Origin of the sequence: Collinsella sp. LCP19S3_H3, assembly GCF_052119145.1 — a bacterium.
In the GTDB taxonomy this organism is placed as follows: Bacteria; Actinomycetota; Coriobacteriia; order Coriobacteriales; family Coriobacteriaceae; genus Collinsella.
On the sequence record NZ_JBQKFW010000015.1, the window covers coordinates 1 to 46,832 of the forward strand.

Sequence of the window (46,832 nt, forward strand, 5' to 3'; positions counted from 1 at the left end):
CGCCCGGTCCCGTTCCGAACCCGGAAGCTAAGCCCCATCGCGCCGAGAGTACTGCGGGGCCAGCCCGTGGGAGGCCAGGGCGCCGCTGACCGGTGGACGGCACCGAGCCGTACGCTTGGACTGAGAAGGGGGAGGCCTAGCGGCCTCCCCCTTTTTCGTTTGGGCGTTGTAAACTTAAAGCCCCTACGGCTTAATTGTCTTTTCTATTTGAAGAAAATAAAACGAATGACCAGTGCGATTGCCGCGATGGCAATGATCAAGAGTGCGATTTGGAGCCGGTGCTGTTTGCGTCGTCTGCAAGACGATATAAATATCGATTTTCCTTGCTTCGGCGTCTCTAAATAGCGGGCAGAATGCGTTAGGGTCTGCTTAGGGCGAGGCTCTCTTCGTTGTTGCTTAGCGGGTGTTCGGGCCTGCTCCTGGTTGCATGCGCTGTTTTTGGATAAGGGGGCATCTTTGAGATACGCCGATTCGCTCGGGGCGACGCCCATGTGTTTGCGACGTGATTGAGATTCTTCAAGGGTTTGATAACGATTGCGAGTTACATATTCAGGCTCTGTATCGTCAATAGGCTCTTGGGAAATATGGGGACGATGGTAGCGTATGGTCTGCGGATAGGTTGATTTATCGTTCTGCATCTGATCATACGAATTGTCGGAGGCTTGATCGTCCATGATGCCCTTAGGTTGTCATTAATATTGTGTATACGCTCATTGTAAGCCCCAGCTTTGTTTAGCTAGGGCACATTGGTATTTAAGGCACGGTTCAAAGAACCTTGACCTCATTAAACCTTAGTCACACAGACTTAGATATGCTTATAGATAGAGACTCAAAAAACTTTATATCAAAATGTATATATAAGAAATGGATGGGCATATATTAAAGCGTCAAAAGAAGTCCCTGCCACCTAGAAGATGGCTCGGCAGTCCCTTAAAGGAGTGGTAGTCATGGCAAGCATGGTTCCTTATCGTTCGGTTTTTGGTGTTCGTCCCTCTGCTAGCTCGTTGTTCGATCTGTTTGATGATATGACCGATCTGGCAAACAACTCGATCGCCTCCAAGGCGTTTCCCGTTGATGTTGAGGACAAGGGCGACGGTTACGAGGTCAAGGCTTATTTGACCGGCGTCGCGAAGGACGACATCGACGTTGAGCTCAATGAGGGTCGTCTTTCCATTAGCGTGAATGTTGAGGAGAGCGAAGAGAACAAGGACAAGAACTACCTGCAGAAGGAGTTTTGCTCTTACAGCGCGACGCGCGGTGTGTACCTGAAGGATGCTTCGAGCGAGGGCCTTTCTGCAAAGTATGCTGACGGCATCCTTACCGTTACGGTTCCTAAGATTGTCGAGAAGAAGAACGTTACGAAGATTTTCATCGACTAACGTTATCGGCTATTAACATCGGTGCCTGAGTTAAGGGGGCTGGGAAGCGATTCCCGGCCCCCTTTTCTATTTGAGACAGCCTACTGAATGGTCATGGGCCGATATTGCCCGGCGGGACGTATTGTGAGTTTATGTGGCCCCTCAACGCGGGTGGCGGTGCTACCAAGCTCGTTGTCGAGTGTTGCCCCAAGTGAGCTTGCGTAGCTTTTGACGGTAAGGCTTGGGCGATTGTTGTCTTGGCTAATGTGCATCGCGATAAGCTGCTCGGTGCAATCGGTTACCAGCGCGCGTGCGGCATTGGCGGCCTGATCGTTGGAGAGATGCCCTTTTGCAGACAGGATGCGCTCCTGAAGAAAGCGAGGATAGTCTCCTTGACGCAGCATGGCTACATCGTGGTTGCTTTCGAGCGCGAGAATGCGACAGTCCCTGAGTGTATCGATGGCACGCTTCGACAACTCGCCGGTGTCGGTGGCAAAGCCAACCGAATCACCCTGGGCATCAAAACGGTAGCCGACAGGATTGACGACGTCGTGCGATGTCGAATACGTTTGAATGTGGACCCCGGCAATAGAGAGGGCGTCACCTGGGTCGAATTCCTCAACAGACAGATGTGCGAGGCTTTCCTTTGATGCGAGCGTGCCCCTGCTGGAAAAGACCGGTCCGTTCCAATGTTTACACCACACCTCAAGCCCCTTAATGTGGTCGCTGTGCTCATGGGTGACAACAAGGGCGGACACGTCGTCTGCCGAAAGGCCGAGCTCAGCCATGCGTTTGAGCGTTTCGCGGCGGGACAGTCCGTCATCGACCATAATGAGCCCCTGCGGGCCCTCGATGAGTGCGCAGTTGCCTTTAGAGCCGCTGCCGAGGATATGAAGGTGCAGGCGAGACATAAGATTCCAAAGGATACAATGAGTGCTGACGAATAGAGGAGGAAGCGAATGCCAACGGTATCACAGCATTACGGACACCATGCCGTACCCGGGGCAGTCGATGAGACCCGGACGAGGCAGCAGGCTGCTCCTGTGGTGCTCATGGTATCAGGCGGTGCGGACTCGACGGCACTGCTTCTTATGGCGTGCACATCAAAGCTGGATATCCAAGATGGACGCGGCGTTGCCCCCATTGCTCGCGAGCGCCTACATGTGCTTCATGTAAACCATCACCTGCGAGGCAAGGCGTCCGACGGCGACGAGGCCTTTGTGCGCGAGCTCTGCGCACAATATGGCTTGCCGCTGTGCGTGGAGCACGCCTATTTTGATGGGGAGTCGGGCAATATCGAGGCGGCTGCGCGCGAGGTGCGTTATGCCGCGGCGCGAAGGTATGTTCGCGAGCTTTGTGCCAAGATGGGGGCGCCGAGAACGGCGGCGCGCATCTGTACTGCCCATACCTCTTCAGACCGCGCGGAAACATTTTTGATGAACGCCATTAAGGGGTCGGGCCCTGCTGGGCTCTCGAGCATTCCCCGCCGAAGGAATATTGTGGTACGCCCCTTGCTCGACCTAACTCATGGCGAGCTTGTGGGCTATCTGCAGGTGCATGGTCAGCCGTGGCGCGAGGACGAGACCAACGAAGATATCTCGTATCTGCGAAACTACGTTCGCCACCGGGTAATGCCAGTGCTGGCGCAGCGTAATGCGAGCGTGTGCAAGACGATTGGTGCCGCCTGTGAGATCTTGGGTGATGAGGATGCGTTTCTATCCCAGTTGTCGGCACAGGCGTTTCGAAGCTGCCTGCGCAAAGAGGCAGCGGGCGCGCTGGTGCTCGATGCCAGACGCCTTGCTGCGGCCGAGGTGGTAATCGCGCGGCGCATCGTGCGACTGGCGATTAAACGCATCGATCCGGACGCTCGCCCAGAGATGCGCCATGTGGAGCGAGTCCTCTCCTGTGTTACCGAGGGTGCGGGTTCGGTTACGCTTCCGGCGGGGATTGACGCACGTGTTGAGTTTGGCATGCTGGCGTTTAAGGCGCCGGCGGCTCGTGAGGGCTTGGTTGCGGACTGGATTACCATACCCGGCCGTATGTCGTTGGGCGGGGGACGTATGCTGGTCACAGAAGCGATAGCCGTTGAGCCGGGATGCGATATCGTGCGCCGCGCCCGTGAGTTTGCGGCTGCTGGGGAAGTGGCAGCTTTGGTGGACGCGGCTGCCCTGGGTTTTGCCAACAGCGATAGCGAGCGGATCTTGGCGGGCACGCGCGGCGAGGTTCCTGCCGAGGGGCGATTGGCGCGCCTGTGGGTGGACGGTCCCGCACCGGGAGACGTGATGTGCCCGTTAGGCATGAGTGGCCGAAGCAAGAAGGTATCCGACTTGTTGTGCGAGGCTCGTATTCCCGTTTCCGAGCGCACCGGCGTGCCCATGGTAAGGACGGCACCGGGGGGTGTCGTGGTGTGGGTCGCCGGAGTTCGCGCGGACGAACGCTTTAAGTGCACGGCGGCGACGCGTGTGGCCTATCTGCTTCGCGTGGTTGACGCGGATTAGCCCCTCGCACCAGTTTTTCTGTGCGGCGTTGACGGTATTCCCGCGCTGATGGTGCACGGGCTGGAAAATATACCCCGTGCGCTGCTAGAATGTGTAGTTCGCGTCCATACGGCGGTGTGTGGGCGATTAAGCACAAGAAAGGGTTGTCATGGCTTCTCAACATCCGGATATCGAGAAGGTTCTGTTTACGCAGGAGGATATCGACGGTATCGTCTCTCGCCTGGGCGAGGAGATTACGCGCGACTACGCGGGTAAGGATCTGGTGCTGATTGCGGTCTTGCGCGGCGCTGTGGTCTTTATGGGCGACCTGATGCGCAAGATCGAGCTGCCGACCAATATCGATTTCATGGCCGTTTCGAGCTATGGCGACGGTGTGAAGTCCTCGGGCATCGTGCGTATCATTAAAGACCTTGATATCGATATCCGCGGTCGTGACGTGCTGATCGTTGAGGACATTCTGGACTCGGGCCTGACGCTCAAGTATCTGATGAAGAACCTTGAGAGCCGCAAGCCCGCTTCTCTGGAGGTCGCCGCCTTCCTGTGGAAGGACGTTGAGGACCGCATCTCGGCCATTACACCCAAGTATGTTGGAACCCATTGCCCCGATGCCTTTGTGGTGGGCTACGGCCTCGACTATGCCGAGCGCTATCGTAACCTTCCGTATCTGGGCATTTTGAAACCGGAGGTTTATTCGTAAGATGCCCGACGACCGTAACGACTACAATTCCCAGACACCCCGGGACCCTAAGATTCCGGGGATGCCCGGAGGCAAGAAACCCACACGTACGGGCTGGCTGTATTTTCTTTTGGCTTGCGCACTTCTGGGCTACGCCTTCTTTAATATGGGCTCCGGCTTTGCCAGCTCCAGCAATACCGTTAAGCTCGCGACGAGCGAGATGGTGAGCGCCATCAAGCAGGATCGCGTCGAAGATCTGACCTATACGGTTCAGGACGGAAGCGTGACGGGTCATTACTGGAAGGCGAAAAAGGACAAGGGCGACACGAGTGAGCTCAAGAGCTTTTCCTCGACCTATGTCGGCTCCGATTCGCTTGCCGAGCTCATGGCGGAGCATCCCGACACTAAGTACATCGTCAACACCAACGACCCCGATTTTTGGGGCGACTTGGCGATGAGCGTACTGCCGACGATTGCCCTGATCGCCATCATGTTCTACTTTATGCGCCAGATGATGGGCGCTAATAATAGGAACATGCAGTTTGGCAAGACCAACGCCAAGACCAACGAGGCTACGCGTCCCAAGGTCAAGTTCGAAGACGTTGCCGGCGTGGACGAGGCTGTTGAGGAGCTCGAAGAGATTCGCGATTTCTTGAGCGATCCGGACCGTTATCGCAAGCTGGGTGCCAAGATCCCGCGCGGCGTTTTGCTGGTGGGCCCTCCGGGTACCGGTAAGACGCTACTGGCCAAGGCCGTTGCCGGAGAGGCCGGTGTCCCGTTCTTTAGCATCTCGGGCTCTGACTTTGTCGAGATGTTCGTGGGCGTCGGCGCCAGCCGCGTGCGCGACCTCTTTAAGGAGGCCAAGTCTCAGGCTCCGTCGATCATCTTCATTGACGAGATCGATGCCGTGGGACGTCAGCGCGGAGCCGGTCTGGGCGGCGGTCACGACGAGCGCGAGCAGACGCTCAACCAGCTGCTGGTCGAAATGGACGGTTTTGAGGAAAGCGAATCGGTCATCCTGATCGCCGCGACCAACCGCCCCGATATTCTGGATCCGGCATTGCTGCGCCCCGGTCGTTTTGACCGCCAGGTTACGGTCGACCGCCCGGATGTGAAGGGGCGCGAGCAGATCTTGCGCGTGCATGCCGAGAACAAGCCAATGGATGAGGACGTTAAGTTTGAGAAGCTCGCCCAGATGACCGTTGGCTTTACCGGTGCCGATCTGGCAAACCTGCTCAACGAGTCCGCGCTGCTTGCCGCTCGCCGTCATCGCTCCGTGATCTCGATGGACGAGGTCGAAGAATCGATGGAGCGCGTGATTGCAGGACCGCAGCGCAAGGGGCGCGTGATGACCGAAGCCGAGCGCACCACGATTGCCTACCACGAGAGCGGTCATGCTCTGGTGGGTCATATCCTGGAGCACTCCGATCCGGTTCACAAGATTTCGATTGTCAGCCGCGGTCAGGCTCTGGGCTATACGCTGCAGCTTCCGCAGGAGGATCACTTCCTCAAGACCAAGAACGAGATGCTCGACGAGCTTGCCGTGTTCTTGGGCGGTCGCGTTGCCGAGGAGCTCATGTGCGATGACATTACATCGGGCGCGAGCAACGATCTGGAGCGCGCGACCAAGATGGCGCGCGAGATGGTTACGCGTTTGGGCATGAGCGAGGAGCTGGGCACGCAAGTGTTTGGCGAGGCGCAGCATCAGGTGTTCCTTGGTCGCGATTATGCCGATCACCAGGATTACTCCGAGGAGACGGCGCGCCGCATCGATATCGAGGTTCAGCGCATCATGCGTGAGGCCCATCGCCGTGCTGTTGAGATTTTGGATGCCCGTCGCGATCAGCTCGATCTGATGGCGAAGGTGCTGCTTGAGCGCGAGACCGTCGAAGGCGACGCCGTGAACGCCCTACTCGACAACGACTGGGATGCCTACCTTGAGCGCGAGGGCGACATTCTGGCAGCCAAGGAGGAGCGCAACGCCAAGGCGGGCGGCGTGCCGACCAAAAAGCGCGCGCCTCGTATGAGCGAGGAGGAGCTGGCAGCTGATGCCGCAGCTTTTGCGCAGGCGGCCATGCAGGAAGATGCCGAAGTCGCATCCGATAGCGCTGACGATGTCGAGGCTGCTGACACAAAAAAGGCCGATGGCGACACCGAGGCCGACGAGTAGTCTTTGTCGCGAGAGCCTCCGCGGGGAAACCTGCGGAGGCTTTTTCTTTTGAGCGATATGTTGATTGGGGACAGACTTAAATGAGCGTTTTCACGCATTTAAGTCTGTCCCCAATTAACATTGCTGCGGTACTTTGCTTGACTAAAGCGTACAATACCGCCTATGCGAAAGGGGAACAGATGATCAACGAAACCATGTTTGCTCGCGGCGCGGAAAGCTCTATCATCCGCGAGATCTTTAGCTATGGACTTGAACGCAAGGCACAGATCGGTGCGGAGAACGTATTCGATTTTTCGCTGGGCAACCCGAGTGTTCCGGCGCCCGCTGCCGTGGCGGAGTCCATCAAAAAGGCCTTGGAGCTGCCGAGCGACCAACTGCACGGATACACGCCCGCACCAGGCCTGCCGCAATGTCGTGTCGCTGTGGCCGAGTCGCTCAACCGTCGTTTTGGCACGAGCTATGAGGGTAAAGATGTCTTTATGACCGTGGGTGCGGCGGCTTCGCTCACCTGCACGCTCAACGCTGTTACCAACCCCGGTGAAGAGGTCATTGTTATCGCCCCGTACTTTCCGGAGTATCGCGTGTGGATTGAGAAGGCCGGCTGTACGTGTGTTGAGGCACCCGCCGATGAAGACACGTTTCAGTTGAGTGTGGGCAACGTGCTCAAGGCGATTACTGATAAGACGGCGGCCGTCATTATCGACTCGCCCAACAACCCGACCGGTGCCGTATATACGCGCGACACGCTGACACGACTGGCCAATGTTCTGCGCGAGGTCAATGCCAAGCGTGATCCCGAGAATCCGATTATGCTCATCTCGGATGAGCCGTACCGCGAGATCGTGTACGGTGCTGAGGTGCCCTGGGTACCCTCGATCTACGAGAACACCGTCGTGTGCTATTCGTATTCCAAGTCGCTCTCGCTGCCGGGTGAGCGTGTGGGCTGGATCTTGGTTCCCAACACCAATCCGCAGGCTGCTCGCCTTATGCCGGCCGTCGCCGGTGCCGCCCGTACACTGGGTTTTGTGTGCGCACCGGCGCTCTTCCAGCGCGTGATTATCGATTGCATCGATGAGCCGAGTGATGTCGAAGCCTATGCTCGCAACCGAACGGCGCTCACCGACGCATTGGCGGAGTGCGGCTACACCTACGTTGAGCCGGACGGCGCTTTCTATCTGTGGGTGAAGGCGCTCGAGCCCGACGCAAACGCTTTTTGCGAGCGTGCAAAGAAGTATGAGTTGCTCGCGGTGCCTTCGGATAGCTTTGGCATGCCGGGTTGGTTCCGCTTGGGTTATTGCGTGAGTTACGAAACGATTATCAATTCGCTACCCGCTTGGAAACAGCTGGCGGACGAGTATCGTTAAAAGCAGAGCGCTCTGCCTACAATGTTTTACGTGAAACGGGGTTTGGTGTTAAACCGGACCCCGTTGTCATGGACGTTGTGTCTTTGGGATGGAGCGGTTTTACGACTATCGAAGGCTATGCGTACAATGAATATACGCGACGGCCATACCGGATAAGGAGACCTGATGCCCTACCTGCTTTCCTGTGACATTCATACCCATACGATGTTCTCTGCGCATGCATATTCGACCATTGAGGAGAATGTGTACTGGGCGGCAGAGCGTGGCCTGCAGGTGCTTGGATCTGCCGACCATCTGAGCTCTATGGTTACGGCTTGTCCCAATGACCTGCGCAGTTACCAGTTCTTTATCAACCAGGATATATGGCCGCGCATTTGGAGCGGCGTGTTGGTGCTGCGTGGCGCCGAGGCCGATATCGTTTCGCTGGACGGAAGTCTGTTTGGCGAGGACACTCCTGTCACGCTCGATATTGCCGGCGATTCGTACAGCCGTCAGTATTCGCTGTTCGATCGGGTTACGCGTAATTTGGATTATTTGGTTGCAAGCGTGCATAATCCGCAGTTCGCTGAAGGCGCGACGCTGGCCCAGACGACCGAGATGTATATCAATGCTCTGGAGCACCCCAAGGTGTTTATGCTGGGGCATACGGGTCGATCGGGCGTGCCGTTCGATATCGACGAGGTGTTGCTTGCTGCTAAGGCCAAGCACAAGATCATCGAGATCAACAATCACAGTCTTGAGCATGGCGCGGATGCCGAGCATTGGGACGTGTGCCGCAAGATTGCCGAGCGGTGCGCCGAGCTGGGCGTGGGGATTGGCGTCTCGACCGATGCGCACATTGGTATGGCAATTGGTAAGCTCGACCAAGCGCGCAAGATGCTCGACGAGATTCACTTTCCGCTGGATTTGATCGTGACGCGCGACCGCGAGACGCTACTGCGCGAGATGGCGGCAGCCGGCGTGTGTGACCTGCGCAAGAGGATGTAGCGGAGTTCATAAACCAAGTAAGGGGGCGGCCCAGACGGGTCGCCCCCTTCTTGTGCCGGTGGATTAGCGGCGCTCGAGGACCGCTACAGTTTCGGTGTGGTCGGTATGGGGGAACATGTCGACGGGCGTGATCTTGAGCAGGCGATAGCCACCGCCGAGGAGCTGGTGCAGGTCACGCTCTTGGGTAACGGGATTGCAGCTGATATAGGTGATGCGGCGAGGTCTAAGCGCGCAGGCGGCTTCGAGGAACTCGGGGGTAGAGCCGGCACGCGGCGGATCGATGGAAAGGACGGTGACGCGCTCGTTGTTGTCGGCGGCATCTAGGATGTAGTCGGTGGCATCGTCGGCCATAAACCAGGCGCTGCGGGTAAGACCGTTGAGCTCGGCGTTGCGGCGTGCGTCGGCAATGCCCGCCGGGTTGCGCTCCACGCCAAGTAACATGATGCCGACGCCCTTGTTCTGAGCTTCTTTAGCTGCGCAAAGACCGATGGTGCCGCTGCCGCAGTAGGCATCCATGAGAACATCGCCCTGGTGCAGATCCATGCCGTCGATAGCGAGCTGGTAGAGCAGCTCGGTCTGCTGCGGGTTGGTCTGGTAGAACGCGGTGGGGGAGATATCGAACTCGCAGCCGAGTAGCTGGTCGCGCATGCATTCAGCGCCATACACGATGTGGGTTTCCTCACCCAGGATGGCGTTGCCAGGGCGTCCGTTGATGTTTTGGGCGACGGTAACGATGCGCGGATCGAGTGCGGCGATGGCCTCAAAGAATTCCTGCGCATGCGGCAGGTCGCGCTGGGCGGTAACGAGGGTGATCATGATCTGGTCGGTGCGCCAGCCGCAGCGAACGACGGCATAGCGAAGCAGGCCCAGATGCTTGTCCTCGTTAAAGGCGGGAATGTGCAGGCGCTCGGCCTCACGCGCAATGCCGTTAAGAATCTGACGGGCTCCCGGTGCCTCGACGGGGCATTCGGGAACAGCGACGATTCTGTGCGTGCCACGCTCAAAAAAGCCGCAGCGGACAGCGCCCCCTTTGCCGGGGGCAAAGGGAGTGGCGGCCTTATGGCGAAAACCACGCGGCGCAGGATATTTGCCCGGGTCGCCCAGAGTAACGTCCATACCGCGAATGGGATCGACGGTTATGCCCTCACGCTCGCAAAGAGCAGCAAAAAGTTCATCCATAGCAGCTTGCTTGGTCGCCAGCTGCTTCTTATAAGGCCTGTTGAGCGCCGTGCATCCACCGCAAGCTTTCATGATGGAACAAGGCGACTTGGGATCAACGGCCTTATGAGCGGACCGGGACGACTCATTATGCGAGCGCTTGGAACGAGCTTGAGGCGCCTTATCCTCGCCCCGACGAAAGCTGGGGCGCTTGGACTTAGCCTTGCCTTTGGCCGGCCTGCCCTTCGCATCCTGAGACGACTTGGATTTCTTGGAAGATTTTTTCTCCTCCGACCCCTCAGCCGCCTCGATCAAAGCACGACGAGCCTTACGCTCCGCACGAGATTCTGCCATCAATAACTCCACTAATTCATGAATTAAAGCTGCAAGTATTGTACCGTGCCAAGCCAGCAGACGATATGCAAGCGGTTTAATCGTGTCAGTGATAAGCCCAACGACGGTTGCCCGCCGCGTGAGGGGTGTGGGGGTTAAGTTTATCGCGAGTTCCGCACGAACAGGAGGCCACTTAATGTGGCCTCCGTCGTGAGCAGGACTGTAGAGCAGGAAACTTAACCCCCACACCCCTCACGCGGCGGGCAAACTCGCCTTGTGCTCTATCACGCTAAAGTGTATGATTCTGAACGTTACATGACTCACTTTACTTAGCTAAAGTGCCATCAAGGGGGAATACCATGAATACCGATATGTCTCGTCGTCAGTTTGTTGGTCTAGCCGGCTCGCTCGCCACGGTGCTTGGCCTTGGTCTTGTCGGCTGCGGCGGTGGTGCCGACAAGGGTTCCACTGCCGGCTCTGCCGCGGCAAAGGACGCCAAGGGCGCTGTGGAGTCTAAGAAGCTCGTGGTGGGCTTTGACAAGTCCTATCCTCCGTATGGCTTTGTGGGCGACGATGGCGAGTACACCGGCTTTGATCTCGATTTGGCCAAGGCAGTTGCCGATAAGCAGGGCTGGGAGGTCAAGTACGAGGCCATCGACTGGGACGCCAAGGATACGCTCCTCAACTCGGGCGCCATCAACTGCATCTGGAACGGCTTTACCATGGAGGGCCGCGAGGACGACTACACGTTCTCCGAGCCGTACATGCTCAATGAGCAGGTGCTGGTGGTCAAGAAGGATGCGGGCATCAAGAGTTGGGACGACCTTGCCGGCAAGACCGTGATTACCCAGATCGATTCTGCTGCCCAGGATGTGCTAGAGGGTGACCAGAAGGATCTGGCGGCGACGTTTGCCACGCTCGATACCATCGGCGAGTACAACACGGCTTTCATGCAGCTCGAGAGCGGCGCGGTCGATGCGGTGGCCTGCGACCTTTCGATCGCCCAGTATCAGCTTGCCGCCAAGCCCGATGCCTATACGCAACTTGACAAGCCGCTGTCCAGCGAGCACTACGCCGTTGGCTTTAAGAAGGGTGATACCAAGTCGGCCGACGCCGTGACCGAGTCGCTCAAGGCGCTCTATGAGGACGGTACAGTCAAGGACCTGTGCGACAAGTACGCGAGCTACGGTCTATCCTTCGACAACTGGGTTTTGAAATAGCCACAGCACCCAACCTTGCGGCTCCAACCCTCCTCGCGTACCAAAGTACGCTTCGTCGGGCTTGTCGCTCGCAATCTTGGGCACTGTGCCTATTTCAATTAACACCTGCTGTTCTGTTGCTGTGAAAGAGAGCTTGGGTTGTCTATTCAGGTCATGATGCAGATGCTTGGCCAGGGTTTCTTGGTCAGTTTGCAGTTGTTTGTGCTCACGCTGTTGGGCTCGATTCCCTTGGGAATTCCCGTGGCGTTCATGCGCATGAGCAAAATCGCGCCGCTGCGCTGGATTGCGCGCATCTACATTTCGGTCATGCGCGGTACGCCGCTCATGCTGCAGATGTTTGCCATCTACTTTGCTCCGTATTACGTCTTTGGTATTTCGCTCACGCCCGATTCCAAGTGGACAGCGTGCGTCGTGGCATTCATCATCAACTATGCCGGCTACTTTGCCGAGATCTATCGCTCGGGTTTGCAGTCTATCCCGCGTGGTCAATATGAGGCCGCCGAGGTGCTGGGTTACTCACACCTGCAGACGTTTTTGTACATTGTGATGCCGCAGGTCGCCAAGCGCATTTTGCCGGCGATGGGCAACGAAATCATCACGCTGGTCAAGGACACGTCGCTGGCGTTTGCCATCGGCGTGGGGGAGATGTTCTCGACGGCCAAGGCACTGGTTGCCTCGCAAGTGAGCATGGTGCCGTTTGCGATTGCGGCACTGATCTACTGGGTCTTTAACTTTGTGGTCGAGATGCTGCTGGGCGCCGCCGAAAAGCGACTTGACTACTACCACGACTAGCCTGTTCCGTCGTGCTTTTCAAACACATGGAGGTTCCCGTGTCCGGAACGGTAATGAATATAACGAGCGCGCGCAAGGCGTTTGGTGGCAATGAGGTGCTCAAGGATATCTCGCTCGAGGTAAAGCGCGGCGAGGTCGTGGCGATTATCGGACCTTCGGGCGGCGGTAAGTCAACGCTGTTGCGCTGCGCAACGCTGCTCGAGACGCTTGACGGCGGCTCGCTTTCGTTTGGTGATCTAGCCGTTGCGACGGATGCGGGATCGGGCACGGTGTATGCGAAAGGCGATGTGCCCAAGCAGGCGCGCTCGCGTTTTGGCCTGGTGTTTCAGAACTACAATTTGTTCCCGCACTTTACCGTGATGAAAAACATTACCGACGCTCCGATCCGCGTGCTCAAGCGCCCGCACGAGCAGGTCGAAGCACGTGCGCGTGAGTTGATCGCGCAGATGGGGCTTACGGGCAACGAGAACAAGGTGCCATGCGAGCTTTCGGGCGGTCAGCAGCAACGTGTGAGTATTGCGCGCGCCTTGGCGCTCGATCCAGAGATCTTGTTCTTCGATGAGCCGACCTCGGCGCTCGATCCCGAGCTAACGGCCGAGGTGCTGCGCGTCATTAAAGACCTCGCCGCGCAGAATATGACGATGGTGATCGTGACCCATGCGATGCAGTTTGCGCGCGATGTTGCCGATCGCGTGGTCTTTATGGACGGCGGTCGCATTGTCGAGGAGGGTCCTGCCGAGCAGGTTATCGGCCATCCGCGCGAACGGCGCACACGCGAGTTCCTGAGCCGTATCGAGGGATAGGCTCAAGTAGACATTGAGGCGAAACCGCTGCAGGTCTTATGGCCTGCGGCGGTTTTAATTTGCGCCGATGGGGCTTAATAACCGCCTCAGGCGTTTGCCCCCTCCTCTCGCCGCCCGTATTCATACGTGCGCCGAAAGGTGTGCATGGACAGTCGCCCACGAGGGTAGGGTGGTGGCATAGGACATTTGGAGGGTGAGCCGGATCGGCTGCCGACCATGCTGCTCCCGGGACGGCATCGACCGCGAACTCTCCCCGTTGGCGTCGCGCATTGCGCGCGGCCCTGCAAGGAGGTCATCATGGGTGCTCCCAAGACCGGTAATGTAAGGAACGTGGTGCTCGTAGGCCAAGGTGGGGTGGGCAAGACTTCACTCGCCGAGGCCATGCTCCACCTTTCCGGCAAGACCGCCCGCCTGGGCGGCCACGACGGCACCAAGCCCACGCTCGACTATGACCCCGAAGAGGTCAAGCGTGCGTTTTCCATCTCGACGACCATTGCGCCGATCGACTGGAAGGGTGCGCGCATCAATGTGCTCGATGCCCCGTGCTACCCCGATTTTATCGGCGACGCCTTTGCCGCGATGAGCGTCTGCGAGACGGCTCTGTTTGTGGTCGACGCCGAGGCCGGCCCGCAGCCTACGACGGTTAAGCTCTGGTATGCCGCCGAGGACCTGCGTCTGGCGCGTGCGGTGTTCGTAAACCGCCTGTCGCGCTCCGAGGCCAGCTTTGCGACCACGATGGACCTGCTGCAGGAGCGCTTTGGCACGCGCCTGGGCGCCGTGACCCTTCCCTGGGGCGAGGGAGAGGACTTTGACGGTATCATTGACCTGGTGCGCATGAAGGCGCGCCATTGCAACGGCGCCGAAGCCGTTGAGTCGGAGATTCCCGAGGAGTATCGTGCCCAGGCCGAGGAGGCCCATGACCATCTGTGCGAGCTGGTGTCCGAGGCTGACGACGAACTGATGATGAAGTACTTGGAAGGCGAGGAGACGCTGACGCAGGAGGAGCTTGAAGGCCTGCTGTCGAAGGCGATCGCCGAGCGCATCTTTGTGCCGGTCTTTGCGGGCGATTGCATTAAGGAGCAGGGCGTCAACTCGCTGATGGACGACATCGCCACGTACTTCCCGGCGCCGACGGACTACGGCGAGATGCCGCTCATCGACGGTGATTCGCTCAAGATCTCGAGCGACGATGACCGCCCGGTGGCGTTTGTGTTTAAGACCCTGGCCGATCCTCAGCAGGGTCGCATCAGCTTCATCAAGGTGCTGACGGGCACGCTTGAGCCGGGCCTTGAGCTGATCAACGCGCGCACCCGCAAGAGCGATCGTCTGGCTCACCTGTATGTGATGTGCGGCCGCGACATGACCGAGGTCGGTCACGCCTATGCCGGCGATATCATCGTGGCGCCCAAGCTGGCGGCCGAGACGGGCGATACGCTCTCGATTACCGGCAAGGTCGAGGCTGCGGCGTTTAAGTTCCCCAACTCGCAGTACCGCATCGCCATCGAGGCCGAGAATCGCGGCGACGAAGAGAAGCTCTACACGTTTATCGAGAAGGCATGCAAGGCCGATCCGACCATGAGCATCGACCGCGACGAGGAGACCGGCCAGACCATCATTTCGGCGGTGGGCGAGGCGCAGGTTTCGGTCCTGCTCAATCGTCTTGAGGACCGTACCAAGGTCGCGGCCAAGAGCGTGCCGATTCGCATCCCGTATCGCGAGACCATTCGCCGCACGGCAACTGCCCAGGGCCGCCACAAGAAGCAGACCGGCGGCGCCGGCCAGTATGGTGACTGCTGGCTGCGCGTAGAGCCGCTCATTGGGCCCGACGGTACGAGCGACGGCTATGAGTTTGTGGACGAGGTCGTAGGCGGCCGCATTCCGCGCTCGCTGATCCCTGCCGTGGACAAGGGCGTTCAGGAGACCATGAAGGACGGCATCATTGCCGGCTACCCGCTTACGGGCATTCGCGTGGCTGTGTACGACGGCTCGTATCACAGCGTCGATTCCAACGAGATGGCGTTCCGCGCGGCGGCTCGCATCGGCCTGCGCAAGGCATGCGCCGATGCCGACCCGGTGGTGCTGGAGCCCATCGAGGAAATCACGGTGACTATCCCCGAGAGCTACGCCGGCGCCGTGATGGGCGACATCTCGGCCTCGCGCGGTCGCGTGACGGGTATGGAGACCGATGAGCGCGGAGACACCGTGGTCATCGCTCAGGCGCCTCTCGCCGAGCTGACGGATTACTCGACGCGTCTGCGCTCCATCACGCGCGGCACGGGCGACTTTACCATGAAGCCTGCGGGCTATGAGCAGGTGCCTTATGACGTTCAGGCCAAGCTGGTCGAGCGCTATGAGGAGGGCCGTGCCAAGTAGCGTTGGGCGTTGCCTGTAACATACATGCCGATGCAAGGGCCGCTCTGGGCAATCCAGGGCGGCCCTTTTTGATCCCTGGGGGATGGAGGAAAACGGTTCATTTTAAGTTTTGGGGCAGCTTGGCCGGCCCTAGTCTCCCGAGGCCTGATTGCGGCCGGTAGCGTAGTCGATCTGCACATGCGGCTGCAGGTTGTAGCAGTACACGTGGAAGCACAGGGTCTTGCCGTGGTCCTCGACCGATTGCGCCTCAAGACGCACGCCACGGCAGACGAGTTCCTCTTCGTTGTACATGGGCGTGACACGGTAGAGCACATGGTTGCCCGTCTCGCGGATGTAGCCGAGAATCTGCTCCTCAAATGGCAGCATGCCCGTTTCGTTGAGATAACGCGTGCCGGTGAGGAGATTCTTGCGGTTGGCGTTTTCGCCGCAGAGCGACCAGGCGATGAGGTGACAGCGATTGTAGAGGCTCTGGCCCGGAATAAAGTCGTAGCGCTGCTGGCGCCATCCGGCGGGATGGATACGCGAGATATCGCCGCGCTCGCCTTGACCGAGCGATTCGGGGCCCACGCAAGCGAGCGCTTTGCGGGTGCGGCCCAGGCTGTCGAGCTTGGAGAACTTCTTAAAGCAGCCCTCTTCGGCGGCGCGCTCGTATTCATCGAGCGTGAATGATGGTGTGCCCAACGGGTGCGTGCTGTCGGCTCGCAGGGCAACATAGGGGTTACCCGCGTAGTCAGGAATGCTGCTGAGGTATACGCCGCGGGCGCGGTCGAGATTGGGGTTTTCGACCTCGTCGATGGGGGTGGCGGCGCTGTCCGCGGAAGCGTCATCACCGGTGTCGGGTGCGGAGGAATGTGGCTTGTCGCCAGAGTTCGGGCTGTTTTGGGAGTCTGTGGAGTTTGCCGTTCCCGATTCGAGTCGGGCAACCAGGTCTGCCTCGTCGTCGGTGCGGCTGGGACTCTCGTCTTGCTTCTCGGCCAGAGCCGCCGCCTGTTCATCACTTTGCGGCGAGAGCAGTCTGGGCGCCCCGTCGAGCGATCCCGTAAACAGCGCAAACCCCAGCACCACAGCGGTGCCGATAGAAAGTGCTTGCTTGTAGGCGGACTTGCGCGACATGGTGACTCCTGGACGGACGGTTGGGAGTCTACCAGTCTAGCAGGAGCCGCCGAGGGCCGTTCTATCGAACAAATACTTAAGATTTGGGACAAACGCTACGGATTCATTTGCCTCATATTTGACGTATGGCTAGATCGAGGTAGAACCGAGCCAATTGAGTTTGCATTCCGTTTTGGTTGAGAGCGGCTGGCAGCCAAGGGCATCCGCATGGGTTGCGGTGCCTTTTTTAGCGGGTAAACGGTCGAAAAATTCAGGTGAACGGTCAATACGGGGCATATCAAACGAAATATCATGCGGACAACCGAATATACGGACGTTTATGATAATCTAATTGTCGGTCAAGAACGGCGGCCGGTACCCCCTGTGCGGTCGCCACTTGATACATCCAGTGGAGACAACAGGAGGCAAACACTATGTACGTAACCCTGCGCGAAGTCCTGGCAGAGGCCAACCAGCTCAACATGGCCGTCGGTGCTTTTAACACCCATAACCTCGAGATGTGCCCGTCGATTATCCGCGTCGCGGCTCGCCTGCACACCCCCGTGATCATCCAGACCTCCGAGGGCACCGCCAGCTATGTCGGTCACCGCAACCTGGTTGCTGTGTGCAAGTCCATGGCCGAGGAGTATGGCGTGAACGTCGTTCTTCACCTCGACCACGCCAAGAACTTCGACGAGATCCGCAAGGCTCTCGAGGCCGGCTATAGCTCGGTAATGTTTGACGGCTCCGCGCTTCCCTTCAAGGAGAACATCCTTGGTACCAAACGCATCGTCGAGATGGCTCAGGCCCACGGCGCTTCTGTCGAGGCCGAGCTCGGCACCGTTGGCGGTACCGAGGACGGCGTCGCCGTTGCCGATGCCGATGTGCGCTACACCGATCCCGAGCAGGCTGTCGAGTTCATCGAGAAGACCGGCATCGACGCCCTTGCCGTCGCTATCGGTACCAACCATGGCCAGTACAAGTCCAAGACCAACATCTCCTTCGATCAGCTCGAGAAGATCCGTGATGCCGTGAACGGCTTCCCCCTGGTCATCCATGGCGGTACCGGTGTTAAGGACGAGGATGTCCGTCACGTCATCGACCTGGGTATCCGCAAGTTCAATGTTGGCACCGATTTGCTCGTCAACTGGAACAAGACCTCCAAGCAGTGCTATGACGAGCTCAAGGAGAACGCCTCCAACCGCAACATGGTTATGCCTGCTCAGAAGGCCGTCGAAGAGGTTGTCGAGCACCGCATCAGCCTGTTCAAGAATATCGTCGCTTAGGGGCGAGGCGCACCGATGCAGATTACGGAGATGCTCAAGCGCGAAAACGTTCGCCTTGTCGATTCTGTCGATTCCTGGCAGGACGCGATCAAGCTTGCAATCGCCCCGCTCAACGAGGGCGGCTACGTCGAGGATCGCTATGCGGATGAGATCATCCGCGCTACCAACGAGATGGGTCCCTACTACGTGCTCACCGAAGACGTCGCGCTGATTCACGGCCGTCCCGAGGACGGCTGCATTAAAGGTCAGCTTGCCGTGACGGTCCTGAAGAAGCCCGTTAGGTTCTCGGAAGACAGCTTCGATGTTCGTCTTTTGGTCGCGCTTGCGGCAGAGGATTCCAATTCACATATTGAGGCTATGCAGGTACTTGCTGGCATCTTTATGGATGAGGACAAGATTGCGCAGATCGTCGCTTCTGATGATGCCGACGAGATTTATCAGGCATTTACGGGTGCGGCGGCGTAAAACAGCGTCGCTTGGTGCGGGCGAGTCTATGTATTCGCCCGCATCTAACCCGAGGCGGGGCGCGTGCCCCAAAAGGAAAGGAAATGAACATGGTCAAGATTTTGTGCTGCTGCGGCAATGGTCTTGGAAGCAGCTTTGCCTGCCAGATGGCTATTGAGCAGGTTATGAAGAAGCTCGGGGTCCAGTGCAAGATGGACCACGACAGCGTTTCCAGCGCCGCGGGTGCCTCCAAGGGCTTTGACATGATTGTCGCTGCCGAGAACTTCAAGACGCAGATTGAGAGCTACAACACCGGTCTTCCCTGCGTGTTCCTTAAGCGTCTTGTCGATAAGAAGGAAATCGAGGAGAAATTGACTCCGGTGCTCAAGGAGATGGGCGTCCTAGAGTAAGAGTCTTTTCGCCTAGATTGATAGAAATGTACATGAGAAAAAAGGGGTGTACAACATGGCTGTTCTTGAGTTTATTATCAATAACATCCTGACGCAGGCCGCCGTTGTTATCGGCCTCGTCGCCTGCCTGGGCCTTGTGCTTCAGAAGAAGCCGGTCAACGACGTGCTGCTCGGCACGTTTAAGACGATGCTCGGCTTCCTTGTTCTGGCTGCCGGCTCGAGCGTCATGCAGGGCTCTCTTGCCTACTTTGGCGATATGTTCAACTCCGCCTTCGGCTTCAACGGCATGACCGCCGTCGTCGCTTCCATCGAGGGCATCAACGGTCAGGCAATGACCGACCTCGGCCTTGGTTCCGAGATCGCCATCTGCCTCGCTGGCATCTTCGTGGTGAACATCATTCTCGCTCGTTTCACCAAGTTTAAGTATGTGTTCCTGACTGGCCAGGCCCTTCTGTGGGAGTCCACGCTCTGCGTCGTGTTCGCCTTCTTCTGCGGTCTTCGCGGTGTCCCCCTGATCGTCGTCAGCTCTATCGTCGGTGGCGCCTTCGCTACCCTCATGCCTGCCTTCGCTCAGCCCGTTGTCCGCAAGATTACCGAGTCCGATGACATCGCCCTGGGTCACTTCTGCACCTTTGGCTATATGTTCACAGCCCTTATCGCAAGCATCACCAAGAAGCTCGCTGGCGGCAAGGAGTCCAAGTCCACCGAGGACCTCGAGATTCCGCAGTCCCTGTCCTTCCTCCAGGATACCTACGCTGCTGTCGGCCTGGTCATGATCATTTTCTACCTGGTCGTCGCTGCTTTCGCTGGTCCTGCTGCCGCTGCTGACTACTGCGGCGCCACCAACTTCATGGTCTACGCTTTCCTCCAGGCCATGCAGTTCGTCGTTGGTCTGTACGTCCTGCTCGCCGGCGTCCGCCTGCTGCTCGCCGAGCTCGTCCCCGCCTTCCAGGGCATCTCGATGAAGCTCGTCCCCGATGCGCGCCCCGCTCTGGACTGCCCTGTCCTGTTCACCTATGCCCCTAACGCCGTTATCTTCGGCTTTGTGTTCACCACGCTTGGCTCGCTGATCGGCATGGCCATCACCGGCTTCATGGGCACCCTCGTCATCCCTGGCGTTATGTCCAACTTCTTCGCTGGCGGCACTGCTGGTATCTTCGGTAACGCCATCGACGGTCGTCGCGGCGCCATCATCGGCTGCATCTTCCACGGCATCTTCATCATGATCCTGCCTGCGCTCCTGTCCCCGATGCTCGCTCAGATTGGCTTCGTGAACATGACCTGCACCGACGTCGACACCGTCGTCACCGGCTTCTTCTTCATGGCCATCAAGTCCATCCTCAGCGTCTTTGGTATCGCATAAGGATTCTTGTAGCGCCTGACGAAGGTCTAAGTCTTTCTTTAAGGGGGTTGTTCCTGTGCCTGGTCCCCGGCAGGGGAACAACCCCCTTCATTTATTACTGCTAGTGGAGGTTTCCAATGGGTTTGTTTGGATTTGGCAAGAAAAAGGGGAAGGTGGCCTCCGCTGCAGCCGAGACCGCACCCGTTCTCGATCGAGATGCCGTTCTCGACGCCGTTAAGGCAAAGCGTTCCGAGCTCGAGGGCAAGGAGGGCGTCGCTGCCGCAAACGTTCTAAACGAAATTGGCAAGCTTTATGCCGATGCCAACATGGTCGACGAGGCCGTTGAGGCATACGAGCAAAGCCTGGAAGTCAATCGCACGATGGGTAAGGCGTCTGCGGCACTGGTCAAGCTGTACAACAAGAAGCGTGCGGCTGCCGCCGAAGCGAAAGACGATGAGGCTATCAAGTATTACATGGACAAGGTTACCGAGATGCTTGCCATCTCCAAAGACCAGCTTCGTGGCAAATAATCGGGTAGTAAGAAGGGTTTCCTAGCATGGAAAAGACGCTGATTTTGCTTGCCGGACCTCCGGCTACGGGAAAAACCGATTTGGCAGATCGCATCAAGGCTCGCCATACATCCGAGAACTTTTTGAGTGTCTCGCTTGATGACGTTAAGGAAGAGTATTGGGATACGTACGGCTTTAACAATGCCGAGGAAAAGGCACAGGTTGATGCGAACGCTCTTCAGGAGTGGTTCCGTCGCCTCGATGCTGCCATGGCGGATGGGCCGCAGATTATGTGCGATTATCCGTTCTCTGCTAAGCAGCACGACAGGCTCGCCGAGCTGGCCGACAAGCACGGCTACCGTGTGCTCACGATTCGTCTTGTCGCCGATCCCGTTATGATCAGCAAGCGCTACCGTGCTCGCGATCTTAAGCCGACGCGTCATCTTGCGCACATTGTGACGCATTATCACAAGGGCGATGTGCTCGAGGATCGTAGCAAGGGCGATGACCTGGTCGATTTGGATACCCTTGTCGACCGCATCAAAAAACGCGGCTATGATACGTTTGAGCTAGGTCATACCATTGAGCTTGACGTGACCAATGTCGATACCGTTGACTATCCGGGCTTTTTGGCCAAGGTCGATGAGTATCTGGACGATCCTTCGTCGGTTGCCGCCATTGCCGCCAAGGCGGGGGCGGAGCTTACCGATGAGGACCTCTGCTCGCGCATCGACTATACATTGCTTAAGCCGACAGCGACTTGGGATCAGATTGATGCCATTTGTGCCGAGGCATTCGAGTACGGTTGTGCCAGCGTATGCATCCCGCCTTCGTATATCGCCCGTGCCCACAAGGCTTATCCCGATCTTGCGCTTACCACGGTCATCGCTTTCCCGCTTGGCTATATGACGAGCGCTGCGAAAGCCGCCGAAGCGGCCGATGCCTACGCCAACGGTGCCTCCGAAATCGATATGGTGATCGATCAGGGCATGGTCAAGGCTCGCGATTACCAGGCGATCGAGGACGATATTCGAGCCGTGCGCGAGGCCGTGCCCAATGCGACGCTCAAGGTCATTGTCGAAACGTGCTATCTGGCGCAGGAAACCAAAAAGCCAATCTGTCATGCCGTCGAGGCTGCCGGTGCAGACTTTATTAAGACGTCTACGGGCTTTGGCACGGCTGGTGCCCAGGTCGAGGATGTCTATCTGTTTGCTCAAGAGTTGGGCGGCCGTGTAAAGGTCAAGGCATCGGGCGGCGTACGCACGAAAGAAGATCTTGCGCTTATGTCGGGCGCTGGTGCCGATCGTATCGGCGCGAGTGCCAGCCCGCGCAAGCTTTTCGGCGCGCGCTAGAGGCAGCTTGGGGCATTCTTTGCATAAGGAATGCCCCAAGCTAGCGGTGAGTTGGTGAAGTATGCTCGGCTGGAATGAAATATGCTTAGGCAGGGTTATCGATGTGTGTCTTTTGATATTTTGTAGTTAACATTTATTAAAAGACAGCACCTGATGCCAAGGATTTAGAGAACTGTTCCAGATAGGGTGGGATGATGACCGAAACGTCTGAGCTCGATTTTAGCGGTAAGGAACAGCTGTACTATCAGCTGTACGATATCTTGTTCCAGGGAATTACGAGCGGTGCCTACAAGATTGGCGACTATATTCCCTCCGAAAGCGATCTTATGAAGCGCTATGACGTTTCGCGTGCAACGGCGCGCAAAGCGATGGAGCTGCTTTCTAATAATGGCTTGATTGAGAAGAAGCGTGGCCGCGGATCCGAGGTTATTGCCAACGTGCCACTTAGCTCGCCTAAGCGTGTCTCGAGCTATATCAAGAAGAATGTGGACGAGTTTGCAGTGCCGCAAAAACGCTTGATTGAGTCTGGCGTTGTAACCATGCCTCAGCACGTTGCCCACGAGCTGGGCTTGGCTGAGGGCGCAAAGGCCTTCTGCCTTCGCCGTGTGCGCGTGTCGGGCGATCGTCCGTTCTATCTGGAGACGATTTATTACGAAGACGGCTATGTCCCGCATATTGCGGAGCGCGACTTTTCCAAGGAATCGCTTCGCGCTTATCTCAATAACTCGTGCGATATTCGCTGGAGCCGTGTGAGCCAAAAGATTGGAGCTTGCGTTGCTACCGACGAGCAGGCCGAGCTATTGGGCATCAGCGTTGGTGCTCCGCTGCTCAACATCACGAGGGTTTCTCATGACCAGCAGAATGTGCCCCGTGAGTATGTGGAGTCGTTCTACCGCGCCGACCTCTACCGCCTCGAGATCGAACTCGATTAAGGGGCTCTCCGTTCCACTCTGATGCAGCGGCGCTTTTGACAAACAATTCAGTCCGTACATTTCTATATCATCATGTATGTAAGGAGTACATTATGGCAATCAAGGTATTTGCCGACGGTGCCAATCTCGAGGGCATGCTCGACATGGCCGAGAACGGTAACGTTCAGGGCTTTACGACTAACCCATCGCTTATGAAGGCGGGTGGCGTGACCGATTATCGCGAGTTCGCCAAGACCGTGCTCGAGCACATCACCGATGTCTCGGTTTCGTTTGAGGTCTTTGCGGACGATGAGGCGGGCATGGAGGCCGAGGCTCGCGAGATTGCGACTTGGGCTGACAATGTGTATGTCAAGATTCCCGCACTCAATACCAAGGGTGAGTCGACCGCGGCGCTCGTTAAACGTCTTTCCGCTGACGGCATCAAGGTAAACGTTACGACGATCTTTACTCCCGAGCAGGTCGATGAGTTTGTGGACGCTGTCTCTGCTGAGACGCCGTCTATCATCTCTATCTTCGCCGGCCGTATTGCCGATACCGGCGTTGATCCGCTGCCGTTGATGGCAGAGTCTGTCAAAAAGGCCGCGGCAAAGCCGCTGTGTGAGGTGCTGTGGGCGTCTACCCGTGAGCTGCTGAATATCTATCAGGCCGAGTCCGTGGGGTGCCAGATCATTACCGTCCCCAACGGCATCCTGGCCAAGCGCAAGAACGTCGGTAAGGACCTCATGGAGTATTCGCTCGACACCGTTAAGGGTTTCGCGCGTGATATCGAAACGCTTGGATTCCACATCCTGCCGTAACCGGACAAGCCGAGTCGTCCATATCGGCTGATGGCAGAAGGAGTAAGGGTCGTCGTTGCCTGTACGGCGGCGACTCGTAATGCCCCAAGTTGGCAAAGGCTCCTGGCTTTTGTTGACTTGGGGCTTTTGTGTTTTAGGGTGAAATTTCCGTCTGGCACGCCATCTTAAAATGCAGATCGCAGGCGGTGCCGTCTGTACCGTGGGTATCGCCCACATGTATATGGCTCAGAAGGCGATTCAAAATGAATGCACCGCCTGTGGCATTGAGCACAAGGCTGAGGCCCAGGGCGGCCTGGGCATCGAGAAGGAGCTGGCGCGGGAAGACGTTGACTCCGCCGACATCGCGACCGTGCCTATGGCCGCGCTCAAGAAGTGGCTGCACTACCCGCTGACCGATCAAGGCCTCGCCTCCTTCGAGGATGGCTGGAAAAGGTTGTCGCGCGGGCTTAAACGAGTGAATTGCCCCGGCATCGCATCATCCAGTGCCGGGGTTGTTCTCAAGAGAGGAATTCGTATGACCAACCAGGAACTGGCGAAGGTCGCCAATGAGGTCAGGAAGGGTGTCGTGACTGCGGTTCACGCCGCCAAGTCGGGGCATCCGGGCGGTTCGCTTGGCGCCGCCGACATTATGACCTACCTCTACTTTGAGGAAATGGATGTCGACCCGGCGAATCCGAGCCGCGCCGACCGCGACCGCTTTGTGCTCTCCAAGGGCCATTGCGCTCCGGCACTCTATGCCGTGCTCGCCGAGCGCGGGTTCTTTCCCAAGGAGGAGCTCGAGACGCTCCGTCATATCGGCAGCCGCCTGCAGGGCCATCCCAATATGAATGACACGCCGGGCGTCGACATGTCTACCGGATCGCTCGGTCAGGGTATCTCCGCCGCGGTTGGAATGGCGCTCGCCGCAAAGCACTGGGGTGACAGCTACCGCGTCTACACGCTGTTGGGCGACGGCGAGTGCGAGGAGGGGCAGGTGTGGGAGGCGGCCATGTTCGCCGGCAACCACGACCTGGATAACCTCGTCGCTATCGTCGATCACAATGGCCTGCAAATTGACGGCAGTATCGACGAAGTTAACTCGGCTATGCCGCTTGCCGACAAGTTTCGTGCCTTTAAGTGGCATGTGATTGAGCTCGCCGACGGTAACGACATGGCGCAGATTGCCGCGGCCTTTGCCGAGGCTCGCAAAGTGAGTGCCTCGCCTGTGGCCATTATCGCCGAGACGGTGAAGGGCAAGGGCGTTTCCTTTATGGAAAACCAGGTGGGCTGGCACGGCAAGGCACCCAACGATGAACAGTTTGAGCAGGCCATGGCCGAGCTCGCAGCAGCAGGGGAGGAGCTCTAATGGCAGACGTCAAGAAAGTCGCCACGCGCGTTAGCTATGGCGAGGCACTTGTCGAGCTGGGCAATGAGCACGATGACTTTGTGGTTCTCGATGCCGACCTGGCCGCCGCAACGCAGACCGGTAAGTTTAAGGCCGCGCACCCTGAGCGCTTCTACGACGCCGGCATTGCCGAGAGCAACTTGATGGGGCTTGCCGCCGGCATTGCAACCACGGGTCACGTCGCCTTTGCGAGCACCTTTGCCATGTTCGCCGCCGGCCGCGCGTACGAACAAGTGCGTAATTCCATCGGCTATCCGCACCTCAACGTCAAAATCGGCGCTACGCACGCGGGCATCTCGGTCGGTGAAGACGGCGCCACGCATCAGTGCTGCGAGGACATCGCGCTCATGCGCACGATCCCGGGTATGACGGTGGTCGTTCCCGCCGATGACATCGAGGCTCGCGCTTGCGTGCGCGCCGCCTATGAGTTTGAGGGGCCGGTCTACATGCGTTTCGGCCGCCTGGCAACACCGGTCATCAACGACCGCGAGGACTATGAGTTCAAGATTGGTCGCGGCGTGGTCGTGCGCGAGGGGTCCGATGTGACCATCATCGCTTGTGGCCTCATGGTTGCCGAGGCGCTTGAAGCTGCCGAGGCGCTCGCTGTCGATGGTATCGATGCCGAGGTTATCAACATGCACACGATTAAGCCGCTTGATGAGCGCCTGGTAGTTGCCAGCGCCAAGAAGACTGGTCGCGTGGTCACTGCCGAGGAGCACTCGATTATCGGCGGTCTTGGCGAGGCCGTGGCCTCGGTACTCGCGGAACAGCATCCGGTGCCGATGCGACGCGTCGGCGTGCGCGATGTGTATGGCGAGTCCGGCCCTGCGGTCGATTTGCTGCACGAGTACGGTTTGGACGCCGACGGTATCGAAGCTGCGGTCAGGTCTGTGTTGTAAGGAAGGTTTCCATGGGATTTGTATCTGCCAACCAAGTGACGATCGGGTATACCGCCGCCTCGCGCGAGGACGCCCTGCATTATTTGTCCGAGCAGGCCATCGAGCTCGGTTTTGCCGATGACGCATCTGCCGTAGAGGCTGCCTTTATTGCTCGCGAGAACGAGGCCGAGACCGGCCTTGTCGCCGGTTTTGCCGTTCCGCATGCCAAAAGCGATGCGATCCACACGCCGGGCGTTGCCGTGCTTAAACTGGCCGAGCCCGTTGAATGGCCGAGCTTCGATGGGGTGCCCGTCGATGTTGCGCTCGCGCTGTACGTGCCCGCCGGCGAGGCTGGAACCACGCACCTGCGTCTGCTCTCCAAGGCTGCCGTGATGCTGATGGACGCCGGCTTCCGTGACAAGGTGCGCGCGAGCACCGATCCCGTTGAGATTGCGGAGCTCATCAATAGCGGACTCGAAGACTAGAACGGTCATCCCGTTCAATCAATCGATCCTTCTCCAAGGAAAAGGGCCGCGACGCCATAGAGGTGTCGCGGCCCTGTTTGCGTTTCCCCAGATAAAACCTGCCAAAATAAACCTGTCCCTTTTTGGCAGGCTGCGTCATAAAGCTTCTGTCTATGTAATAAAAGTACAATATGATATATACGTTATATACAAGCTTATAACGCGCAGCAGATTTGCGGTAACGCAAGCCGATGAAGGGGTCGATATGATCAAGGCTGTTATTTTTGACATGGATGGAACGCTGATCGATACCGAGCGTTTGGACATGAGGGCATGGAAGGTGGGTGCGGCCGAGCTGGGGATCGCGATTGATGATGCGTTAATCCATCAGTTTATCGGCCGTTCGAATGCCGATGTTAAGGACATCCTTGAGGCGCATTACGGCAAGGGCGAAACCGCCGACGCGATTTTTGCCCGCAACATTGAGCTACACAGCGAGATGGCCAAGACCGACCTGGAGCTTAAGGCCGGCGCCGCCGAGTGCCTCGACGAGCTGCTGGCTGCGGGCTATCACGTGGGCCTTGCGACGTCGTCACGCCGCGTCGCGGCCGAGCGCAATCTTAAGACGGTCGGCCTCTTTGACAAGTTTGAGACGGTGACCTGCGGCGAGGACGTCGTGCACGGCAAGCCCGACCCCGAGATGTATCTGCTTGCCTGCGAGCGCGCGGGCTTTGCCCCCGAGGAATGCGCTGTGGTCGAGGATTCGCGCAACGGCTGCGTCTCGGGTATTACGGCCGGCTGCCATGTCTTTGCCGTCCCCGACATTGTGCCGCTGCCGCAGAATGTGGTGGATGGCTGCGAGGCCGTGCTCGATACGCTGTTCGACCTGACGGCGGCGGTCAAGGCCGTGCGCTAAAGGTATGCGCCGAGATCGATGACGGTGGCTTCGGAGTGGCCGCTTGCCTGGGTGCCGGCGCGCTCGGCGATCTGGGCGCCGATGCCGTGGCCGTCGGCTGCGGCATTCCGCTCTCCGGCGTCAATGATCTCAATTTTGATATCGGGATACAGGGCGAGGGCCTTGTGGATGCCAAGTATGCGCAGGGCGAGCTGCATGAATGCCTCCCTGTCCGTAACGGTGATTTGGCGTGGCACTCTTCGCGTTTCCCCAGATAAAACCTGCCAAAATAAACCTGTCCCTTTTTGGTAGGTTACTGGTTCATGTTGCCGTGGATGTAGGGGGTGACTTCGGGGGAGATGTGGGCGCAGCCCAGCTCGCGCAGCGCGGACTCGATGGCGGCGGGCAGCGGGGTCTTGCCCTCGGCATTGACGGTAGCACCGCCGAGAGCGGCAATCTTGGCGACATCTGCGTGAGCGGCTTCAATACGCATGCAGCCACCGACCAAGCGCGCGCGTACCTGCGCCAGACCAAGATCGTGCAGGTAGTCCTCGCAGGCGCGGATTAAATCGACCTTCTCATGCGTAAGCTCCTCGCCTGTGGGGACGCGCGTGGCAAGACAGGCTCCCGCCGGCAGGTTCCAAACGGGATAGCCCCATGCGCGCAACAGCTCGCGCTCTTCGTCCTTGGTAAAGCCGACCTCCATAAGAGGGGAGCGTACGCCGAGCTCTTTGGCAGCGCGCATGCCGGGACGGTAGTCACCGCGATCGCTTGCATTGCTGCCATCGATGACGGTGGGAAAGCCGAGCGACTTAGCGTGGTTGACGATGGCGGTAAAGCCGGCGTGCTTGCAGTGGTAGCAACGGTTGGCGTCGTTGCAGGCTACTTGGGGGAGCTGCAACTGATCGACCGAAAGATTGAGCACGGGGAGCTTAAAATGCGGTCCCTCATTGGTTTGCCTGTCAACGGATCGCTCAAACGAGGTCTGTTCGGGCGTGCCGATGAGCGGCGTGGTGAGGTGAACGAGAAGCGTGCTGGCAGGCATGATGCGGGCGCAGACCGCGGCCAAAAAGCTGCTGTCGACGCCACCGGAAAAGCCGATGGCGACGCGTCCGTATGCCAAAAGCAGCTGTTCGAGCGCCGCGAGTTTGTCCTGAAGCTCCTTTGCAGGTGCGGTAGTGTCTGAAAGCATAAAACAATCCTTACCATTGAGTACTCGGTCGAAAACTATAATCCTATCGGACTGCTCGTCATATGACTTCTGCCTATGTAACGATAGTGCAATATGCTACATACGTTATATACAAGTTTGTAAAGTAAGCTAGAGTGGCCGTAATGCAATCCGGTGAGGGGACCGATATGATCAAGACTGTAATTTTTGATATGGACGGAACGCTGGTCGATACCGAGCGTTTGGGCATCAAGGCATGGAAGGCGGGCGCTGCCGAGCTGGGGGTCGCGATTGATGATGCGCTGATCCATCAGTTTATCGGCCGCACACTGCCCGATGTCATGGACATCCTTGATAAGCATTACGGCAGCCATGAAACCACCGAGGCGATCTATGTTCGCCACAAGGAGATTCGCGACGAGATGGTCAAGACCGATTTGGAGCTTAAGGCCGGCGCCGCCGAGTGCATAGGCGAGCTGCTGGCTGCGGGCTATCACGTGGGTCTAGCGACGTCGTCGCGCCTCGCTACGGCCGAGCGCAACCTTAAGATGGTCGGTCTTTTTGACAAGTTTGAGACGGTGACCTGCGGCGAGGACGTCGTGCACGGCAAGCCCGACCCCGAGATGTATCTGCTTGCTTGCGAGCGCGCGGGCTTCGCCCCCGAGGAATGCGCCGTGGTCGAGGATTCACGCAACGGCTGCGTCTCGGGTATTACGGCCGGCTGCCATGTCTTTGCCGTCCCCGACATTGTGCCGCTGCCGCAGAATGTGGTGGATGGCTGCGAGGCCGTGCTCGATACGCTGTTCGACCTTGCGGCGGCGGTCAAGGCCGTGCGCTAGACAGCTGCGGCGTTGAAACGGGCAATTGCCCACATTTACGCTTAAGCATAAGGGGTCCGGCAATGGCCGGGCCTCTTTTGCTTAAGCTGCGTTTTGGCATACTGGTCGACGTGCTATAGATACGCGCCCAGGTTGATGGCGGTGGCTTCGGCTTGGCTGCTCGCCTGGGTACTGGCGCGCTCTAAGAGGAACGGCCGCACGAGTTCCTGACGGTTGATGTCCTCGGCGGCTGTGACCTCGGTGACGGTGCGTGCGGCGGAGCCGATACGGACGCGTTTGGTTTTTGTCGGTGCCTTGTTCTCGATTTGCTCCACGAGCAGCTGCACGCCCTTGCGGCCAATTTCGTAACCCGGCGGTGCCACTGTGGTGAGAGGGACCGACCCGCTCCATGCAAGCGGGTTGCCGTCGCAGCCGGCCACGCGAACTTGCTTGGGGACGGAGATGCCTTTGTCGATCAACGCCGAAATAACACCCGAGGCCAATACGTCGGTTAGGCCGATGACAAAATCCGGACGCTCGTCAGCAGAGCGCTCGGCAATCTGGGCGCCGATGCCGTAACCGTCGGCAGCGGTATTCCATTCTCCGGCGTCAATGACCTCAATTTTGATGTCGGGATGAAGGGCGAGGGCCTTGTGAATGCCAAGCACGCGCAGGGTGAGCTGCATAAATGCTGCTCTGCCCACAACGGTGATATGGCGTGCGCCGCGGGCGATGGCGAGCTCGGCGATAATGCGCCCCTGCGCCTCGTTGTCGGCGGCCACGTAGTAACCGGGCTCGGAACAGTGGATGTCCAGATGGACAATCGGCACGGGCATCTTGGTCATGGCGGGGTGCCAGTCGGGGGATGCCATGGGCTGAACCATGACGCCGGACATCTGCGTGCCCATAAAATAGCGCAGGTAGTGGTCTTCGAGGATGTCGTCGTTATCGGCGTTGGCGATAAGCAGGTCGTAACCGTGCTTGCGGGCCTCGTTATGGGCACCGCTGGCAATTTGGAGCGAGAAGCCGTGGTCGAGACGGGGGAGGACCAGGCCAAAGGACTTGGTGGTGCCTCCTGCGAGCTGGCGGGCGCTTTGGTTGGGCAGGTAGCCAAGGCGATTGATGGTCTCGTTGATGAGTTTGAGGGTCTCGGGGCGCAGCTTTTCGGGATGGTTGAGCGCGTTGGATACCGTGCCCAGCGAGACCCCTGCCTCGCGCGCGACGTCGCTGATTTTTACCTTTGCCATAGCGGCCCCTTTGATGCGTTTCAAGTACAAGCCAGATTGTAGCATCGCCCGTCCCTAGGGTGTCAAAACCTGCCAATTAGGGACAGGTTTATTTTGGCAGGTTTTATCTGGGGAAACGCTATTGCCAACGCGACCACCACGAAGGGGACAGGCACCTTTGTGGTGGTTTGGACCGGCTGAACGTGTGTGCATCGGGTGGTATCTAAGTTGAGATACCACTTCTGGTATATCAGCTTGCGCTCGCGTGAGTACAATACTCGAACGTTATACGTCTCAGCGCCCCTTGTGCGTGGACGTTTTGCAGTCACGCGAGCGAAGGGATTTATCCTATGTGCGGAATTGTCGGCTACACCGGCTCTGATATCGCAAAGAACATCCTTGTCACGGGCCTTAAGCGCATGGAATATCGCGGCTATGACTCCTCGGGCGTCGCGCTCGAGGTGGGCGAGGGCACGGTGGCTCACCTCGACGTCATTCGCCGCGTGGGCAAGGTCGCGGGCCTGGAGAGCGAACTTACCAATGTCGACAGCGACGCCACCTGCGGCATCGGCCACACCCGCTGGGCTACCCACGGCAAGCCCTCCGTTGTCAACGCCCATCCCCACACCAGCTGCGACGGTCGCATCGCCATCGTCCACAACGGCATCATCGAGAACTTCGCCGAGTTGCGTGAGGAGCTGGAGGGCCGCGGCCATCACTTTAAGAGCGATACCGATACCGAGGTCTTTGCGCACTTGATCGAAGAAGCCTATGCCGAGACACACGACCTGATGGCTTCTGTGCGCGAGGCTTGCACCCACGTGGTGGGCGCCTATGGTTTGGCCGCCGTTTCTGTCGATGAGCCTGGCGTGATCGCCGTGGCCCGCAAGGACTCCCCGATTGTGGTCGGCGTCGGCGAAACCGGCTCCTACGTTGCCTCCGACGTGATCGCGCTTATCGATGCCACCCGCGATGTCGTGGTGCTCGAAGACGGTCAGTTTGCCAAGCTTACGCCCGCAGGCGTCGAGTATACCGACGAGGCTGGCAACGTGATTGAGCCCAAGCTTACCCATATCGACTGGGACCTGGATATGGCCGAAAAGGGCGGTTATCCCGACTTTATGCTCAAGGAGATCCATGAGCAGCCCCGCGTCGTGCGTGATACCCTGGTGGGCCGCATGACCCCCGCCGGTGAGCTCGATATCGACGAGCTGGGCCTTTCGCTCGAGGAGCTCAACGATATCGACCGCGTGTATGTGATTGCCTGCGGCACCAGCTACCATGCCGGACTTATCGCCAAGAACCTTATTGAGGGTTGGGCTCGTATTCCTACCGAGGTCGAGGCGGCAAGCGAGTTCCGCTATCGCAACCCCATCATCACGCCGACGACGCTTGTCGTGGCCGTGTCCCAGTCGGGCGAGACGGCCGACACCCTTGCCGCCATTCGCGATGCACGCATCAAGGGCGCCAAGGTCTTTGGCATCACCAACGTGCTGGGCAGCCCGGTGGCGCGCGAGAGCGACGGCGTTATCTACACCAAGGCTAACAAGGAGATTGCAGTTGCCTCGACCAAGAGCTTCATCGGTCAGGTCGTGAGCCTTACGCTTTTGGCCCTGCTGCTGGCGCAGGTTAAGTACCGTCTGACCACCAAGCAGGCGCGCATGCTGTTCCGCGAGCTTTCCGATACGGCCGAGCAGATCCAGTGGATTCTGGATACGCAGACCGAGGCCGTGCACGAGGCCGCGCTTGTCTGCAAGGACGCGCAGTCTGCATTGTTCGTGGGTCGCGGCATGGGCGCCGCCATTTCCTACGAGGGCGCGCTCAAGCTTAAGGAGGTCAGCTACCTGCATGCCGAGGCATATGCTGCCGGCGAGATGAAGCACGGCCCTATCGCGCTGATCGACCCGGGTTTCCCCGTTATCGCGGTTGCAACCAAGAGCGCAACATACGACAAGACGGTGTCGAACCTCATGGAGTGCAAGGCGCGCGGCGCCAAGGTCATCGTCGTTGCTACCGAGGGCGACGAGGAAATCAACAAGATCGCCGACTGCGTCATTCGCGTGCCGGCCGTCCGCGACGTATTCAGCCCCATCACGGCGAGCGTTCCGCTGCAGTTGCTCGCCCGCGAGGTTGCCATCCTGCGCGGTTGCGACGTTGACCAGCCCCGCAACCTGGCCAAGAGTGTCACAGTAGAGTAATCGAGTTCCGTCATCCTAACAACTAAGGCCCGGCTCCGTTGCGGCGGAGCCGGGCCTTGTTGCATTTGCCATGGTAAAACCTGCCAAAATAAACCTGTCCCTTTTTGGCAGGTTAGCGGAGCTTGCTGGTCTCGAAGTACTCGGGATATTGGTCCAGGACCTCGGTCTGGTTGCGGAACATCATATGCAGGTGCTTACTGACCAAAAAGCTTGCCTCGATAGGATCGCGGCCGGCGATGGCGCGGCGGATTTGCTTGTGCTCGTTAACAATCTCCTGATTGTCGAGCGCCTGCGTAGCGGCGCGCAGCCAGCGGAAGCGCTCCAGGTCGGCATTGGTCGCCTCGAGCCACGACCACACGGTGCTGCGGCACGCGATGCTAAAGATCATGCGGTGCATGAGGTTGTCGCTTAAAAAGAAGCCGATGCGGTCCTCTTCGGCCATGGCTTTTTCCTGCAGCGCGATGGCTCGGTCGAGCTGCTCGATGCCTACCGAGGTGGCACGGGCGCAGCACTCCACAATCACCTGCTTTTCCAGGTGTTCGCGAATGTAGCAGGCACTCTCGGCAAGGGTGAGGTTGATGGGCGAGACATAGGTACCGCTTTGGGGCACGGTGCGCACTAGGCCCTCTTGCGCCAGACGCACCAGTGCCTCGCGCACAGGGGTGCGCCCCATATCTAGGTCGTCACAAAGCTGCTTGACGCCCAACTTTTCGCCCGGCTTGTAGTCCAGGTAGACTATTTTGCGTCGAATGGTGTGGTAGGACTGGTCCTGTAGGCTCGTTTCCTGCTCGCCGACGTGCATCGATTCTTCCATAGTGCCTCGCAACTGTTCTATCACACTCATATGTCAGTTGTTAATTATGCCGCGAATCAGCTCTCCGCGCTGGGTAATTCGGTTGTTGCCCGAGAACTATTGCGGCATCTTAGTCTGTTTTTGCGTATGGCTGTGCTCGATGTTGCCGTATCATAAGCCGTCGCAAACGTGAAATAGAAAGAAGGAATCCCATATGCAACTGGTAAATATCGTACGCGAGCGCTGGAAGGGTGTCTTGTTCTGCCTGATCATCGCCATCCCTGCGTCGTTGCTCGGCAAACAGATTGAGGTGGTCGGTGGGCCGGTATTTGCCATCCTCTTTGGCATGGTTCTGGCGCTCGTCTTTCCCAAGAATCGTCGCGAACAGCTCGCCGCCGGCGTCACCTATACGTCTAAAAAAGTCTTGCAGTACGCGGTTATCCTGCTTGGCTTTGGCATGAACCTCTCGCAGATTCTGTCCAAAGGCGCCCAGTCGTTGCCGATTATCGTGGCTACGATCTTGACCTCGCTCATCATCGCCTTTGTGCTCTGCCGCGTTATGAACGTGCCGGGCAAGATCGCGACGCTTGTGGGTGTGGGTTCGTCGATTTGCGGCGGTTCCGCCATCGCCGCGACCGCGCCTGTCATCGATGCCGACGATCGCGAGATTGCCCAGGCTATTTCGGTCATCTTCCTGTTTAACGTTATCGCGGCGCTCGTGTTTCCAACGCTTGGAGGCATGCTTGGGCTGACCAACGAGGGCTTTGGCCTGTTTGCCGGTACCGCTATCAACGACACCTCGTCTGTAACGGCTGCGGCGAGCGCCTGGGACAGTATGCATCCTGGCGCCAATGTGCTCGAGAGCGCTACGGTAGTCAAGCTCACCAGGACGCTGGCCATTATTCCCATCACGTTGGTCCTCGCATGCTGGCAGATGCATCTGGCGCGCAAGGCCGGCGGCGACGCCAAAAGCACGTTCTCCCTTAAGCGCGCATTTCCCATGTTTGTGCTGTTCTTTGTGCTGGCGAGTGTGGTCACCACAGTGTTTCAGCTTCCCGCGTCCGTTACGGCGCCCATCAAGGAGCTGTCGAAGTTCTTTATCGTGATGGCCATGGCGGCTATTGGCTTTAATACCGATATCGTCGAGCTGGTCAAAAAAGGCGGCAAGCCCATCGCATTGGGCTTTTGCTGCTGGATTGGCATTGCGTGCATGGGTTTGGGAATGCAGCACGTGCTGGGAATCTGGTAGAGAAGTAGCCCATTTACGTGCTGGTTGCTGGTGGCCGCATCCTCGCGGTGGAGCGATAGGAGCTCTTGCGGGTATGGCTTGTCCGCAGGTTAATAGATCCCGAAGAGCTCTTATCGCCCCGCCAGGATGGCGATGCGGGGCAACACCTATACTCGCAGGACGGCGCTTTCTGCCCTATAGTGTTTGGTGAGCAATATCGTTCAATTTTGAAACACTCGGTCGTGCGACCGTCGGCGGTTGTACGTCGCAGCGGACAGGGGCAAATCATGGATAGCGATGCCAAGCTGAAGATCTTGACCGATGCCCTAGCTGCTGCCGGGGCCTCGGCATTGGCAATCGATGCGCGTGGGGACGTTGCGATCTCGACCATGAATGACGCGGCGCTTGAGCGGGATGTGGCGGCTTTTGTCGCTGAGCGCCTCGACCGCATAGGAGACGGCGCGCGTCTGGTTATGGGGCGTGCGGGTACGCGCCTGAGCCTGACCGTTCGCCCCACCGATAAAGAGGGCGGGGGCCTTTGGGTCATCGTGGTCCGCGAGGTGCGCGCCGCCGCGGCGCATGCGGGCATCGAGTGGCTCAACGCCGACGAAGTTGAGGCCCGCTACGAATCGAGCGCGTACGGCATCGTCGAAAACGCGGCAGCGGTCGCTGCCCCCGTACGGGAGAGCTATGCGCGCGGAGTGCCCCTTATGCTCGAGGGCGAGCTGGGCGCGGGACAGGATCAGGTTGCAAAACGCCTGTACCTGGATGGACCCTATGCCGACCAGCCCTTTGTGTCCGTTGCGCTCGATGAGCTTACGGATCGCGGTTGGCGCCATCTGCTCAAAAGTTCCGAATCGCCGCTATTCCAAACGGGGCTGACACTTTGCATGGGCGGCTGGCATGCTGTTGGCCCCCAACGCCTGCGCGAGCTCGTGTCCGCAATGATCGACATGGCGCTCGCAACTCGTTGCCATGTGGTGTTGACGGCAAACGACATGCCAGGCGGCGGCGAAAGCGATCAGGCTGCTTTTGTAACCGAGCGTCTGGCCTGTGCAGTGAGTGTGGCGCCGGCGATTGCCGAGCAGGGTGGCGCGTCGGAAAAGGTTGCGCGCTATCTGGAGTATCTGGCAGATATGTTTGAGACGGCAACACCTGCCTTGTCGTCCGCGGCGGCAAAGACGCTCGATGCCTATCGATGGCCCCGTAACTATCTACAGCTTCGTGAGGTTTCGGAACGACTTTATATATTAGTGAGGACGGGTACAGCCGAGCGTGCCGTGGCGGAGGAGGTGCTCGCCCAGGAGGACGTTATCAAGACCGCGACCTTTGGTGCCCCAACGCTCGAAAGCGATTTGTATATCCTACGCCCTCTGGTCGATACCGAGCGCGATATCGCTCGGTTGGTCCTGCAGCACCTTCACGGCAACCGGACGCGTGCGGCAGAGGTGCTCGGTATAAGTCGCACGACCTTATGGCGTCTGCTGAAGGACAACGACCACTGAGCAAGGTGCCGTGACCGCGCGCGGCGCGTGTGATACAGTCCAAAGCAGTATTGTTTCGACTGTGTTACGGCGTGCGGGGGAGTATGGCGGAGACTTCAAAAACGAACCAAGCGAAACGAACTGCGGCGCCGGTCAGCCGACGTACGACTTCGCGGACGTGGGGCAAAAGCGCCTCGGGGTTTGATGGCTCGTTCAAGCGCACTAAATATGGCTATCCTTCGGCAAGCGCCCGCTTGGCCATGCAGGCCGAGTCCTCGTTGTGGGGACGAAGGCGCGTGGTGGGCTCAAAGCTCAGGCACGATGGCACACTTGGCTACATTAGCCGCGGGGCGGCTCGCCGCAGCGGGCTCAATCCGGCTGGTTGGCATCGTTATGTTCCGATTGCGGTCGTCGTTGCAGTGATTGTCATCGCACTCGCTGCGCTTGGCTACGCCGGCGGCGGTGCGAGCCTGGACGCGATGTTCAAATCGCCCGAACTTGCACATGTTGGCACGGAGCTTGTTGAGGGTGCACAAGACCAGACGGGCGTCGCGCCCCAGCGCGGTATCGTTGCGGCGGCCTCCACCATCGCCGACGCGCAAAAGGATGAAGGCGAACAGGGCGATGGCGCCAAAGCGACTCGAACGAATGAAACGACGACAAATCCATCGGCAAGATAAGTTGCTAGTGGGGTAGCAAATTTGGGACGGGGCCTTTTAGCTGCCCAAGTGTCGAATGCCAGCAGCAGCTCATTCGATGTCAGTCGCCAACAGCGAGCGGGCCGCATTTGCGCCAAGGTGACGCGAAATGAGAGGGCGCTGACCTTCTGGTCGCGCCCTCGAAATCGAACGTCAGATTGGCGTGAATACGGCTCGCGCAGCGTCAAGTGGTCCTCCGTTCGGTAGAACGGCGGAACAAATTACCTAACGTACACCACGTTGTCGCGGCGCGGCTTTGCCTCGGATAGCGTGTCCTCGGCATAGCCCAGAATGCAGTTACCGACACCGCGCAGGCTGCCGTCGGCGGGCAGGCCCCAGCTGGCCAGCAGCTCCAGGCCCTCGGGCGAGTCAAAGACCTCATGCGCGCGGTGAATCCAGCACGAATCGACACCCAGTGCATAGGCGGCGTTGAGCAAGTTGCCCATGGCGAGCGAGCCGTCTTCCAGATGTGTGGGCACGCTGCGGTCAACCAGCACCACCACAACGGTCTTGGCGCCATAGAAGGGGTCGCTGTTGCTGCCCATGATCTGGGCGTTGAGCTGTGAGAGACGCTCGACGGTCGCGGGGTCGGTGACGGCGACAAACGTCACCGGCTGGCGGCCCATGCCGCTCGGTGCATATTGGCCGGCTTCGATAATACGTGCAAGCTTTTCGGCCTCGACGGGACGATCGCTGTATTTGCGGCAGCTGCGGCGGTGAATGAGTGCTTCGATAGTCTCCATGGTGTCTCCTTGCGGTGGCGTTGCAGATGCCCCGTTCATACCCGTCGGGCTCAAACGATAGACGGTCAAGTGCCCGGCAACAGGATAGATTCCAATTGGGTAAGTAGGTTTGCATAAAAGTACCTTCAAAATGTGACAAGCCAATGGGATGGTTAAACGTTTTATCCCGTCTGCCCTGCGGTTTTTACCACTTGCCTAAATGACGAACGCATAACCTCTGATAAAGGTTTTACTAAAGGAGTACCAACGTTTATCAACGCGCCGTGGTGGCGCCGGGCCAGGAGGTAACTATCATGTTCCAGGCTGGAGATGTCGTCGAGACCGATTTCGAAGGATTTCTGAAGCTGCTGCGTTCCAAGACGCGCGCTTTTGTGACGATTGACGATCACGAGTACTACATCACGCACACCGATGGCTATTGGCGTGTTCAGGATTGCGAGGCCCTCAACGATAAGGGTCACTTTACTGACTGCTCCGAGCTGGTCAACACGGTTTGCGAGGTCGTCGAGCTGCCTTGGATCTGCGGCAAAAGCCTGCACGATAGCTTCTCGGGCGCTACGGTCTACGAGGCTGTCACCGCTTAACAGGCAATAAAACCCGATTTTCACGTGACCGCTGGCGCCGCCCCCGCGCCGGCGGTCTTTTTCTGCCGATAGGCCATAAAAGTGCAAGCATGTGCGGAGAACCTGTTGACGATAGTCAAAACTCGGACTAATCTAGAGATACAAAATTGGTCAAAAATCGGACAATCGAATGGTGGGATAGATGAATAGTGCGGTTACGCCGGTCGACTTCGACCGGTTGCTCAATGGACTCGACCATATCTATTCGGAGTTCTCGCGCGCCTGCGGCCTTTCGGACTGCGCTTACTGGATGCTCGTCGATACCAGCACGGCGGGCGGCAGTATTGCCGTAAGCCGTCTGACAAGCGAATGGTTCTACAGCAAGCAGACCATCAACTCGGCAATTAAAACCTTGACGGCGCGGGGCTTCGCAACGTTGGAGTTTGCCGAAGGCAGCCGTAAGAACAAGGTTGTGCGTTTGACCGAAGCGGGCATGCGGTTTGCCGAGCAATATGCGCTGCCGGCGCAAGAAGCCGAGCAACAGGCTTTCGAAGTGCTCGAGCCCTGGGAACAGCGCGAAATCATGCGCCTAATCGAAAAATTTTCCCATGCGCTCGGCGATGAGTGCGATGTCTTTAAGCAGCATATCGCTGCCGAGAATCAAGGTGAGGGTGAGTCGTGCGACTGTTAATGAGGTTTTTGAAGCCCTATCGAGGGCTTGTCGCAGTGACGCTGCTGGCGCTGCTGGTGGATAACGTCGGTACGCTGTTGGTTCCCACGATGCTGGCGAACATGGTCAACACCGGTATTACCACGGGCGATGTCGACTACATCTTATGCAACGGCCTATACATGTTTATCGCGACGAGCATGGCTAGCGGCGGCACGGTGCTGGGCTGCTATCTTTCGGCGCGTCTGGCGGCTAACGTGGCCTGCGACATCCGCAATGCCGTCTACGACAAATCACTCGAGCTGTCTGCCAGCGATTTTGAGCGCTTTGGCACCGGATCGATGATCACGCGCTCACTCAACGACATCAACGTGATTCAACAGGCTGTCCTTCAGACGATTCAGCTGGTGCTGCCGGTGCCGTTCCTGGCGGTGGCGGGCATCATCTTCGCTTGGCTCATCGATCCGGCCATGGGCATGCTTCTGGGCGTCGTGGTTGCAATCGTGCTGGTTGCGGCGGTCTTTACGGTCGCCAATGCGGCGCCGATTTTTATGCGACTGCAGGGTTTTATCGACCGCATGAACGTGGTGCTGCGCGAGAACATCGTGGGCGTGCGCGTCATCCGTGCGTTTAACAAGGAGCGTCGTGAGGAACAGCGCCTGGACGAGGTGTTCAGCGATTACGCGGCCAACGCCATCAAGGTCAACCACCTGTTTGTGGGCCTTGACAGCTCCACCTTCTTTTTGATCAACATCGCCGAGGTGGCGGTGCTGTGGGTGGGCGGTAACCGGGTGGGCGCCCATGCCATGCAGATTGCGAGTATCTCGGCGGTGCTGGAGTATGCAATTCTGATCCTGTTCTTTGTGATGATGGCCCAGATGGTGGTGCTGACGCTTCCGCGTGCTGCCGCGTGCCTGAACCGTGCGCAGCAGGTGTTGGAGATTGAGCCGAGCATCGTGGACGGCGAGCGTACGCTGGGTGACGGGACGCCTGCCTCCGAGGACGATGCGGATGCTGTTGCCGTGTTCGACCACATGTCGTTTCGCTTTGACGATGCCGACGAGGACACCCTGCGCGACCTGAGCTTTGCCTGTCGTCGCGGTCAGACGACCGCGATTGTGGGCTCGACGGGCTCGGGCAAGTCGACGGTGGCAAAGCTTCTGCTGCGCTTCCACGATGCCACCAAGGGCGTCATTCGCCTGGACGGCGTCGATCTGCGCGAGCTTTCGCAAGGTGAGATTCGCGGGCGCATCGCCTATGTGCCGCAGAAGGCGTGGCTGTTCTCGGGCACCGTGACAAGCAATCTGCGCTTTGGCAACGAGGACGCGACCGAGGCGGACATGCTTCATGCGCTGCAGGTTGCCCAGAGCACCTTTGTGCTCGATCAGCCGCGGGGACTCGATACTCCGGTTGCCCAGGGCGGTACGAACTTTTCCGGCGGCCAGCGCCAGCGTCTGGCAATCGCCCGTGCGCTCATGAAGCATGCCGATCTGTATATCTTCGATGACAGTTTTTCGGCCCTGGACTTTAAGACCGATGCGGCCTTGCGCCATGCGCTGCAGGACGAGACGCGCGACGCCTCGGTGCTCATCATCGCGCAGCGCATCTCGACGATTTTGCATGCCGACCAGATTGTCGTGCTCAAGGATGGTGAGGTCGTGGGCCTGGGCGCGCACGAGGAACTTATGGAAACCTGCGAGGTGTACCGCGCCATCGCGGAATCGCAGATGAAGGGAGGTGAGTAGCATGACCGAGGAGCTCAAGAGGCGCAGCGACGCTATCGATGCCGTCGTTGTGGACGCGGCCGAGGAAGCGGTCGAGCAGTCTGCCGCGTCGACCGAACTGGATGCCGCCGCCAGGGCCGCGGCCGAGCGCGAGGCTCGTCGCCAGGCGCTGTACGAGGAAAACGAGCGTGCCGAGGACGAGCGCGCCCGTGCCGAGGCAGAGCGTATGCGCGACGTGGACGACGAAGAAGAGGACGAGACGCCCCGGGATACCTGGGCGACGGTGCGCCGCTTGTGGAGCGAGGCCGCCGGCGACCATTGGCGCTTCTATATTGTATTCGCGAGCATTGTGTTCTACGTCATATTTAACACCGCCGCGCCGGCATATAGCGCTCATGTTATCGACGAGCTGTGGGGCCATATACAGGTGGCGTTTGCCAGCGGAACGACCTTCAGCATCACCTGGGACCAGTGCGGTAAGACCATCTTTGTCTACTTTTTGATCTGGACGGCCGCCGGATCGTTCTATGCGCTGCAGAGTTTTTTGATGTCGAGTGTCGCCGAGCGACTCAACCTGCGTCTGCGCAACCGCATCGCGCAGAAGCTCAGCCGCCTGCCGCTCGCCTACTTTGACGCACATCGCCCCGGTGAAGTGGTCAGCCGTGCGACCAATGACTTGGACAAGATGTCCGAGAGTATGCAGCGCGGATTGCTGCAGCTGCTGGTATCGATCGGTACCGTGACGGGTGCCATCATCATGATGTTTGTCTATAGCGTCAAGCTCACGTTGGTCTTTTTGGGCTTTACGGCGGTATCGCTGCTGGTAACCAAGGTGGTTTCGCGCCGTACGCATGATGTGACGGGCGAGCGTCAGGAGTGGGTGTCCAAAATCACGAGCGCGGTCGAGGAAGGCTATTCAGGCCGTTTGGTGATTCGCGCATTCAACCGCGAGCATCAGAGCTCTGCCGAGGTGCACGAGGCCTCGAGGGAGCTAGCGCGCGTGAGTACCAAGGCCGACTTTATGATCAATGCCGTCGGCCCTGCGGTTCGCTTTATCGGCCGTTTGGCGCAGATTGTGATCGCGTTGGTGGGCTGCAGCATGCTGGTCGCCGGTCACATGACCGTCGGCGTGTTCCAGGCGTTCTTCCAGTTTATCTACGGGGCGTCCGAACCCATGACGCAGCTGTCGTTCACTTTCAACTCGCTGCAGAGCGCGCTGGCGAGTGCGGAGCGCGTGTTCGACCTGCTCGATGAGCCCGAGATGGAAGCCGATCCGCTGCCGGGGGAGGCCGCCAGGCTGCCGGGTCGCATTGAGGGCCGCGTCTCCTTTGAGCACGTGCGTTTTGGTTATTCGCCCGACAAGCCGCTTATGCGTGACGTGTCGTTTACCGCCGAGCCGGGCCAGAAGATCGCCGTGGTGGGAACCACGGGCGCGGGCAAGACCACGCTCATCAACCTGCTCATGCGTTTTTACGAGATCGATGGCGGCCGCATTACGCTCGACGGCGTGGACACGAGCTGTATGGACCGCGGCGAGCTGCGCCAGCAGTTTGGCATGGTGCTGCAGGACGCCTGGCTATTCGATGGCACGATTGCCGAAAACATCGCCTACGGCTGTCCCGAGGCGACGCGCGACGAGATCGTGGCGGCTGCGCGCGCCGCGCAGGTCGACTTCTTTGTGCGCACCATGCCGCAGGGTTATGACACGCGGGTGGCCAACGATGCCGAGAGCATTAGCCAAGGGCAGCGTCAACTGTTGACCATCGCACGCGTGCTGCTCAACAACCCGGCGATTCTCATCCTGGACGAGGCGACGTCGAGCGTGGACACGCGTACCGAGCTCGCCATCGGTCGCGCCATGGACGCGCTTATGCGCGGGCGCACGAGTTTTGTGATCGCGCATCGCCTGTCGACGATCGTGGACGCCGACCTGATCTTGGTCATGGATCACGGCAACATTATCGAGCAGGGCACGCATAAGGAGTTGCTGGCTGCCGAGGGCGCCTACGCCGACCTCTATCTGAGCCAGTTCGCATGATGTGACAAAGGGACAATCCCTTTGTCACACACATCGCATTCCCGGCACGGGACAAATGAGTCAGACAACGCGGTCCCTGACGGGCGGGTGACGTGGGACGCTTGTTGTCAGGTTTGTTTGTCCCAAAAATTAATAAAGCAGGGGGTTGGCAACGTGTGATCTGTCGCATTCGTTGAACAAAAAATATGTGAATCGTTGACAGTTTCTATGAATGTGCTTCCTTGGTGCGCATTTGACGCGTTCTGTTTGAGATTATAATTATGAATATTTCTGTCGCGAGTACATTTCGGTACAGCACGACCGCATAGAGGAAGGCGAGAGCATATGAGACGGATCAACTGCAACCGGGCATTGGCCGGGCTGCTGGCGGTGGTGATGGCCGTGGGCCAGATCCCCACGCCGGCACTGGCCGAGGCGGTCCAATCCGCCGATCAGGCGATATCAGAGCAGGGTGGGGGTTCTGAAGTAGCGACCGGTAGCGATACCGGGGAGGCTGTGCCTGCGGAGGATGAGTCCGCCGCCGAGGACGCCGCTGCGACCAACGCGGAGCAACAGCAGGGGGACCGTGTTGCCACCTACGCAGCCCGTGCAAGAAGGAGTATCCGCGAGGCGGGCTCCAAGTGGAGAGATGTCTCAAAATCCGACGTCTATAGAGCGGTCAGTACGGGCCCGTATCGTATTCATATTCGCCTCAACGGCACGGACAATTGGACCGAGATCACAGACTGGGGCTTGAACTTTTTTGACTCCGCGAATCTTGAACCCGGCGTCTATGAGGTCCAAGAGTACAAGAAGGTCGGTGGCTCGCACATTAAGCCTCAGCGCGACTGGGTCGATGACGACCCCTTGACCCTCACCCGCTATTGGACGGCTACCGTTGTCACCGAGGGCGCGGCTGACGCTACGGGCGCGCAGCTCGGCGGCATCGTCGTTGACGGTACGCCGTACGCAAACGCGGGCACCTACGACATCGACGAGGGTACAACCAAGACCTTTACGGTCCAGAATGTCGCCGACTACAAGGTCGATAAGGTCCAGATCGACGGCGATACCAAGACGCCAGACGCCTATGGAAACTATACCATCCCGAGCAAGCCCGATTCCGATTTCAATATTAAGGTAACCTATAAGGCCGACACCGAGGCGACCGTCAAGGTTGACGAAGCAAGTTCTGCCAACCTCGAGAGCCTGACCGTCGGCGGTACCTCTGCCGACGCCGGTTCCAGCGTCTCGGTCAACGTCGAGAACTCCGTCTCTGTTGTTGCCAAACCTGCCGATGGCTACGCCGTGGAATCCATCGAGTTCAATGGCAACACGTATCGCAACGGCGATGCGGGCCTCAGCTTCAATAAACAGGTCGCGACGCTCACCCTGCCTGCGCTCACCAAGGACGAGATCTACATCCTCAAGGTCAACACCGTGAAGGCCGGGCTCGTTGGCATCGACGGTGCCGAGGTGGGCATCCGGGGCAAAGACAGCAGAACGTATAACGAGATTGTCTTCAACGCCGCCCTCGATGCTGCCAAGAGCGTGCCTGCCGGGCTCACCGCCGGCGATGTGACTATCGAGTACAATGCCAGCCGCTCGGGTGTAGGTGTGTGGAAGCCGCTTGACTACACGCCTGCTGCCTGGTACGAGTCCACGCTCCATGCCTTTGGTAAGAAGGACTCCGAGCAAATCCAGATCAGCTATGCCGGTAACAACCAGTATCCCGCCAGCTCCATCAGGCTCACCGTCAAGCCGGTCGACGGCCGCACTGTCACGCACATTTCGATGAACGCGGCTACCTCGGTCCAGTACAGCGAGGATTTTGATGCCCTGAAGGACAAGGTCTACCGCCAGCTTGCCCCCACCGTCGTGGACGAGGTAACGGGCAAGCCGGTCAACGGTCTTTCTCGGAACGACTTTGAGATCGACGGCCTTGAGCAGAAGGTGGGCGAGTACACCGTCACCATGAAGTTCAAGGGCAACGGCACCTACAAGCCCTCCGAGGCCACCGCGACCGTAACCGTGACCAAGGCCCCTTCCTCGGTCAAGGTCAAGAACACGAGCATTACGTATGGGAACACCGTGGCAGTCGCGGGCCTGGTTTCCTCCACGCCGAGCAATAAAGAGACCGAGCCCGTTATCGTTGTCGCCGGTATCGATGGCGACGGCAAGGGCTACCTCTCGATCGATTTGAGCTACGTGGGTGGTGGCAAGGCGCAGAGCGCGATCAACTTGATCCTGCATCTCGATGAGGGTGTCACGCTTGACCGCCTCATCAACCGGCTCAACAACGATGCAACCATGACAGCCCTTAGGCTCGCCCTGAAGGCGGCGGGTGTTGAGAATCCCGACCAGGTGATCGATTCCCTTAAGAGCGCGCTCGACACCGCTCAGGATCTGGGCCTGGGAGGCTCCACTGTTGCCCTCGGCGGTACGCCCTCTAAGGCGGGCGTCTACTTGGTGACTGCGGTGACTACGAGCGGCAATTACGAGATCTCTGCGGGCGTGGGCTACCTCACCATCGCACCTAAGACCGAGGACGTTACCCTCACGTGGAACGCCTCGACGCCCAAGGGCGGCTTTGCCGTTGGCAGCGACGAGCTTGCAAACTTTGACTTTGGTGCGAAGGTCGTCGACAGCGATGCCGCGGTTGCGGGCGCAAAGGTTCGCTACCTGATCACGGGCATCGCCTACGACGGCAGCACGTTTAAGAGCACCGATCCCGACGTGAAGCCCACCAAGCCCGGCTGCTACACCGAGGTCGCTTACGTCCTGGGCGGCAACTACGCCGCAGCCCCCATCACGCGCGCCTTCAAGATCAGCAGGCTCGAGACCACGATCTCGATGGGCGATGAGATCCACGAGTACGACGGTGCCGCGCAGGCCATGAACGCCCAGGTCTATGTGGGCGACCAGCCGCTCGAGGGCGCCGAGGTGACCTTCTCGTACTTTGGCATGAGCGCATCGGGCGCGTTTGACGTTAAGCTGGACGGCATGCCCACCGAGGCCGGCACCTATAAGGTGGTCGCAACGTATTTGGGCGATGCCCAGCACGCGACGAGCTCCAAGGCGACCACGCTGAAGATCAACCCGCGCGAGGTGTCCGTTAAGGCCAACAACGCCTCCAAGATCTATGGCGAGGCCGATCCTGAATCCGCCTACTCCTATGAGCTTATCGACCGCGGCACCACCACGTGGAAGGGCGGAGACCTTGCGACCGAGGTAAGCCCGACCGTCTCCTACCAGCGCGAGCCCGGCGAGAACCCGGGCGAGTACACGCTTCATATCAGCGCTGCAACCTGCAACAGGAACTTTAAGCTCAATGTGGCCGAGAGCGGGGTCTTTAAAATCTACGGCGCCCTGACCGTAAAGGTTGATGGCCATGGTACCGCTGGCCTTGTCGAAGGCGCTCCCGCGGGCGGCGAGCCCGGCACCCCGATCGGCGTGAACGCCGTGGCGGATGAGGGCTACGTGTTCACAGGCTGGACCGTCGATGAGGGCGACGCTAAGGTCGAGGATGCCAACGCTACCGAGACCATCGTGCGCATGGGCAGCAGCAACACTACGCTGACCGCACACTTTGAGCTTGCGATGACGCCCATTCAACCGATGTCCTACGTGACCGTTGAGGCGGGCGAGGGCGGCTCGGCCACGAGCAACCCGCGCGGTGCGCTCCCCGGCACCAAGGTTGCGCTCACCGCTGTGGCGGACGAGGGCTATGTCTTTGACCACTGGGAGGTTATCGACGGTGACATCGAGCTCGCGGATGCGGCTTCTGCCACGACGACCTTTTTGCTGGGCGAGAAAGCCGTGACGGTGCGCGCGCTCTTTGAGCTTGCGATGACGCCCATTCAACCGATGACCTACGTGACCGTTGAGGCGGGCGAGGGCGGCTCGGCCACGAGCAACCCGCGCGGTGCGCTCCCCGGCACCAAGGTTGCGCTCACCGCTGTGGCGGACGAGGGCTATGTCT

At 58.8% G+C, this 46,832-nt stretch carries 41 protein-coding genes and 1 rRNA gene; 33 read left to right on the forward strand and 9 right to left on the reverse strand.

Annotation, left to right across the window (positions count from 1 at the left end; genetic code table 11):
- Positions 1 to 91, forward strand: a 5S ribosomal RNA gene (gene rrf, locus ACTQZF_RS07900); the annotation flags it as partial.
- Positions 92 to 203: 112 nt separating this feature from the next.
- On the opposite strand, the gene ACTQZF_RS07905 is transcribed toward rrf, so the two are convergent.
- Positions 204 to 674 (reverse strand): hypothetical protein, encoded by a 471-nt coding sequence (locus ACTQZF_RS07905; RefSeq protein ID WP_441554983.1) that lies wholly within the window; start codon positions 672 to 674, stop codon positions 204 to 206.
- 273 nt (positions 675 to 947) lie between these two features.
- Here ACTQZF_RS07905 and ACTQZF_RS07910 point away from each other — a divergent pair, with 273 nt between their 5' ends.
- Positions 948 to 1,379 carry an Hsp20 family protein gene (locus ACTQZF_RS07910; RefSeq protein ID WP_427728790.1) on the forward strand — a complete coding sequence of 144 codons (432 nt, stop codon included), beginning with the start codon at positions 948 to 950 and terminating at the stop codon, positions 1,377 to 1,379.
- Between the two features lie 80 nt (positions 1,380 to 1,459).
- Here the strand turns inward: ACTQZF_RS07910 and ACTQZF_RS07915 are convergent, their stop codons facing one another.
- Positions 1,460 to 2,269 (reverse strand): MBL fold metallo-hydrolase, encoded by an 810-nt coding sequence (locus ACTQZF_RS07915; RefSeq protein WP_441554984.1) that lies wholly within the window; start codon positions 2,267 to 2,269, stop codon positions 1,460 to 1,462.
- Positions 2,270 to 2,317: 48 nt separating this feature from the next.
- Between ACTQZF_RS07915 and tilS the strand changes: the two genes are divergently transcribed.
- From tilS to ACTQZF_RS07940, 5 genes are all read left to right on the forward strand, one after another.
- Positions 2,318 to 3,856 (forward strand): tRNA lysidine(34) synthetase TilS, encoded by a 1,539-nt coding sequence (gene tilS / locus ACTQZF_RS07920; RefSeq protein WP_441554985.1) that lies wholly within the window; start codon positions 2,318 to 2,320, stop codon positions 3,854 to 3,856.
- A gap of 148 nt (positions 3,857 to 4,004) precedes the next feature.
- Positions 4,005 to 4,553, forward strand: a complete 549-nt coding sequence (hpt, locus tag ACTQZF_RS07925) for a hypoxanthine phosphoribosyltransferase (RefSeq protein ID WP_154517754.1) — start codon at positions 4,005 to 4,007, stop codon at positions 4,551 to 4,553.
- Position 4,554: 1 nt separating this feature from the next.
- Entirely contained in the window at positions 4,555 to 6,702 is a 2,148-nt protein-coding gene (ftsH, locus tag ACTQZF_RS07930) for an ATP-dependent zinc metalloprotease FtsH (protein ID WP_441554986.1), read from the forward strand.
- 179 nt (positions 6,703 to 6,881) lie between these two features.
- Positions 6,882 to 8,066, forward strand: a complete 1,185-nt coding sequence (locus ACTQZF_RS07935; RefSeq protein ID WP_441554987.1) for a pyridoxal phosphate-dependent aminotransferase — start codon at positions 6,882 to 6,884, stop codon at positions 8,064 to 8,066.
- Between the two features lie 165 nt (positions 8,067 to 8,231).
- Positions 8,232 to 9,053 carry a phosphatase gene (locus ACTQZF_RS07940; protein ID WP_441554988.1) on the forward strand — a complete coding sequence of 274 codons (822 nt, stop codon included), beginning with the start codon at positions 8,232 to 8,234 and terminating at the stop codon, positions 9,051 to 9,053.
- A 63-nt stretch (positions 9,054 to 9,116) separates the two neighbouring features.
- Here ACTQZF_RS07940 and rlmD read toward each other — a convergent pair whose 3' ends face one another.
- The gene (rlmD, locus tag ACTQZF_RS07945; protein ID WP_441554989.1) at positions 9,117 to 10,565 is read right to left on the reverse strand and encodes a 23S rRNA (uracil(1939)-C(5))-methyltransferase RlmD; all 1,449 of its coding nucleotides are present in this window, start codon (positions 10,563 to 10,565) and stop codon (positions 9,117 to 9,119) included.
- Between the two features lie 338 nt (positions 10,566 to 10,903).
- On the opposite strand from rlmD, the gene ACTQZF_RS07950 reads away from it, so the two are divergent.
- The 4 genes from ACTQZF_RS07950 to ACTQZF_RS07965 all read left to right on the forward strand — a co-directional run bounded on the left by ACTQZF_RS07950 (position 10,904) and on the right by ACTQZF_RS07965 (position 15,732).
- Entirely contained in the window at positions 10,904 to 11,764 is an 861-nt protein-coding gene (locus tag ACTQZF_RS07950; RefSeq protein ID WP_441554990.1) for a transporter substrate-binding domain-containing protein, read from the forward strand.
- A gap of 138 nt (positions 11,765 to 11,902) precedes the next feature.
- Positions 11,903 to 12,556: an amino acid ABC transporter permease gene (locus ACTQZF_RS07955; protein ID WP_441554991.1), complete on the forward strand. Its 654-nt coding sequence runs from the start codon at positions 11,903 to 11,905 to the stop codon at positions 12,554 to 12,556.
- A 53-nt stretch (positions 12,557 to 12,609) separates the two neighbouring features.
- Entirely contained in the window at positions 12,610 to 13,359 is a 750-nt protein-coding gene (locus ACTQZF_RS07960) for an amino acid ABC transporter ATP-binding protein (RefSeq protein WP_441554992.1), read from the forward strand.
- A gap of 297 nt (positions 13,360 to 13,656) precedes the next feature.
- On the forward strand, positions 13,657 to 15,732 hold the full coding sequence (locus tag ACTQZF_RS07965) for an elongation factor G (protein ID WP_154517778.1): 2,076 nt from the start codon (positions 13,657 to 13,659) through the stop codon (positions 15,730 to 15,732).
- A 129-nt stretch (positions 15,733 to 15,861) separates the two neighbouring features.
- On the opposite strand, the gene ACTQZF_RS07970 is transcribed toward ACTQZF_RS07965, so the two are convergent.
- A complete protein-coding gene (locus ACTQZF_RS07970) occupies positions 15,862 to 16,845 on the reverse strand; it encodes a DNA/RNA non-specific endonuclease (protein WP_441554993.1) in 984 nt (327 codons plus the stop codon).
- A gap of 413 nt (positions 16,846 to 17,258) precedes the next feature.
- Here ACTQZF_RS07970 and ACTQZF_RS07975 point away from each other — a divergent pair, with 413 nt between their 5' ends.
- The 12 genes from ACTQZF_RS07975 (at position 17,259) to ACTQZF_RS08030 (ending at position 27,538) form a co-directional block, all read left to right on the forward strand.
- A complete protein-coding gene (locus ACTQZF_RS07975) occupies positions 17,259 to 18,110 on the forward strand; it encodes a class II fructose-bisphosphate aldolase (RefSeq protein WP_118094350.1) in 852 nt (283 codons plus the stop codon).
- A gap of 15 nt (positions 18,111 to 18,125) precedes the next feature.
- Positions 18,126 to 18,575, forward strand: a complete 450-nt coding sequence (locus ACTQZF_RS07980; protein WP_441554994.1) for a PTS sugar transporter subunit IIA — start codon at positions 18,126 to 18,128, stop codon at positions 18,573 to 18,575.
- An 89-nt stretch (positions 18,576 to 18,664) separates the two neighbouring features.
- Positions 18,665 to 18,964, forward strand: a complete 300-nt coding sequence (locus ACTQZF_RS07985) for a PTS sugar transporter subunit IIB (protein ID WP_117734930.1) — start codon at positions 18,665 to 18,667, stop codon at positions 18,962 to 18,964.
- Between the two features lie 55 nt (positions 18,965 to 19,019).
- Positions 19,020 to 20,327 carry a PTS ascorbate transporter subunit IIC gene (locus ACTQZF_RS07990; RefSeq protein WP_441554995.1) on the forward strand — a complete coding sequence of 436 codons (1,308 nt, stop codon included), beginning with the start codon at positions 19,020 to 19,022 and terminating at the stop codon, positions 20,325 to 20,327.
- A gap of 116 nt (positions 20,328 to 20,443) precedes the next feature.
- A complete protein-coding gene (locus tag ACTQZF_RS07995) occupies positions 20,444 to 20,836 on the forward strand; it encodes a hypothetical protein (protein ID WP_441554996.1) in 393 nt (130 codons plus the stop codon).
- A 26-nt stretch (positions 20,837 to 20,862) separates the two neighbouring features.
- Entirely contained in the window at positions 20,863 to 22,167 is a 1,305-nt protein-coding gene (gene deoC / locus ACTQZF_RS08000; protein WP_441554997.1) for a deoxyribose-phosphate aldolase, read from the forward strand.
- Between the two features lie 194 nt (positions 22,168 to 22,361).
- Complete coding sequence (locus tag ACTQZF_RS08005; protein ID WP_441554998.1) at positions 22,362 to 23,099, forward strand: GntR family transcriptional regulator; 738 nt, start codon at positions 22,362 to 22,364, stop codon at positions 23,097 to 23,099.
- Between the two features lie 92 nt (positions 23,100 to 23,191).
- A complete protein-coding gene (locus tag ACTQZF_RS08010; protein WP_441554999.1) occupies positions 23,192 to 23,896 on the forward strand; it encodes a transaldolase in 705 nt (234 codons plus the stop codon).
- A 514-nt stretch (positions 23,897 to 24,410) separates the two neighbouring features.
- Positions 24,411 to 25,241 carry a transketolase gene (locus ACTQZF_RS08015; protein WP_441555009.1) on the forward strand — a complete coding sequence of 277 codons (831 nt, stop codon included), beginning with the start codon at positions 24,411 to 24,413 and terminating at the stop codon, positions 25,239 to 25,241.
- Positions 25,241 to 26,179, forward strand: a complete 939-nt coding sequence (locus tag ACTQZF_RS08020; protein ID WP_441555000.1) for a transketolase family protein — start codon at positions 25,241 to 25,243, stop codon at positions 26,177 to 26,179. The genes ACTQZF_RS08015 and ACTQZF_RS08020 overlap by 1 nt, the downstream gene beginning before the upstream one ends.
- Positions 26,180 to 26,190: 11 nt before the next feature.
- Positions 26,191 to 26,643 carry a PTS sugar transporter subunit IIA gene (locus ACTQZF_RS08025; RefSeq protein WP_195503788.1) on the forward strand — a complete coding sequence of 151 codons (453 nt, stop codon included), beginning with the start codon at positions 26,191 to 26,193 and terminating at the stop codon, positions 26,641 to 26,643.
- A 244-nt stretch (positions 26,644 to 26,887) separates the two neighbouring features.
- Positions 26,888 to 27,538 (forward strand): HAD family hydrolase, encoded by a 651-nt coding sequence (locus ACTQZF_RS08030; RefSeq protein ID WP_427795280.1) that lies wholly within the window; start codon positions 26,888 to 26,890, stop codon positions 27,536 to 27,538.
- Here ACTQZF_RS08030 and ACTQZF_RS08035 read toward each other — a convergent pair.
- Positions 27,535 to 27,735 carry a hypothetical protein gene (locus ACTQZF_RS08035; RefSeq protein ID WP_441016603.1) on the reverse strand — a complete coding sequence of 67 codons (201 nt, stop codon included), beginning with the start codon at positions 27,733 to 27,735 and terminating at the stop codon, positions 27,535 to 27,537. The two genes, ACTQZF_RS08030 and ACTQZF_RS08035, sit on opposite strands and share 4 nt — an antisense overlap.
- A gap of 95 nt (positions 27,736 to 27,830) precedes the next feature.
- Positions 27,831 to 28,709: a hypothetical protein gene (locus ACTQZF_RS08040; protein ID WP_441054502.1), complete on the reverse strand. Its 879-nt coding sequence runs from the start codon at positions 28,707 to 28,709 to the stop codon at positions 27,831 to 27,833.
- A gap of 167 nt (positions 28,710 to 28,876) precedes the next feature.
- Here ACTQZF_RS08040 and ACTQZF_RS08045 point away from each other — a divergent pair, with 167 nt between their 5' ends.
- Positions 28,877 to 29,527: an HAD family hydrolase gene (locus ACTQZF_RS08045; RefSeq protein ID WP_441555001.1), complete on the forward strand. Its 651-nt coding sequence runs from the start codon at positions 28,877 to 28,879 to the stop codon at positions 29,525 to 29,527.
- Positions 29,528 to 29,640: 113 nt separating this feature from the next.
- Here ACTQZF_RS08045 and ACTQZF_RS08050 read toward each other — a convergent pair whose 3' ends face one another.
- A complete protein-coding gene (locus tag ACTQZF_RS08050) occupies positions 29,641 to 30,753 on the reverse strand; it encodes a LacI family DNA-binding transcriptional regulator (protein WP_427719783.1) in 1,113 nt (370 codons plus the stop codon).
- A gap of 329 nt (positions 30,754 to 31,082) precedes the next feature.
- Here ACTQZF_RS08050 and glmS point away from each other — a divergent pair, with 329 nt between their 5' ends.
- A complete protein-coding gene (gene glmS / locus ACTQZF_RS08055) occupies positions 31,083 to 32,930 on the forward strand; it encodes a glutamine--fructose-6-phosphate transaminase (isomerizing) (RefSeq protein WP_441555002.1) in 1,848 nt (615 codons plus the stop codon).
- A 112-nt stretch (positions 32,931 to 33,042) separates the two neighbouring features.
- Here glmS and ACTQZF_RS08060 read toward each other — a convergent pair whose 3' ends face one another.
- Positions 33,043 to 33,744, reverse strand: coding sequence for a GntR family transcriptional regulator (locus ACTQZF_RS08060; protein WP_427719781.1), 702 nt, complete (start codon positions 33,742 to 33,744; stop codon positions 33,043 to 33,045).
- 193 nt (positions 33,745 to 33,937) lie between these two features.
- Here ACTQZF_RS08060 and ACTQZF_RS08065 point away from each other — a divergent pair, with 193 nt between their 5' ends.
- The 3 genes from ACTQZF_RS08065 to ACTQZF_RS08075 all read left to right on the forward strand — a co-directional run bounded on the left by ACTQZF_RS08065 (position 33,938) and on the right by ACTQZF_RS08075 (position 37,115).
- On the forward strand, positions 33,938 to 34,972 hold the full coding sequence (locus ACTQZF_RS08065) for a YeiH family protein (protein ID WP_154517801.1): 1,035 nt from the start codon (positions 33,938 to 33,940) through the stop codon (positions 34,970 to 34,972).
- A 266-nt stretch (positions 34,973 to 35,238) separates the two neighbouring features.
- On the forward strand, positions 35,239 to 36,456 hold the full coding sequence (locus ACTQZF_RS08070; RefSeq protein WP_441555003.1) for a helix-turn-helix domain-containing protein: 1,218 nt from the start codon (positions 35,239 to 35,241) through the stop codon (positions 36,454 to 36,456).
- Positions 36,457 to 36,695: 239 nt separating this feature from the next.
- Entirely contained in the window at positions 36,696 to 37,115 is a 420-nt protein-coding gene (locus ACTQZF_RS08075; RefSeq protein WP_441054514.1) for a hypothetical protein, read from the forward strand.
- A 239-nt stretch (positions 37,116 to 37,354) separates the two neighbouring features.
- Here the strand turns inward: ACTQZF_RS08075 and ACTQZF_RS08080 are convergent, their stop codons facing one another.
- Complete coding sequence (locus ACTQZF_RS08080; protein ID WP_441555004.1) at positions 37,355 to 37,876, reverse strand: nitroreductase family protein; 522 nt, start codon at positions 37,874 to 37,876, stop codon at positions 37,355 to 37,357.
- A gap of 293 nt (positions 37,877 to 38,169) precedes the next feature.
- Here ACTQZF_RS08080 and ACTQZF_RS08085 point away from each other — a divergent pair, with 293 nt between their 5' ends.
- From ACTQZF_RS08085 to ACTQZF_RS08105, 5 genes are all read left to right on the forward strand, one after another.
- Positions 38,170 to 38,460: a CDP-alcohol phosphatidyltransferase gene (locus ACTQZF_RS08085; protein WP_441555005.1), complete on the forward strand. Its 291-nt coding sequence runs from the start codon at positions 38,170 to 38,172 to the stop codon at positions 38,458 to 38,460.
- A 181-nt stretch (positions 38,461 to 38,641) separates the two neighbouring features.
- Positions 38,642 to 39,130 (forward strand): MarR family winged helix-turn-helix transcriptional regulator, encoded by a 489-nt coding sequence (locus tag ACTQZF_RS08090; protein ID WP_441054518.1) that lies wholly within the window; start codon positions 38,642 to 38,644, stop codon positions 39,128 to 39,130.
- Entirely contained in the window at positions 39,130 to 40,854 is a 1,725-nt protein-coding gene (locus ACTQZF_RS08095; RefSeq protein ID WP_441555006.1) for an ABC transporter ATP-binding protein, read from the forward strand. Before ACTQZF_RS08090 ends, ACTQZF_RS08095 begins: the two co-directional genes overlap by 1 nt.
- Before the next feature lies 1 nt (position 40,855).
- Complete coding sequence (locus ACTQZF_RS08100) at positions 40,856 to 42,871, forward strand: ABC transporter ATP-binding protein (protein WP_441555007.1); 2,016 nt, start codon at positions 40,856 to 40,858, stop codon at positions 42,869 to 42,871.
- Between the two features lie 324 nt (positions 42,872 to 43,195).
- The coding region (locus tag ACTQZF_RS08105) for an InlB B-repeat-containing protein (RefSeq protein WP_441555008.1) at positions 43,196 to 46,832 on the forward strand (3,637 nt) is incomplete at its 3' end.

Coding starts and splice junctions, on each gene's coding strand:
- ACTQZF_RS08015 (WP_441555009.1), top strand. CDS start 24,411: ATGACCAACCAGGAACTGGCGAAGGTCGCCAATGAGGTCAGGAAGGGT.
- ACTQZF_RS08045 (WP_441555001.1), top strand. CDS start 28,877: ATGATCAAGACTGTAATTTTTGATATGGACGGAACGCTGGTCGATACC.
- ACTQZF_RS08010 (WP_441554999.1), top strand. CDS start 23,192: ATGGCAATCAAGGTATTTGCCGACGGTGCCAATCTCGAGGGCATGCTC.
- ACTQZF_RS08065 (WP_154517801.1), top strand. CDS start 33,938: ATGCAACTGGTAAATATCGTACGCGAGCGCTGGAAGGGTGTCTTGTTC.
- ACTQZF_RS07975 (WP_118094350.1), top strand. CDS start 17,259: ATGTACGTAACCCTGCGCGAAGTCCTGGCAGAGGCCAACCAGCTCAAC.
- ACTQZF_RS08025 (WP_195503788.1), top strand. CDS start 26,191: ATGGGATTTGTATCTGCCAACCAAGTGACGATCGGGTATACCGCCGCC.
- deoC (WP_441554997.1), top strand. CDS start 20,863: ATGGAAAAGACGCTGATTTTGCTTGCCGGACCTCCGGCTACGGGAAAA.
- hpt (WP_154517754.1), top strand. CDS start 4,005: ATGGCTTCTCAACATCCGGATATCGAGAAGGTTCTGTTTACGCAGGAG.
- ACTQZF_RS07915 (WP_441554984.1), bottom strand. CDS start 2,269: ATGTCTCGCCTGCACCTTCATATCCTCGGCAGCGGCTCTAAAGGCAAC.
- ACTQZF_RS08095 (WP_441555006.1), top strand. CDS start 39,130: ATGAGGTTTTTGAAGCCCTATCGAGGGCTTGTCGCAGTGACGCTGCTG.
- ACTQZF_RS07940 (WP_441554988.1), top strand. CDS start 8,232: ATGCCCTACCTGCTTTCCTGTGACATTCATACCCATACGATGTTCTCT.
- ACTQZF_RS08030 (WP_427795280.1), top strand. CDS start 26,888: ATGATCAAGGCTGTTATTTTTGACATGGATGGAACGCTGATCGATACC.
- ACTQZF_RS08035 (WP_441016603.1), bottom strand. CDS start 27,735: ATGCAGCTCGCCCTGCGCATACTTGGCATCCACAAGGCCCTCGCCCTG.
- ACTQZF_RS07935 (WP_441554987.1), top strand. CDS start 6,882: ATGATCAACGAAACCATGTTTGCTCGCGGCGCGGAAAGCTCTATCATC.
- tilS (WP_441554985.1), top strand. CDS start 2,318: ATGCCAACGGTATCACAGCATTACGGACACCATGCCGTACCCGGGGCA.
- ACTQZF_RS07910 (WP_427728790.1), top strand. CDS start 948: ATGGCAAGCATGGTTCCTTATCGTTCGGTTTTTGGTGTTCGTCCCTCT.
- ACTQZF_RS08020 (WP_441555000.1), top strand. CDS start 25,241: ATGGCAGACGTCAAGAAAGTCGCCACGCGCGTTAGCTATGGCGAGGCA.
- ACTQZF_RS08090 (WP_441054518.1), top strand. CDS start 38,642: ATGAATAGTGCGGTTACGCCGGTCGACTTCGACCGGTTGCTCAATGGA.
- ACTQZF_RS08070 (WP_441555003.1), top strand. CDS start 35,239: ATGGATAGCGATGCCAAGCTGAAGATCTTGACCGATGCCCTAGCTGCT.
- ACTQZF_RS07995 (WP_441554996.1), top strand. CDS start 20,444: ATGGGTTTGTTTGGATTTGGCAAGAAAAAGGGGAAGGTGGCCTCCGCT.
- ACTQZF_RS08005 (WP_441554998.1), top strand. CDS start 22,362: ATGACCGAAACGTCTGAGCTCGATTTTAGCGGTAAGGAACAGCTGTAC.
- ACTQZF_RS08050 (WP_427719783.1), bottom strand. CDS start 30,753: ATGGCAAAGGTAAAAATCAGCGACGTCGCGCGCGAGGCAGGGGTCTCG.
- ACTQZF_RS07905 (WP_441554983.1), bottom strand. CDS start 674: ATGGACGATCAAGCCTCCGACAATTCGTATGATCAGATGCAGAACGAT.
- ACTQZF_RS07990 (WP_441554995.1), top strand. CDS start 19,020: ATGGCTGTTCTTGAGTTTATTATCAATAACATCCTGACGCAGGCCGCC.
- ACTQZF_RS07965 (WP_154517778.1), top strand. CDS start 13,657: ATGGGTGCTCCCAAGACCGGTAATGTAAGGAACGTGGTGCTCGTAGGC.
- ACTQZF_RS07985 (WP_117734930.1), top strand. CDS start 18,665: ATGGTCAAGATTTTGTGCTGCTGCGGCAATGGTCTTGGAAGCAGCTTT.
- rlmD (WP_441554989.1), bottom strand. CDS start 10,565: ATGGCAGAATCTCGTGCGGAGCGTAAGGCTCGTCGTGCTTTGATCGAG.
- ACTQZF_RS07960 (WP_441554992.1), top strand. CDS start 12,610: ATGAATATAACGAGCGCGCGCAAGGCGTTTGGTGGCAATGAGGTGCTC.
- ACTQZF_RS08040 (WP_441054502.1), bottom strand. CDS start 28,709: ATGCTTTCAGACACTACCGCACCTGCAAAGGAGCTTCAGGACAAACTC.
- ACTQZF_RS07950 (WP_441554990.1), top strand. CDS start 10,904: ATGAATACCGATATGTCTCGTCGTCAGTTTGTTGGTCTAGCCGGCTCG.
- glmS (WP_441555002.1), top strand. CDS start 31,083: ATGTGCGGAATTGTCGGCTACACCGGCTCTGATATCGCAAAGAACATC.
- ACTQZF_RS08085 (WP_441555005.1), top strand. CDS start 38,170: ATGTTCCAGGCTGGAGATGTCGTCGAGACCGATTTCGAAGGATTTCTG.
- ACTQZF_RS07980 (WP_441554994.1), top strand. CDS start 18,126: ATGCAGATTACGGAGATGCTCAAGCGCGAAAACGTTCGCCTTGTCGAT.
- ACTQZF_RS08075 (WP_441054514.1), top strand. CDS start 36,696: ATGCAGGCCGAGTCCTCGTTGTGGGGACGAAGGCGCGTGGTGGGCTCA.
- ftsH (WP_441554986.1), top strand. CDS start 4,555: ATGCCCGACGACCGTAACGACTACAATTCCCAGACACCCCGGGACCCT.
- ACTQZF_RS08060 (WP_427719781.1), bottom strand. CDS start 33,744: ATGGAAGAATCGATGCACGTCGGCGAGCAGGAAACGAGCCTACAGGAC.
- ACTQZF_RS08080 (WP_441555004.1), bottom strand. CDS start 37,876: ATGGAGACTATCGAAGCACTCATTCACCGCCGCAGCTGCCGCAAATAC.
- ACTQZF_RS08100 (WP_441555007.1), top strand. CDS start 40,856: ATGACCGAGGAGCTCAAGAGGCGCAGCGACGCTATCGATGCCGTCGTT.
- ACTQZF_RS07970 (WP_441554993.1), bottom strand. CDS start 16,845: ATGTCGCGCAAGTCCGCCTACAAGCAAGCACTTTCTATCGGCACCGCT.